The 55,845-nt window shown below is 41.5% G+C and carries 46 protein-coding genes, 1 pseudogene, 1 CRISPR repeat array and 2 riboswitches; of the genes and pseudogenes, 23 read left to right on the top strand and 24 right to left on the bottom strand.

Annotated features, from left to right (window positions below; translation table 11 throughout):
- Window positions 1-7: 7 nt before the first annotated feature.
- Window positions 8-910, bottom strand: coding sequence for a hypothetical protein (locus V7K67_RS26665; RefSeq protein WP_335169103.1), 903 nt, complete (start codon window positions 908-910; stop codon window positions 8-10).
- 57 nt (window positions 911-967) lie between these two features.
- On the opposite strand from V7K67_RS26665, the gene V7K67_RS26670 reads away from it, so the two are divergent.
- The 3 genes from V7K67_RS26670 to V7K67_RS26680 all read left to right on the top strand — a co-directional run bounded on the left by V7K67_RS26670 (window position 968) and on the right by V7K67_RS26680 (window position 4,423).
- Window positions 968-1,090 carry a hypothetical protein gene (locus V7K67_RS26670; RefSeq protein ID WP_334733437.1) on the top strand — a complete coding sequence of 41 codons (123 nt, stop codon included), beginning with the start codon at window positions 968-970 and terminating at the stop codon, window positions 1,088-1,090.
- Window positions 1,091-1,559: 469 nt separating this feature from the next.
- A complete protein-coding gene (locus V7K67_RS26675) occupies window positions 1,560-2,786 on the top strand; it encodes a pentapeptide repeat-containing protein (protein ID WP_334733436.1) in 1,227 nt (408 codons plus the stop codon).
- Between the two features lie 107 nt (window positions 2,787-2,893).
- The gene (locus V7K67_RS26680; protein ID WP_335169105.1) at window positions 2,894-4,423 is read left to right on the top strand and encodes a YifB family Mg chelatase-like AAA ATPase; all 1,530 of its coding nucleotides are present in this window, start codon (window positions 2,894-2,896) and stop codon (window positions 4,421-4,423) included.
- A 627-nt stretch (window positions 4,424-5,050) separates the two neighbouring features.
- On the opposite strand, the gene V7K67_RS26685 is transcribed toward V7K67_RS26680, so the two are convergent.
- Entirely contained in the window at window positions 5,051-5,701 is a 651-nt protein-coding gene (locus tag V7K67_RS26685) for a type I restriction endonuclease (protein WP_334733434.1), read from the bottom strand.
- A gap of 192 nt (window positions 5,702-5,893) precedes the next feature.
- Here V7K67_RS26685 and V7K67_RS26690 point away from each other — a divergent pair, with 192 nt between their 5' ends.
- The 4 genes from V7K67_RS26690 to V7K67_RS26705 all read left to right on the top strand — a co-directional run bounded on the left by V7K67_RS26690 (window position 5,894) and on the right by V7K67_RS26705 (window position 9,781).
- Window positions 5,894-6,910 (top strand): YihY/virulence factor BrkB family protein, encoded by a 1,017-nt coding sequence (locus V7K67_RS26690; protein ID WP_334733433.1) that lies wholly within the window; start codon window positions 5,894-5,896, stop codon window positions 6,908-6,910.
- 228 nt (window positions 6,911-7,138) lie between these two features.
- Complete coding sequence (locus V7K67_RS26695; RefSeq protein ID WP_334733432.1) at window positions 7,139-7,690, top strand: DUF421 domain-containing protein; 552 nt, start codon at window positions 7,139-7,141, stop codon at window positions 7,688-7,690.
- 40 nt (window positions 7,691-7,730) lie between these two features.
- Complete coding sequence (gene purB, locus V7K67_RS26700; protein ID WP_334733431.1) at window positions 7,731-9,026, top strand: adenylosuccinate lyase; 1,296 nt, start codon at window positions 7,731-7,733, stop codon at window positions 9,024-9,026.
- 215 nt (window positions 9,027-9,241) lie between these two features.
- Window positions 9,242-9,781: a DUF4126 domain-containing protein gene (locus V7K67_RS26705; RefSeq protein ID WP_334733430.1), complete on the top strand. Its 540-nt coding sequence runs from the start codon at window positions 9,242-9,244 to the stop codon at window positions 9,779-9,781.
- Window positions 9,782-9,883: 102 nt separating this feature from the next.
- Here the strand turns inward: V7K67_RS26705 and hemH are convergent, their stop codons facing one another.
- Window positions 9,884-11,050, bottom strand: a complete 1,167-nt coding sequence (gene hemH / locus V7K67_RS26710; RefSeq protein ID WP_334733429.1) for a ferrochelatase — start codon at window positions 11,048-11,050, stop codon at window positions 9,884-9,886.
- 93 nt (window positions 11,051-11,143) lie between these two features.
- On the opposite strand from hemH, the gene V7K67_RS26715 reads away from it, so the two are divergent.
- Entirely contained in the window at window positions 11,144-11,767 is a 624-nt protein-coding gene (locus V7K67_RS26715) for a class I SAM-dependent methyltransferase (protein ID WP_335169108.1), read from the top strand.
- 390 nt (window positions 11,768-12,157) lie between these two features.
- Window positions 12,158-12,841: a CRISPR direct-repeat array (repeat unit 37 nt; unit sequence GTTTCAATCCCTAATAGGGATTTGGATGAATTGCAAT).
- Window positions 12,842-13,308: 467 nt separating this feature from the next.
- Window positions 13,309-14,139: a dienelactone hydrolase family protein gene (locus V7K67_RS26720; RefSeq protein WP_334706439.1), complete on the top strand. Its 831-nt coding sequence runs from the start codon at window positions 13,309-13,311 to the stop codon at window positions 14,137-14,139.
- 11 nt (window positions 14,140-14,150) lie between these two features.
- Here V7K67_RS26720 and V7K67_RS26725 read toward each other — a convergent pair whose 3' ends face one another.
- From V7K67_RS26725 to ntrB, 8 genes are all read right to left on the bottom strand, one after another.
- Entirely contained in the window at window positions 14,151-15,092 is a 942-nt protein-coding gene (locus V7K67_RS26725) for an extracellular catalytic domain type 1 short-chain-length polyhydroxyalkanoate depolymerase (protein ID WP_335169110.1), read from the bottom strand.
- 93 nt (window positions 15,093-15,185) lie between these two features.
- Window positions 15,186-15,428, bottom strand: a complete 243-nt coding sequence (locus tag V7K67_RS26730) for a hypothetical protein (RefSeq protein ID WP_334733426.1) — start codon at window positions 15,426-15,428, stop codon at window positions 15,186-15,188.
- A 256-nt stretch (window positions 15,429-15,684) separates the two neighbouring features.
- Window positions 15,685-15,957, bottom strand: coding sequence for a hypothetical protein (locus V7K67_RS26735; protein WP_334733425.1), 273 nt, complete (start codon window positions 15,955-15,957; stop codon window positions 15,685-15,687).
- Window positions 15,958-16,257: 300 nt separating this feature from the next.
- Window positions 16,258-19,377 carry an MFS transporter gene (locus V7K67_RS26740; protein ID WP_334733424.1) on the bottom strand — a complete coding sequence of 1,040 codons (3,120 nt, stop codon included), beginning with the start codon at window positions 19,375-19,377 and terminating at the stop codon, window positions 16,258-16,260.
- A 1,349-nt stretch (window positions 19,378-20,726) separates the two neighbouring features.
- Window positions 20,727-21,347 carry a universal stress protein gene (locus tag V7K67_RS26745; RefSeq protein ID WP_334733459.1) on the bottom strand — a complete coding sequence of 207 codons (621 nt, stop codon included), beginning with the start codon at window positions 21,345-21,347 and terminating at the stop codon, window positions 20,727-20,729.
- A 175-nt stretch (window positions 21,348-21,522) separates the two neighbouring features.
- A riboswitch (cyclic di-AMP (ydaO/yuaA leader) is annotated at window positions 21,523-21,735 on the bottom strand.
- A gap of 17 nt (window positions 21,736-21,752) precedes the next feature.
- Window positions 21,753-22,589 carry an ABC transporter ATP-binding protein gene (locus V7K67_RS26750; protein ID WP_335169129.1) on the bottom strand — a complete coding sequence of 279 codons (837 nt, stop codon included), beginning with the start codon at window positions 22,587-22,589 and terminating at the stop codon, window positions 21,753-21,755.
- Between the two features lie 55 nt (window positions 22,590-22,644).
- A complete protein-coding gene (locus V7K67_RS26755; RefSeq protein ID WP_335169112.1) occupies window positions 22,645-24,087 on the bottom strand; it encodes an ABC transporter substrate-binding protein in 1,443 nt (480 codons plus the stop codon).
- Between the two features lie 138 nt (window positions 24,088-24,225).
- Window positions 24,226-25,077, bottom strand: a complete 852-nt coding sequence (gene ntrB, locus V7K67_RS26760) for a nitrate ABC transporter permease (RefSeq protein WP_335169114.1) — start codon at window positions 25,075-25,077, stop codon at window positions 24,226-24,228.
- Window positions 25,078-25,174: 97 nt separating this feature from the next.
- A riboswitch (cyclic di-AMP (ydaO/yuaA leader) is annotated at window positions 25,175-25,480 on the bottom strand.
- A 290-nt stretch (window positions 25,481-25,770) separates the two neighbouring features.
- Between ntrB and V7K67_RS26765 the strand changes: the two genes are divergently transcribed.
- A complete protein-coding gene (locus V7K67_RS26765; RefSeq protein ID WP_335169116.1) occupies window positions 25,771-27,006 on the top strand; it encodes a sensor histidine kinase in 1,236 nt (411 codons plus the stop codon).
- A 164-nt stretch (window positions 27,007-27,170) separates the two neighbouring features.
- Here the strand turns inward: V7K67_RS26765 and V7K67_RS26770 are convergent, their stop codons facing one another.
- On the bottom strand, window positions 27,171-28,481 hold the full coding sequence (locus V7K67_RS26770; protein WP_335169118.1) for an aminopeptidase P N-terminal domain-containing protein: 1,311 nt from the start codon (window positions 28,479-28,481) through the stop codon (window positions 27,171-27,173).
- Window positions 28,482-29,130: 649 nt separating this feature from the next.
- Here V7K67_RS26770 and V7K67_RS26775 point away from each other — a divergent pair.
- Entirely contained in the window at window positions 29,131-30,372 is a 1,242-nt protein-coding gene (locus tag V7K67_RS26775) for an FG-GAP repeat domain-containing protein (RefSeq protein WP_334733419.1), read from the top strand.
- Between the two features lie 120 nt (window positions 30,373-30,492).
- Here the strand turns inward: V7K67_RS26775 and V7K67_RS26780 are convergent, their stop codons facing one another.
- From V7K67_RS26780 to V7K67_RS26815, 9 genes are all read right to left on the bottom strand, one after another.
- Window positions 30,493-31,260 carry an MBL fold metallo-hydrolase gene (locus V7K67_RS26780; protein ID WP_334733418.1) on the bottom strand — a complete coding sequence of 256 codons (768 nt, stop codon included), beginning with the start codon at window positions 31,258-31,260 and terminating at the stop codon, window positions 30,493-30,495.
- Window positions 31,261-31,275: 15 nt separating this feature from the next.
- Window positions 31,276-31,863 (bottom strand): anthranilate synthase component II, encoded by a 588-nt coding sequence (locus tag V7K67_RS26785; RefSeq protein WP_334733417.1) that lies wholly within the window; start codon window positions 31,861-31,863, stop codon window positions 31,276-31,278.
- A 282-nt stretch (window positions 31,864-32,145) separates the two neighbouring features.
- Entirely contained in the window at window positions 32,146-32,601 is a 456-nt protein-coding gene (locus tag V7K67_RS26790) for a diacylglycerol kinase family protein (protein ID WP_334706415.1), read from the bottom strand.
- Window positions 32,602-32,753: 152 nt separating this feature from the next.
- The gene (gene ybeY, locus V7K67_RS26795; protein ID WP_179068961.1) at window positions 32,754-33,281 is read right to left on the bottom strand and encodes an rRNA maturation RNase YbeY; all 528 of its coding nucleotides are present in this window, start codon (window positions 33,279-33,281) and stop codon (window positions 32,754-32,756) included.
- 39 nt (window positions 33,282-33,320) lie between these two features.
- Window positions 33,321-33,476 (bottom strand): DUF3285 domain-containing protein, encoded by a 156-nt coding sequence (locus V7K67_RS26800; protein ID WP_104904774.1) that lies wholly within the window; start codon window positions 33,474-33,476, stop codon window positions 33,321-33,323.
- A 237-nt stretch (window positions 33,477-33,713) separates the two neighbouring features.
- Window positions 33,714-34,836 (bottom strand): peptide chain release factor 2 gene (gene prfB, locus V7K67_RS26805; protein WP_334733416.1). Its coding sequence is split into 2 segments (ribosomal slippage): window positions 33,714-34,763 and window positions 34,765-34,836, totalling 1,122 coding nucleotides; the frame shifts between segments, so codons are not numbered across the junction.
- Window positions 34,837-35,014: 178 nt separating this feature from the next.
- Window positions 35,015-35,551 (bottom strand): peptide chain release factor-like protein, encoded by a 537-nt coding sequence (locus tag V7K67_RS34590; protein WP_442943936.1) that lies wholly within the window; start codon window positions 35,549-35,551, stop codon window positions 35,015-35,017.
- Complete coding sequence (locus V7K67_RS34595) at window positions 35,544-36,002, bottom strand: PCRF domain-containing protein (RefSeq protein ID WP_442943937.1); 459 nt, start codon at window positions 36,000-36,002, stop codon at window positions 35,544-35,546. Before V7K67_RS34595 ends, V7K67_RS34590 begins: the two co-directional genes overlap by 8 nt.
- A 192-nt stretch (window positions 36,003-36,194) precedes the next feature.
- Window positions 36,195-36,923, bottom strand: coding sequence for a Bax inhibitor-1/YccA family protein (locus tag V7K67_RS26815; RefSeq protein WP_334706413.1), 729 nt, complete (start codon window positions 36,921-36,923; stop codon window positions 36,195-36,197).
- Between the two features lie 628 nt (window positions 36,924-37,551).
- On the opposite strand from V7K67_RS26815, the gene V7K67_RS26820 reads away from it, so the two are divergent.
- Window positions 37,552-38,337 (top strand): RNA polymerase sigma factor SigF, encoded by a 786-nt coding sequence (locus tag V7K67_RS26820; protein WP_229498888.1) that lies wholly within the window; start codon window positions 37,552-37,554, stop codon window positions 38,335-38,337.
- Between the two features lie 48 nt (window positions 38,338-38,385).
- Window positions 38,386-38,784 (top strand): annotated as a pseudogene (locus V7K67_RS26825) (four helix bundle protein).
- A 48-nt stretch (window positions 38,785-38,832) separates the two neighbouring features.
- On the opposite strand, the gene bchD reads toward V7K67_RS26825, so the two are convergent.
- On the bottom strand, window positions 38,833-40,860 hold the full coding sequence (gene bchD, locus V7K67_RS26830) for a magnesium chelatase ATPase subunit D (protein WP_335169121.1): 2,028 nt from the start codon (window positions 40,858-40,860) through the stop codon (window positions 38,833-38,835).
- Between the two features lie 114 nt (window positions 40,861-40,974).
- Between bchD and V7K67_RS26835 the strand changes: the two genes are divergently transcribed.
- The 6 genes from V7K67_RS26835 (at window position 40,975) to V7K67_RS26860 (ending at window position 45,402) form a co-directional block, all read left to right on the top strand.
- Window positions 40,975-41,556: a Uma2 family endonuclease gene (locus V7K67_RS26835; protein ID WP_334733414.1), complete on the top strand. Its 582-nt coding sequence runs from the start codon at window positions 40,975-40,977 to the stop codon at window positions 41,554-41,556.
- A gap of 298 nt (window positions 41,557-41,854) precedes the next feature.
- Complete coding sequence (locus V7K67_RS26840; RefSeq protein ID WP_334733413.1) at window positions 41,855-42,058, top strand: hypothetical protein; 204 nt, start codon at window positions 41,855-41,857, stop codon at window positions 42,056-42,058.
- Window positions 42,052-42,462, top strand: a complete 411-nt coding sequence (locus V7K67_RS26845; protein ID WP_334733412.1) for a hypothetical protein — start codon at window positions 42,052-42,054, stop codon at window positions 42,460-42,462. Before V7K67_RS26840 ends, V7K67_RS26845 begins: the two co-directional genes overlap by 7 nt.
- Before the next feature lie 879 nt (window positions 42,463-43,341).
- Window positions 43,342-44,028 carry a ribonuclease III gene (rnc, locus tag V7K67_RS26850; RefSeq protein ID WP_334733458.1) on the top strand — a complete coding sequence of 229 codons (687 nt, stop codon included), beginning with the start codon at window positions 43,342-43,344 and terminating at the stop codon, window positions 44,026-44,028.
- Between the two features lie 552 nt (window positions 44,029-44,580).
- Window positions 44,581-44,733 carry a hypothetical protein gene (locus V7K67_RS26855; RefSeq protein WP_334711513.1) on the top strand — a complete coding sequence of 51 codons (153 nt, stop codon included), beginning with the start codon at window positions 44,581-44,583 and terminating at the stop codon, window positions 44,731-44,733.
- A gap of 345 nt (window positions 44,734-45,078) precedes the next feature.
- The gene (locus V7K67_RS26860) at window positions 45,079-45,402 is read left to right on the top strand and encodes a hypothetical protein (protein WP_179067797.1); all 324 of its coding nucleotides are present in this window, start codon (window positions 45,079-45,081) and stop codon (window positions 45,400-45,402) included.
- 541 nt (window positions 45,403-45,943) lie between these two features.
- Here the strand turns inward: V7K67_RS26860 and V7K67_RS26865 are convergent.
- Window positions 45,944-46,660, bottom strand: coding sequence for a biliverdin-producing heme oxygenase (locus tag V7K67_RS26865; protein ID WP_334733411.1), 717 nt, complete (start codon window positions 46,658-46,660; stop codon window positions 45,944-45,946).
- A gap of 590 nt (window positions 46,661-47,250) precedes the next feature.
- On the opposite strand from V7K67_RS26865, the gene V7K67_RS26870 reads away from it, so the two are divergent.
- The 3 genes from V7K67_RS26870 (at window position 47,251) to glmM (ending at window position 51,075) form a co-directional block, all read left to right on the top strand.
- Entirely contained in the window at window positions 47,251-48,075 is an 825-nt protein-coding gene (locus V7K67_RS26870) for a PIG-L deacetylase family protein (protein WP_335169124.1), read from the top strand.
- 280 nt (window positions 48,076-48,355) lie between these two features.
- Window positions 48,356-49,225, top strand: coding sequence for a hypothetical protein (locus V7K67_RS26875; RefSeq protein WP_334711510.1), 870 nt, complete (start codon window positions 48,356-48,358; stop codon window positions 49,223-49,225).
- 377 nt (window positions 49,226-49,602) lie between these two features.
- Window positions 49,603-51,075, top strand: coding sequence for a phosphoglucosamine mutase (gene glmM / locus V7K67_RS26880; RefSeq protein ID WP_334711509.1), 1,473 nt, complete (start codon window positions 49,603-49,605; stop codon window positions 51,073-51,075).
- A 195-nt stretch (window positions 51,076-51,270) separates the two neighbouring features.
- Here glmM and V7K67_RS26885 read toward each other — a convergent pair whose 3' ends face one another.
- The gene (locus V7K67_RS26885; RefSeq protein ID WP_334733410.1) at window positions 51,271-51,666 is read right to left on the bottom strand and encodes a hypothetical protein; all 396 of its coding nucleotides are present in this window, start codon (window positions 51,664-51,666) and stop codon (window positions 51,271-51,273) included.
- Window positions 51,667-52,799: 1,133 nt separating this feature from the next.
- Between V7K67_RS26885 and V7K67_RS26890 the strand changes: the two genes are divergently transcribed.
- Window positions 52,800-55,550 carry a zinc-dependent metalloprotease gene (locus V7K67_RS26890; RefSeq protein ID WP_335169127.1) on the top strand — a complete coding sequence of 917 codons (2,751 nt, stop codon included), beginning with the start codon at window positions 52,800-52,802 and terminating at the stop codon, window positions 55,548-55,550.
- Window positions 55,551-55,845 lie beyond the last annotated feature (295 nt).

Here is a 55,845-nt window from a genome sequence, read left to right on the forward strand (position 1 = left end):
CGGCTGGCTAACTGGATAACCCAAATCGCCGCCCTTCTATATAAACAATGCGGCTTTCAGATCCAGGACAACAAATTTTAGTCACTGGGGATTCAAACCAGCCAATACTCCAGTCGCGACCATTACCTAAACTTTGCATAATGATACCTGTATAGCGATCGCTTCCCCCATCATCTTGATATACTCCCACGCCAAAATGTGGCGAACTTCCCAGGCTGTACCAGTCGGCATCGTGGTAGTCATCACCAGCCTTATCTACCAAAAAGCCCAAGCTATACCAGTAAGCTGTACCTTGACCGTAAACCTCACATTCGTAGCGGTCATTTCCTGCGCCATCGACTAGCATCCCTACACCCCCAGCCCAACTGTGACCTTCTGTATAGTCTGCACGTCTTCCCAAACCTGCACCTTGGATAAAATGGACGTGCCTTTTGGCTCCAAATGGGCCGCCGTTTGGATACTTGTCTTCTAGTCCAATGTATTTATCGTCACCTACACTATCTAATAGCAGCCCCACTCCTTTAGTAAAGCCATAGCCTTGCCCGTACCTGTAGAGAGAATAGCGATCGCTACCTTCATTATCGATCAGCAGTCCTGAACCAAAAGCACCACTGCCTTGGAGATTGCTAATGCCTTGATAAGTGTCTTGACCTTGGGCGTCGTAGAGTATGCCAGTACCAAAAATACCTATGCCTTGACTGGCGTATTCTGCCTCATAACTGTCATTACCTTGTAAATCTAACAGCAATCCATAGCCGAAGATACCAGCCCCAAAGCTGGGAATTTTCCCCGGTGGGCTAGAGTAGCGGTCTTTGCCAGCTAAATCTAAGGTGACGCTGACACCATGAGCAATATTTTTAGTAGCAGCACCGCCAGAGTAAGTATCATTACCGTCAACATCTACGATCAATAGGTAATCTTAAAAGGGAACAGGGAACAGGGAACGGGCAACAGGGAAATCCCCATAATGAAAATTAGGGGATTTGTACAAGGACGTATTTTTTCTTGCGCTACGCGTCTCGAAAAAGTAGCGATCGCCCAAATTGTCGCACAATTTTTGGTATCACGAAAATTGCCCTATATTGCGTAAATACCAAATTTTAAACGCAGAGGGACGCAAAGGAAAGCGCAGAGGGACGCAGAGGTTTGCCAAATTTATTCGCTACGAATTAATTAAATGGTGTACTTAGTCCAATCTACTTAGGGTTTGTTATCAATCTGAGTAATCAGATAGACCTGGTTAATGTTACAGATTTTAAACTATTTCTCACAAGTAATATCGTGTTTTTAATTGTCTGGAATACTCCAGTTTATGGAGAAAAATGTTGTGTCCCAACTGCGAATCATTCGTGAATAATGCGATCCCTAACTTCTCTAGAAAGTCGAGGATCTTGTCGATCGCGAATGATTCAGGATGACTATATATAGATAATTTTTATGTCGTAGATTTAGTAGCTGATCAATTTTATCCGTGTTTTTACTCTATCATAACTTTATAGATACTCTTAGAATCAACCTAAATTTATTTCCGTAAGGAGTCGGATATGAAGACTTATGACATGTCTTTCATAAAGACCAATGGACACACGACTTTGTTGGTATTCATCTCAGTTATATTTATTTTATCATTCACTCTAATTTTCTCATTTTTTGAAAATATTCAAGAATTGTCAACTCAAGAAAAAATCGAATACATTACTCAAGCATTAACAACTATTGCCATCATTATTGGGGGATTGGCATTAATTATTAATGCTTACTATACCTCCAGACTCTCTCTGGATGAGAATCACAGTCTGTTAACCCAACTTCTAGCTGGAACACTAGCTTGGGATAAAAATATTGGAAATGGTATCAATCATACTCAAATAAATCCACAAGAAATTGTTCCCGAACGCTTTTCTAAAGCAATTGAACAACTGGGAAATGAAAAGATTGAAACGCGATTTGCGGCAATTTATGCTTTAGAACGAATTGCCAAAGATTCTCCAAAAGACCATTGGACAATCATGGAAATTCTCGCTGCTTTTATCCGCGAGAATGCCTCGGCGAATCAGGAATATGAGGACGAGTCAAGGCAATCATCCAAACTTCCTACAGATATTCAAACAGCCTTAACTGTCATTGGACGACGCGATTCATACAAAGATCCAATCAATCAGAAACTCGATTTACGCAATACAGACTTGAGTAATGCAGACTTAACGGAAGCTAACCTCTCAAGAGCGATGCTTGTCGGAGCTAACTTGCAATGGGTCAATTTTACACGAGTCAACCTCTCGGAAGCAGACTTATCAGTAACTTATCTTTGTGGTTCAGTCCTCTATGAAGCCAACCTGCAAAAAGCCATCCTCCCAGAAGCCAATCTCCAAGGCGTAGTCCTCAGAAAAGCGAACCTTTCTCAAGCAATCCTTTATGATGCCAATTTGGAAGGTGCAGTTCTTTGTGATGCCAATTTGGCAGGTGCAGTTCTTTGTGACGCTAACTTGGAAGGAGCAATTCTTTGTGATGCTAACTTGGAAGAAGTCAACTTCGAGGGTAGCAATCTCCAGGATGCAAACTTGATTGGCAGTAACTTGCAAAGGGCAAAACTGGCTGGAGCTAATTTAGACAGTGCATTACTGAGTACAGCTAACCTCCAAGAAGCTAATTTCCAAGAAGCTAACCTCTGTGGAGCAAATTTGAGCGGTTCGGAAAATGTAGAATCACAGCAGATTGAAGAAGCAATTGGCGATCGCACAACCATCCTACCGGAAAATCTGAAAATACCCCAGCACTGGCGATAATGCGATGGGCAATTGATGAATTGCCCAAAATCATCTATGTGCTTTCACTAATGCCAACCAACTAACTCATTTGCTAGAGATGTCATTGGTTTACTCTTATATAAGAAATGCTTGCTAGAGTCTGGAGTGCATCAATTGTGGGCATCGATGCCGTCAAAGTAGGCGTAGAAGTCGATGTGTCAGGGGGATTACCGGGAATTGTTGTCTTGGGACTACCAGATTCAGCAATTCAAGAATCGAGAGAAAGAGTCAAAGCAACTTTGAAAAATACTGGCTTTGCCTTTCCGATGCGAAAAATAGTCATTAATTTAACTCCGGCAGATTTACGCAAAGAAGGGCCCTGTTTCGACTTACCCATTAGTGTAGGAATTTTAGCGGCTTCTGAGCAAGTTAGCGCTGATTTGTTGGGGGATTATCTATTTTTGGGCGAAGTCTCTCTAGATGGCAGTTTGCGCCCGGTGGCTGGTGTCTTACCCATTGCAGCAGCAGCCCAAAAGATGGGAATTGTAGGTTTAGTTCTCCCTGCTGATAATGCCCAAGAAGCAGTAGTGGTTGAAGGCTTGGCTGTTTATGGTTACAAACATCTATCTGAGGTGGTGGATTTTTTAAATAATCCGGGGCGTTATAAACCTGTGCAGCTTGATAGGACAGTAGACATAGCAAAAGCATCATACCCTGGCGCAGATTTGCATGATGTAAAAGGACAGGCTCATGGGCGTCGTGCCTTAGAAATTGCTGCGGCTGGTGGGCATAATCTAATTTTTGTCGGGCCGCCTGGTAGTGGTAAAACTATGCTAGCAAGACGCTTACCAGGAATTTTACCGCCCTTAACCTTTGCTGAATCTTTAGAAGTGACTCGCATTCATTCGGTAGCTGGTTTATTGAAAAATCGTGGTTCATTAGTACGCGATCGCCCTTTTCGCAGTCCTCATCACTCGGCATCCGGCCCTTCTCTGGTGGGTGGTGGTAGCTTCCCACGTCCTGGAGAAATTTCACTGTCTCACAGAGGTGTACTTTTTCTGGACGAGTTGACAGAATTTAAACGAGATGTGTTGGAATTTCGGCGTCAACCTCTAGAAGATGGCTACGTCACAATTTCCCGCACCAAATTATCGGTAATGTTTCCCGCGCAGTTTACTTTGGTGGCAAGTACTAATCCCTGTCCTTGCGGTTACTATGGCGATACCATCCAACAATGTACTTGTTCTCCCCGCCAACGCGAGCAATATTGGGCAAAACTTTCTGGGCCATTGATGGATCGAATTGATTTACAAGTTGCAGTGAATCGCTTGAAACCAGAAGAAATTACCCAACAACCGACGGGAGAAACATCAATATCAGTACGCGAACGGGTGCAACAAGCAAGCGATCGCGCAATTACCCGTTTTCAAGGAGAAGCAAATCTGCGTTGCAATGCCCATCTACAAAGTCGTCATCTCCAGAAATGGTGCAAGTTAGATGATGCTAGTCGTAATTTATTAGAAGTAGCAATTAGAAAATTAGGTTTATCAGCCAGAGCAAGCGATCGCATTCTCAAAGTAGCACGAACTATTGCAGATTTAGCAGGAGAAGATGAGCTAAAAACTAATCATATAGCAGAAGCCATCCAGTATCGCACAATCGATAGAATGCAGTAGTTTTCTTATCTGATAGCTTAAATCTGTTAAAGGTTAACGCAGATAATTCGTGCTACCAGCAGCTAGAACAGCAAAGCTAAAGCTATGATTCTAATAAATAGACATCTGGTGAAAATGAATGTAGAGACGTAGCAGTGCTACGTCTCTACAAGGATTCTGGATAACGCATATTTAATTTCTGGAGATGTCTTACTGAGAATGTAGTATAGGATTACTATTTGATTTTTGAACAAAATTAGGTACTGTAGTGGCGTGTCAAGGCTAAAATGTTGTAAAAAAATTGTCGGTTGGGGAGCCACTGCGTTGCGCGGGTTAAGAGCGTTGTAGCAAGTGGCGTTGGAGGCTTTGCCAAAGCCAACAGATGTCAGGATGTTGGGTTGCGCTCCGCTCCACCCAACCTACGTCTCATGCACAATTTTTTTGCTTGCCACGCCACTACATATACTTAGATTTTTTCAGGAATCAAATCGGATTCCTATAGATTCTAGTACGCAGAGGGAAGCAAGTTGAGTCTTTGGATTCTCGATACTGATAGCGTTAATCGCTCTTTCTGTCAATGGAATTCTGGTAACACGGAACAATCAGGACTTTTGTCAAGTACCCAATTTAGTTTTGGACAATTGGACTTTATAAAGCTGTAGACGCAGAAGAGATTAACTGACCAATACGCTTAAGAATTTGCAAAACCGCGTACAGTTCTCTCGCGGATGCAAATGGGGCAAAAACTCTTGACAAATCGTACTGTGGTGTATTTGTTTGCGTCACTTTCACAAATAAAATATCGTCTCCATTCGTCACCATCCCAAATACAGTTTTACTGGGGTTAGGGTTAGCCATCATATAAGCTAGGGCTTGCGGTAAAGCTGACCAAACTGAGAGTGTAGTTTTTTTTGACTCCAACACCATCACCCACAACTGATCTTGTAACACTAAAACATCAATCCTTCCGCGCAATATCTCCTCACCATCATCCAACATTAGTTCCACGGATGATTCAGCCTTAATTCTGAAAGGAGGATCGTAAAATCCAGAGAGTGCAAGTATTGGTGACACTAACAACAATATAACTGTCCCTTCTAGTAAATCACCTCCGGCACGGTGATAAAGATACCTACGGCGCACGACATCTACAGAGGCTTTTTCCGCTTCTGTAATTTCAGACAATCCCTCATACCACTCTGGGAAAAATTGCTCGTTTTCAACACGGACAAAACCAAATCGATTTTCTGCATCCTCAAGAGTGGTAATCGCTTCTGTAATTGCTGCGGTCTGTGTCATTGCTTCTAGATAAAAATTGCTTGGCTATAGGATCAACATCAGCGCATTTTTATTATCGCCAATTGGCGATAAAATTCTAAATTCCTCCCCAAGGACGCTGCAAAAACACCCTTGGGAGGATGTCACAACTCAGTAAATCAGTATCCAATATATCAGGGACTAAGCAACATCCTCTAGAAGGAGACTGATTGGATGAATTTGCGAGCAATTTGGAAGTTATTACAAGAGACATTCAAAGAATGGAGTGAGGATAAAGCCTCAAGGTTAGCGGCGGCGTTAGCTTATTACACGATTTTTTCCATTGCACCGTTGCTAATTATTGTAATTGCGATCGCAGGTGCAGTGTATGGAGAGGACGCGGCAAGGGGTCAAATCGTCGGACAAATTCAAGGTTTAGTCGGCCCAGATGGCGCAAAGTTTCTCGAAACAGCGATTCAGAATGCTAACAAACCACAAACAGGAGCGATCGCATCCATTATTAGTGTTGTAGTTTTGCTCTTAGGTGCTACTGGTTTATTTACTGAATTGCAAGATGCCATGAACACGATTTGGGAAGTGAAACCAAAACCTGGACGCGGCGTAACTAACATGATTCGCCTACGTTTTTTGTCCTTTGCAATGGTGATTGGGATTGGCTTTTTACTTTTAGTTTCTCTGGTAATTAGTACGGCGTTAGCAGCATTAGTAACATACTTTAGCAACTTGTTACCAGGTGTTGATTTTGTTTGGCAGATTCTCAATTTCATCCTCTCTTTTGCCATCACTACGTTCCTATTTGGACTAATTTTTAAAGTTCTCCCAGATGTCAAAATTGCTTGGAGTGACGTTTTAGTTGGAGCTACTCTCACCTCATTTTTGTTTTCTATCGGGAGATTTTTATTAGGACAATATTTAGGTAATGGTAGTTTTGGTTCAGCTTATGGTGCTGCTGGTTCACTGGTCGTTATTTTAGCTTGGGTTAACTATGCCGCACAGATTCTTTTCTTTGGTGCAGAGTTTACCCAAGTTTATGCCAGAAGATACGGCAGCGGCATAACCCCAACTAAACATGCCATCCCTCTGTCTGATAACAGGGAATATGATGACACGACTCCAACTAGGCAAGTATCCACTAAGACAAAGACATCTTCCAGTTTTATTAATCCCTTATTTCAGAATTTTAAAAAGCCCAAGCGCTTAAAACAGAGAAGAAGAAATCAGCGATTTTAATCCATGATTGCAGGAAAGTTATATTTGTAAATCTGATAGATATTGAAGTATCTAATATCAAGTCTGGTTAATTATTGATGATTCCCATATTTGAATCTCTTCTCCATCAGTTGGGTGGAGTTATTCGAGTTTAATTAAGTCATCAACCAGAGATAATATAACTTCTAATAAAAGTCAGCTTTATAAAAAAACACAAATAAATTTATACTGGATTTTTTCCAGAATTATATGGAAAAATGGTTTTTCATCAATTGGCACGCAATTTTTGTTCCTAGCATCAGCGTCTTTGAGTTGATTATCCGTGGGTCACTAGTTTACTTGGCGCTGTTCTCAGTGCTACGCCTGCTTCCTAGCCGACAATTAGGAACGCTAGGAATTACTGATTTACTCGTAGTTGTGCTATTTGCGGAAGCTGCTCAAAATGCGATGGCAAGTAATTACACATCGATTACTGAAGGTGCGATTCTGGTCGGAACAGTGATTTTTTGGAGTTACTTACTGAACTGGTTAGGCTACAAACTTCCCCAGTTCCAACGTTTCCTGAATCCGCCACCGCTGCTACTGGTAAAAAATGGTCGGATGATTGAACGCCATCTGCAACGGGAGTTAATTACAGATGATGAGTTGATGAGCAAGTTACGTCAGCAAGGTGTAGAATTTTTAGCTGATGTGAAATTGGCGTATATAGAGGCTGATGGCAGGATTAGTATCATCATGTCGAATTCAAAAACTAGTTCTGTCCCTGAGCAAAAAGTAGCGTTAAAAAGCGATCTACATTAATTAAACTGTAAAATATGACGGTTGTATTCTGTGCCGAACTGTGATTGAGCGTTATACTTTACCCGAAATGGCTAATCTGTGGAGTGAAGCCTATAAACTAAAAACTTGGCTGCAAGTCGAAATTGCTGTTTGCGAGGCTCAAGCTGAACTTGGTTACATTCCATCTGAAGCTGTTGAGGAAATTAAAGCCAAAGCAGATTTTGACCCGAAGCGGGTGCTAGAAATTGAGGCTGTAGTCCGCCATGATGTCATTGCTTTCTTGACAAATGTCAATGAATATGTTGGTGATGCCGGACGCTATATTCACCTGGGTTTAACTAGTTCGGATGTTTTGGATACGGCTTTAGCACTGCAATTAGTTGCCAGCCTAGATATATTGTTGCAACGTCTAGAAGATTTGATTCAGATAATTCGCCAAAAAGCACGGGAACATCGTCATACAGTGATGGCTGGCCGATCGCATGGTATTCACGCTGAACCAATTACTTTTGGTTTTAAGCTAGCTGGTTGGTTAGCAGAGGTGTTGCGACATCAAGAACGCTTAATAATACTCCGGCAAACGATCGCTGTGGGTAAGATTTCTGGTGCGGTGGGAACTTATGCCAATATTGAACCCCGTGTAGAAGCGATCGCTTGCCAAAAACTCGGACTCAAACCCGATACGGCCTCAACACAAGTTATTTCCCGCGATCGCCACGCCGACTACGTGCAACAATTAGCCTTGGTAGCAGCCACCATTGAACGCTTTGCTGTAGAAATTCGTAATCTCCAAAAAACAGACGTTTTAGAAGTTGAAGAATTTTTCGCCAAAGGTCAAAAAGGCTCTTCAGCAATGCCACACAAGCGCAACCCTATCCGTTCGGAACGATTAACGGGAATGGCACGACTCGTCAGAAGTCATGCAGGTGCAGCTTTAGAAAACGTTGCCCTCTGGCATGAGCGAGACATTTCCCACAGTTCTGTAGAACGGGTAATTTTGCCAGATGCTTGCACTTTGACCCACTTTATGTTGTCAGAAATAACCGACTTGGTGAAAAACCTGTTGGTCTATCCTGAGAACATGAAACGGAATCTCAACTGTTACGGCGGCGTTGTGTTCAGCCAAAAAGTACTATTGGCTTTGATAGACAAGGGAAGCAACCGAGAAGATGCTTATGCGATCGTCCAAGAAAGCGCTCACGCCGCTTGGAACAAACCCGCAGGCAACTTCCAGGACTTAATTAGCAAAGACCCGCGTGTTATCCAAAAGCTGTCTCCAGAAGAACTAGAGGTGTGTTTCGACCCCCAGCAACATCTGCAGCATTTAGAAGAAGTTTACCAACGATTAGGAATTTAGGATTAATTTACCTGTAGTGAGCGCTTAAGCGCTTACTACTAATCTTTTACCCAAAAAATACGCAGATATTATCAAACAAGATATATAAAGATACCAACAAAATTTAGTATTGCATTGCTGAAGAGTATCTCTCTGATGCTGGAATTATTGTTTACACTGGGTAGTATATACAACAAATACTTACTTACTTATTTATTAGTATTAAGAGTGCTTTGATGATTGAAATCCTAGCCACACTTTCTGCCTCTGCGGCAGCGGGAATGAGAATAGGCATACCTTTGCTGATTATTGGACTATTGCAAGGTAGTGACTTGTGGTCACAAGTTCCAATTTTATCTCACATTTCTCCACCAATATTATTAGGTTGCCTCACCACTTGGTCATTAATTGAATTATTAGCCTCAAAAAAACTATGGGGGCAAAGATTTTTACAACTGGTTCAGTTATTCATGTCTCCCATCGTCGGTGCAATTATGGGGTTAGCAGTAGCTACCGCAACAGCAACGCCAAACTGGTTGATTGCCATCATTGGAGGTTTATTAGCTTTGGTACTCCAGCTAGTCCAAGTTGGTTGGTTCTATCGGTTACGTGGCTTACCATTGTGGGCAGTCTTTCTTCAAGATACATTGTGCATTGCCCTAGTACTATTTGCCTTTAATGCTCCCTGGCAAGGAGGATTAATTGCTTTAATACTGCTTTGGTTTGCAGTTCGTAGTGCGAAGCAGTGGTATGACTGGTATCGACAGAAAAGTTAGGAGTTAAAAGTGAGAAGTTAGGAATGAAGATAGAAGTTAAGAGTGAAAAGTTAGCGAGAAAAAATTTAAAACTCCTAACTCCTAACTCCTAACTCTTTTCATTTACTGCAAAATCCCAATCATGTGCAAGAAGCCGTGACCGGTAATTAGCTCGATGATTAAGGCAATAAAACCCAGCATCGCAATCCGACCATTCCATACTTCAGCACTAGTCGTCAGTCCCCACTCCCAACGCTCTTGAGGGTACATCTTTACCATTTTTTTCATTTGGGCAGCTTGCGAAAGCTTGAAACTGGGGTTTCTTAGCGCATCAATCACTAATTGGGCTAGTGCATTAATAAATACTGGATGGGTATTGGGAGCCGGTACGCGGCGGAAGTTGTGAATTCCTGCTTCTTCGGCTACTTCTCGATACTCAATATCAATTTCTTGTAGTGTCTCGATATGCTCTGAGACAAAACTGATTGGCACTACAACCAAATCTTTTACGCCTTGTGCGCCCAGTTCTTTGAGGGCATCTTCAGTATAGGGTTGGAGCCATTCTACTGGGCCGACACGACTTTGGTAAGCTAAGGTGTGAGCATTGGGTCGATTGAGGGTCTGTATAATCAAGGCACTACATTCCTCAATTTCCTGCTGGTAAGGGTCGCCTGCTTCTTCAACGTAGCTTTTCGGAACGCCATGAGCGCTGAAGAATATATGAACCTCATCCGGGTCAGGAAACTGCTCAAGTTCTTGGGCTATGAGTTGCGCCATTGATTGTAGGTAGCCTGGTTGTTTGTACCAAGAAGGAATGACGGTGTAATCAATGGGTTGAAGTTTTGGATCTTCTTGCCAAATCTTTTCTAAAAGCCGGAAGCTGGAACCACTGGTACTAATGGAAAACTGGGGATATAGTGGTAATATTACTAGGTGTTCTACATTATCTTGGGCAATCTGTGCGATCGCTTCTTCTGTATAGGGATGCCAATAACGCATTCCTACGTAAATATTGGCTTCTTGTCCCAAATAACCCAACTGTTCTTTTAAAGCTTCCCCTTGCGCTTCTGTAATCCGCCGCAGTGGAGAACCACCACCGATTTGCTTATAATTTGCTTGAGATGTTCTGGTTCGCCGTGTGGCAATAAACCAGGCTAGGGGCTTTTGCAACCAGCGAAATGGTAGGCGAATAATTTCCGGATCGGAAAATAGGTTGTACAAAAACGGCCCGACATCCTCTAGCTTGTCGGGGCCACCGAGATTGAGTAATAAGACGCCTACACGACCCATAGCAGTTACTTTCCCCCAATCTTTTCAGGTTTTTTACTAATGTTAACAATATATCTTTATTAAATATAAAGCTTAATAGCAAGGAAATATGCAATGGCAACAATTTTAAGAGATTGGAGTTACCGTTATCAGTGGTTGTATGATGGTATTTCGCGTTTAGCAGCCTTAAGTGTAGGTGGTGAAGCCCGTTTTCGGCAACTTGCTTTGCAAGGCTTAACAATTCACTCAGATACTCAGATTTTAGATTTGTGTTGTGGCAGGGGTCAAACGACGCAATTTTTGGCAAAAACTTCACAAAACGTAATAGGATTAGACGCTTCACCTAAGTCTTTGCAACGGGCGCGGCAAAATGTACCTGAAGCTTCTTATGTAGAAGCTTTTGCCCAGGAGATGCCATTTGCAGATAATCTATTTGATTTGGTGCATATCAGCGTTGCATTACATGAGATGCAGCCTCAGCAATTACAAAAAATTATTAATGAGGTTTATCGAGTACTGAAGCCTGGAGGGGTATTTACGCTGGTGGATTTTCACGCTCCGACAAATCCGATATTTTGGCCTGGGGTATCGATATTTTTGTTGTTGTTTGAGACGGAAACAGCTTGGGAATTGCTGAAAACTGATTTAGCTGAGTTGTTAACTAAGACTGGCTTTGAAGTGGGTAAGCGAACATTATATGCCGGTGGCAGTTTGCAAGTTATACAGGCGAAGAAGTGAAGAATATTGCTTTATTAATGGCAGGTAAGATCCGCTGCTATTAATAAAGTGTATATGGGACTCCTATTTAATATAAATAAGGAAACGAACCGCAAAGGATGCAAAGGGAAGAAAGAAGAAAGAGGTATTCTATAATTTTCACGAATGATTTAGGACTGCTATATAGCAATAATATCTCTGTTTCAGTATTAGACGTAGGTTGGGTTACGCAAAGCCTCCACCCAACCTACAATTTTTTTGCAACATTTTAGCCTAGAGAGTCCACTACAAGACTACCGAGATTTTTTCAGAAATCAAATATGATTCCTATATATAGCAATAATATCTCTGTTTCAATTTCTAACGCTTTTCTATGTATCTCATGAGATAAAAATCAGAAAGCTTTGTAAAGTTTCAATCCCTAATAGGGATTTGGATGAATTGCAATATTTGTATCTTGTACAAAATCTGGCTGGCATACCCGTTTCAATCCCTAATAGGGATTTGGATGAATTGCAATTTGGATGACATGGAGAGGTAAAGAAATGCGTCAAGTTTCAATCCCTAATAGGGATTTGGATGAATTGCAATGGAGAGAGATCGCGTAATGCGGGCTGACAACGATAGCGTTTCAATCCCTAATAGGGATTTGGATGAATTGCAATTTGAGATTGCTGAAGTCTTTGCGAATTTCTAGGTGTTTCAATCCCTAATAGGGATTTGGATGAATTGCAATTCAATGAGTGGGGCATTCAATGCTGGAGAATGCCCGGTTTCAATCCCTAATAGGGATTTGGATGAATTGCAATACCACTGGGAGCGTCCCCGCCGATTAAGTAAAAGGTTTCAATCCCTAATAGGGATTTGGATGAATTGCAATATGAAAAACAATGCCAAGCGCTTCATTGGGTAGAGATGTTTCAATCCCTAATAGGGATTTGGATGAATTGCAATTGTCAAATTCGTATCATAGTCCGATTTGGCTGCTGTTTCAATCCCTAATAGGGATTTGGATGAATTGCAATTCTCTTCTTTCAGCATCTTGTTGCTCCTGCTAAGTTTCAATCCCTAATAGGGATTTGGATGAATTGCAATAATGGCGGGAGCCTGAAAGCCAAGCTATATTTAGTTTTCAAGGTGCGGTTGCGCGAATATAGAACAATCATAGCATTAGAGAATTTTTTTGGGAAGAGTGCCGGGAAAGTTTGAAGGGTGAAACCTGTTTACTGTAAGCATTTCAGAGATTGCGCGGATGTAAATTGGGTATTGATGAGGTGAAATGCTTGCTGGGGTTGAGATAGAAGCACTTTTTTCAAGCTTTGAAATTTTTACACCTACCCTTCCGCGCATATAAGAGCAATCAGCACAGTAAATTGTTTAGTGCTATGGCTTTTATTTGCCAATACATCCGACTTTTCCCTAACATACAGCTACAGCAAGGAAGGCTTAGACAGTAAGGGAAGCTAGTATTACGGTAAGCTGATTGATAACTTGTAGTATTCATTTTATAGTACTGTACGTATAACAAACAATAAACTTTTCGCTAATTAAAGGTAGAGATGATGCAAGAAGTAACTCGCCGCCAATTCATTGCAACAGCCACCCTAGCAACAGGTTTTGCCCTCGCAGTACAACCCATTTCTTCTCAAGCCATCACCACTGATGCCAAGGGGTTGGTCGCTGGTGCGGTGAAAATTCCTGTCAAAGATGGCGAAATACCTGCCTATAGAGCAGCACCGGCTACTGGTGAAAATTTCCCAATTGTTCTGGTAATCCAAGAAATCTTTGGCGTACACGAGCATATTCAGGATATCACTCGTCGCTTTGCTCGGTTGGGGTATTTAGCGATCGCACCGGAATTATTCATCCGTCAAGGCGATGTCTCCAAGTTAAGCAGCATAGACGAAATTCGCCCAATTGTCGCTAAAGTACCAGATGCCCAGGTGTTATCCGATCTCGATGCCACAGTAAAGTGGGCAAAAAAGTCAGCTAAGGGTAATGGCGAAAAGTTGGGAATTACAGGCTTTTGTTGGGGTGGTCGTATTACTTGGTTATATGCAGCACACAATCCCCATGTGAAGGCAGGTGTGGCATGGTACGGGCGACTCGTAGGTGATGCGACTGAACTTCAGCCCAAGTACCCCATCGATATTGTATCGACGCTGAAAGTCCCCATTCTTGGACTTTATGGTGGGAAGGATACGGGTATTCCTCTAGATACAGTAGAACAGGTGCGCGATCGCTTAAAGTCCAGCAATAGCAAATCTGAAATTATCGTCTATCCCGATGCACCCCACGCATTTTTTGCTGATTATCGCCCCTCCTATCGTGAGAAGGAAGCTAAAGATGGTTGGAAACGCCTCTTGGCATGGTTTAAACAAAATGGTGTTTAAAAAACTTTGGTCTATGAACTATGACGTTGAAAAAAGTTCCAAATTGTTTCACTGGCGTTTAACCCCAGCTTGGCATTGAATTTGTTTAGGTTCTCGTCGGTTGAGGAACCACCAGGCCAAAAATGTCCACCGTTTACTACCGCTAGCTGCCAGACTTCTGAGTTACCATTACAACCTGTGTAGAGAGCGGTTTTAACTTTATCTTCAGAAAAATTTGGAGATGTCTTTGATGAGGTACATTGATCGTGCGATCGCCAAAAATCTACCATATCTGAGATAGAAACCAGCGCTCCTCGTTGAGTGTGGTCGTCACCTTCATAAAGTACATCGTGATCGTTTGTACCGTTAATCATTAACATCGATATGGAAGTTTGAGGCTGGCAATTAGGTTTGAGTCTAACTGGGAGCGAACCCGCTACTGATGCAAAACCAGCAATTTTATCAGGTAATTTACAAGCCAGTGCTTGGGTAAGTATGCCACCTCTAGAAAAACCAGTGGCATAAACTTTATGACTATCAATATTGATTTCCTGCTGAAGGCGATCGATCAAAGCACTGACAAACAAAACATCATCCACCTTTCCTTGAGCGTTACCTCTAAGGCTCCATTTTTGGTCAATTCCATCTGGATAAACAACAATAAATCCTTTTTGCTCTGCTAATTCATTGAAGTGAGTCACATTACTAATAGACCGACCACTACCATCATCTCCATGAAAAACTAAAACTAACGGCATCGGGCGGTCTGGATTATAAGATTTTGGAGTGTAAAAATAGTAAGTACGTAACTTTCCTTGGTCATTTAATTCTCCATAATGATCGCCACTCAAGATTTTTTCTTTACCTATACTTCTTTCTTCAGCTTGAATGGAATCGCCGACTGTCAAGAAAGTAATTCCTAATAGAAGTATCAGAAGTTTTTTAAAAAGTCCAGAAGTGTGATACATGTTCATATTAATAGATACTTTGTAAGTCTTATTGAACAACAAGTTTTTACCTAAAAGAGGCTAACAACTCAAGTAGGGTTGTTAGCCTCTATTCAGATATTAAACTCTTGTATTTACATATCGAGCAGGAACTCGAACCTTAACCCATCTGTTACCGCGTCGTACTGTCTCCCAATGTGCAGGAATTAGCTTTCGTTGAAATCGAGCAACAACAGGTTTATGTACAATAGCAGCTCTATTAACATTGGGTCTGACAAGATTTTCTGCTGCCGATGCTTGTGAGGGCAAGGAGGAAATTGCAAATGGTAGAGCAAGTAATGTACCTAATAAAATACGTTTCACGTTCAAATCTCCATCAATTAATTAACTTGAGTTTTCTACAGCACTTATCAATAATTTATGAACAGATGGTTTGTTTGCTACACAGCCTCATTGATTTGCTGTATTGCTCTCAGTTTAAAATACTGAATCAGAAGATACAGTGGAATAAAGTCACAATTTCAGTATGACTTTATTCACATTTTTGACTTTGGATAAAAATAGGAGTTCAGGAATGCTTTCTGCTATTAGTATCATTTACTACTTAAACTTGTCGTGGCTACTGAATTTTTGAGACGATAATGCCAATCAATACGGCAAGACCTAGCGCTCTGCGAAAATAATTAACGCCTTGAAATAGTTCCAGCCACGCCCAAGTAAACAAGGAGCCATTTGCCAGAACGTCTAACACTGTATTGATTTTACCAGTTGTAAAAATTAGAGTTAGTAAACTAGCTACGATCCAAAGGATAAGTGGTGGGTTCGGGATTTCAGCCACAACAATTTTGCCATTGCTGTCACGGAAGATTTTATCAACTAATGTATTTTGCATTACTTGAAATTGCTACTTAGGTAAAAATACTTAACTTGCAAAAAAAAATACGGGGCGTTCTATTGAGAATAGGCTGAGGTTTTATTGCAAATTACCTAATAATATTAAAACATTCAGACAAATATCTTTTCAATTATCTAATGGCTGAGATTAGAGCAGTAAAGAATATTCATATATGATTATATTGAAAGGCATACTCAGATGAAATTTGCCAATATATTTCAGGACAAATGACATCCCAAACATAGAAAAGCCTCCCACAGTAGGAGGCTTAAAAATTAGCGGAGACAACTTGTTTAACTACAGCCTAACTACAGCGATCGCTCCTCCTAATGCAGAGAAAAAGGCGGAAACGGATGCTGTGGCAAACAACCACCAAGCGGCTGTAGCTGCGGCTTTGCGGGTTTCTTCTGCTTGCCGCTGTGCTTGATGCTTCACCTGTTCTAGGCGGCGTTGGGCTTCATGCTGTATGCGTTCTGCACGTTGCAGTACTGTGTTGCGGGCCCGTTCAATTTGGTCGATGATCCGGTTGGCGTCTTCTTCGGAGATGTCCTCACGAGAACTCATAATTGCCACTAGGGTATCACGGTCAAAAGAGGAGAGGCGATCGCGCAGAGCATCAAATCCCGCCTGAGGATCGTCAAAAAATGTCCGAACATCGCGCTTAATACTATCATAGTTAAGTTCTGGGCGATCCAGGGAGTTGAGATAGTTACGAATGCGGGCAAAAACCCCATCAATTGCATCTTGAATGCCTCGTTGGATGTTCCGCACTTGTTCGACAAATTGATCCTTTACAGACACCATATTATCGGCAATCCGCGCTGCTTCTTCATCAGAAATATCTTCCCGAATTTTCAGCAGGGCGATGATTGTAGAACGGTCAAAATGGGAAAGGCGATCGCTAAAACTTTCTACCCCAACTCGCGGATCGTGCAACAATAATTGCAAGTCGCGTTTGATACCTTCTGGATTGAGTTCTTCTTTGCCAGTTTGACGCAGATACTCTTCTAGATAACCTTTGAATGTTTCCACTCTTTGTTGTGTACGGCTAGCTAGGCGACGAGGCGCACGTACAAAGTTACGAATCGAAGTTTGGGTGGAATCAATAATTTCATTGACTTGTTCTTCACTCAAGTCTTGACGCTGACTGAGTAATTTCACCAGTGTATCCCGGTCTACCTGCGACAACCGACGGCGCAGTGCGATGGCTCCCTCTTTGGGATTTTCAAACAATTTGGTCAAATCTCGCCCAATTCCTTCTGGGTTCAGTTCTTGTTTACCAGTATTCCGTAAGTAATCTGCGATCGTTGTCGTCACAGAGTCGTATTGCTCTTTCGCTTTATCAACTACAGCTTGGGGTGTGTGGCGAATATTATGCCATGACTCCTCAGTAGCATTGATGATTTGATTAACTTGATCTTCACTCAAATCTTCCCGCTGACTCAACAATTGCACTAAGGTATCGCGGTCAAAGCGAGATAAGCGCGCCCGAATTGAGGTAATCCCAGCTTGAGGATCTTCCAGTAGCTTTTTGAAGTCGGCACGGATGGCATCAGGATTCAGTTCTGATTTTCCGGTGTTACGCAGATATGATTCTACATTTAACCACAGGGTTTCTGCTTGATATTGTGCCTGTTCAGCCAGTCCTTTGGATTCTACCAAGACGCGATCGCGCTGTTTTTCCAACTCATCCAGAATGCTGTCTACTTCATATAGCTGGATATCATTACGTTGCAGCAATATCTCCCGAATTTCCTGCCGTTCAATGTGCGCCAGTCGCAATGTCAGGGTTTCATAATCTGCCTCTGAGTCTTGCAACAGTGGTTTAAAATTCTGCTCAATGCCTTCGGGTGTCAAATCTGCTTTCGGAGTAACAAGCAAATAACTTTCTACTGCACGTTGCAAGTCTTGGACTATCTCTCTTTCTTCAATAGCTCTGACTGTTATTAGCACTTCTTGGCGGACAGTTTCTAGCTGATTTGCAATGCGCTGAATTTGACCTTGGGTAAGTAATCCCCGTTGTTGCAGAATTTTGGCGAAATCATTGCGGGATAGTCGTTCTAGTTCCCTGCGGACGATTCCAGGGTCGGCTGCTGGGTCGTAGATGACATCATGAAATTCCTGGGCAATTCTTTCTGGACTCAGTTGCCAAGCATAAGTATTGTACAGGTAGTTTTCCACATCAGCCCGAATTGGGCTATAGGGTTGTGATGGTGTTGGCAACCCTAGCTTATCTGCTTGTTCGGTGACTTTATCTTTGGCGCTGGTGAGACTACCCAAGATTTTTTCCACATCCAAATCAGACAAATCTGTGCGTCCTAACACAATGCCGGTTAAGGCAGATAATCCTTGCTGGAGTGTACTTTGAATTGGCCCGGTAGCTGCCTTTTGACCAGATTCTTTGGAACCACGGTTTTCTGCTAATAACCGTTCCAGCTTGGCGTTGAGTTCATCTGTTTTGCTTTGTCCTGGTGGGAGTGATTTCAGATAATCGATTAACTCACCCAAACGGTCTTGGGTGGCTGGTTGCTGACTTACCACTTGCTGCCAAACTTTAAATAAAGTATCAGCAATGCGACTAACATCTTTTTTGGAAAGATCAGTGCGGCTGCTGACTAACTCAATAAACTTCTGGCGATCGATGTTGCGGATATCTGGAGTCCCGGCGATCGCTTTTAATTGCGGATCGTTGAGTAAATTTTCAAAATCGCTCCGAATCTTCGACACATCGAGTTCCGGAGGACGGATCTTTTCTAAGTAATCTTCAATGTTTTCTCGGATACTTGCGGGGTCGATGGCGCTTCCGAGTTCTCGACTGATAGCGGCGGCGGCGGCTTCTGCTGTGGCTACTACTTGGTTATTTACAGCTTTAGCACCCAAGGCGGCGGTAGCAGTCCCCATAATCGCCTGAAACCCAGATGTTGCCGTATTGACAACTGAGCCGATTAAAGAGCCTACGGTGGTGGAACTGACCCAAACGAGGATCAGAAAGTAAGCACCCCAAATCACCAAACCGAGAATCGCTCCCAAGGTTGGATCTAAGATTACCAGGCTCAATTTTACCGCGAGGAAAGAAGCAATTAATAAGGCGATCGTCACAGTGACTAATGTCCAAATCCCTACTGCTGTGCCGATTTTGCGAATACTGCTGCCCAAACTTCCCACTTCCCCATTATCTGAATCCGAGTCAGATGAGTGCCCCAGGTAGGAAATACCGGCTGCAAGGGAGAGATTAGTTAGAACTAATTGGAAAGCAAAGGCTAGAATCACGCCGGAGATTAAAGCCACAAAAAAGCGCGGCCCGGAAGTGAGAACCGATGCCTGTGCTGGCGTGATATTTGAGGCATCTACTTGAGTCTGTGCCACCCACAATAGGGGTTTGTAGAGTCCCACCATGATTTCCGTACTTTGGAGCATTGGATTTCCTTCTTCTAAGTTTAAAATTGGGGAATTAAGATTTTCTTGAGAAGCAACTCTTAGTATTTATTGTTTTTACCTATGGCATTACCTAACTCTTTAGATCAGAATCGTAGAATTTAGCTGTTTAAAGCATCTCTCTAAGGGTTGAAACCCTCATCCAGCGGAAGATATAACTTTTTACCATCTCTTGGTAAAAATATTAATAAAATTAGCACGGAAACATTAATTATATGCTGTTGATTTCTAATTTTTAATTGCCTGTCTATAGCGATTTTTTTTGATTAAATTGATGATATTTGCTATCCTTTATCACCCTCTATCTGACTTTTCAAGTCATGTGGAAAAGCTAAGGATTGACTTAACCCCCTAGCCCCCTTCCCGAAACGGGAAGGGGGAAAATTCAAAGTCTCTGACGCCACGTGCTTCAAGTCGGCATAGCCGCCCAACGCAGTGGCTCCTCCTTGTAGGAGAGAGAAATAGAAGTGAGGTTTTCCAGATACCGTGAAAAGTCAGACCCTCTATAGGTTAATACACTTGGGTTAGTAACGTAGATTAAATAAAATGCAAAACTTCATCCTGTCTCACGATCCCTCTCCAATATATCGGAGAGGGATTGAGGGTGAGGTAAACCAGGGATATAAATTGTATATTATTTAATCTTATTCCTTAGTGTCAAAAACCTTAAGTTGTGTAGTTTGGGTTGAGGAACGTAGACCCAAAACTTCCAGGGATTTGTTGGGTTGCGCTTTGCTTCACCCAACCTACAATTTTTATTAACCCAAGCGTATTGCTCTATAGGTGGATTTTTGTTGATTATCGTCTACAATATAAAAGCTCGGCTTTCAAGATAGTCGCTATAAATCGATGCGATTCCACTCCGTAAAAGCTTCTATAAAATACTTACAAAGAACAGCGATCGCATTTCCTCGTAAAATATTGGGTTTTGTTCCCTAACCCAATCCAATACTGTTCGCTTAAGTCAAGAGACGCGATGAATCGCCGTCTCTACAATAGACATCTGGTGAAAATGAATGTAGAGACGTAGCAGTGCTACGTCTCTACAATGATTCTGGATAACGCATATTTAATTTCTGGAGATGTCTAATAATTAATCTTTCGTCTTTGCTATGATTTATCGCATCTTTAGTGATCTAAAATTTTCATCAAAAAACCTTAACCGAACCGTATTGTAACCCAATCTACACATTTTTATTTTTTAGTCTTAGCAGTATTGCATTGGTTTCTACCCAAAGTTTATTTACTGAGTAGCTAAAAAAGCCACCTAGTTTTAGGTGACTTTTCTCTGATCAAAATTTGACAAAAATTACTGGAATTTTAAAGAGCGATTATTCATCAATACTACTGGGAATACCCAAAACGGCACAGGGAAAATTAGAACCTAGAGCCTCAATCATCGGATGATTGACAGAATTGCAACCTAGAAACAGAATATCAGCCGCTTCTGATTCAACAACTTTGCTAAGTTCTGTAGAAATGCAGCCAAACCGCAAATGAGATTTGAAGGAACCCTGCCATTCTTCAGCTAAACTTCGCGCTTGCCAGAGAATTATATCTGCTTGTTGCAGAGGAGTTACCACAGTCTGCAATTTGGGTTGAGTTAATACCTGTGTGACAGATTTTGATACTTCACTAACTTGACATTCCAACGGAAACGGTTGTGTTGGAAAACTCAAGATATTTGAATACTGACTGCTTTGATTATCTTCTACCACATAAACAGCTTGAACTGTGACTTCTGCATTAGTGGCTAAACGGGTTTGATGGGCAATCCAAAAGGCAATATCTAATGCCGTATGACTGTTGGGAGATGCGTCATAAGCAACAATTAAGTTAACTGCTTTTGAACTTTGAGGTTTTTCAGAAAAAGGTTTTTTTGGTTCTGGCACGAGTACCATTTGTTCAATTAAGTCATCTCGACCTGTGGCACTTTGCAGACGTGCTAACATTGGTTTGATTTGCACAGCTTTACTTCTCCTAATGAAATGAATTAGCAATGAGAAGCAGGGGGACAAATTTTAGATTTGAGATTTTGGATTTTAGATTGAGTGACGATAGCCAAAATCTCAAATCTGAAATCAGTCAAGGAAACCCCAATAATAACTGTATTACAGCCAAAATCTTGGGGGTTCCTTCCATTGCCTACGGAGTTAGCTGACGGGCTAAGACTGGAAGGTGTCTCTCTCTTAGGAGTGCTGAGTGGTGAGTGCTGAGTTAATATTAATAATTCCTAACTCCCGATTCTTAACTCCTCACTTTCTATGAGATACGCCCCACAATATGGTTCCTCCGCTCCAAATCCAGCTTTCATGAATTTGAATTAGGCTACCCACTAAAAAAAATGATAATCTAATTTACTCGTCTTGGGCAAAATATCGATCCAGGAAATTTAGGGCGTGGTTGCTGAGTTCAAAATACTCTTTTGAATTTCGCATGGTGGCGCGATCGCGCGGACGCTCAAAAGGAACTTCTAAAACCTCCCCGATACTAGCAGCCGGGCCATTGGTCATCAAGACGATGCGATCAGACATATAAATTGCTTCGTCTACATCGTGGGTAATCATCATCACTGCTTGACGATTATTTTCCCAAATATCCAATACCTGCTGCTCTAACTTGCCACGAGTTAGTGCATCTAATGCCCCAAAAGGTTCATCCATCAGCAACATTTTGGGACGAATTGCTAAGGCTCTGGCAATACCTACTCGTTGTTTCATACCTCCAGAAATTTCATCGGGATATTTGTCAGCCGCCGCCGTCAAGTTTACCATTGCCAAGTGTTGATTTACAATGCTAATTTTTTCAGATCGATTAGCATTTTTTAACACTTCATCTACGGCTAAACGGATATTTTCTCTCACTGTTAACCAAGGTAACAGCGAATAGTTCTGAAATACCATCATCCTTTCGGCTCCCGGCTGACGAATTTCTTTCCCATCTAGCCTGACTGAGCCGGAAGTGGCTTTTTCTAAACCAGCTACTATCTTTAATAGAGTTGATTTCCCACAACCTGAATGACCAATTACAGAAATATATTCATCTTCACCAATCGTCAGATTAACTCCATCTAAGACGACAAAGTTATCTTGATCAGGTGTCGGATAAGACTTGACTAAATTTTCAATTTCTAAAAATCCAGGGCGGGGCAGAACTTGGTTCTGAGTATTAATAGGTAATGAGGTATATTCCATCATCCAATGCTCCGCAAATAATTTACTCAATCAATCAAAATTTAAACTTGGTATTTTAAGACATGAAAAAGCGAGAGGGAGCGTTAGCCCTGATGGCAAAACTATTCAGATAGCCTACCGGATCGCTAGGATCGAAGCCTTTCTGATCTATAAATACTTCTGGTGGTTCAACCTTGTAATCATCCTTGGGACATTTGATGCCCATTTCCGATGCTATCTCCCGATATAAATCTGTTCTCCAACCTTGTTCTGCTATTTTCTCGGCATTTTTGGGGAATTTATGAATTTGTCCCCACCGCGCTGCTTGTGTCATCAACCAAAGACTTCTGGATCTCCATAAAAATGTTGAGTGTTCTCCTGGCTGTTGGGGAATGTTGTCAGGAATATCGAAGAAAATCGTGGTGTCAGCGGCTTGGATGGTGCGGTCTTTGCCATCAAAGCCGCCATAGTTATAGTTACCAAGAATTCCCGGACTTGTAAATTTGGCGATTGGGGCATCTTTCTTTTTTGGTCTAGCACCTGTAAATGATCGTTCTGTAAGTAGTTCGGCTACTTCTTGGCGGTTTTCTACTTTACTGCAATATTGACAAGCTTCAATCATCGCCTTGACGAGGGAACGATAGGTTTTGGGATATTTGTCAATGAAAGATTCCATCACCCCTAACAAACGATCTGGGTGTCCTAACCAGACTTCTTTACCTTGGGCGAAGGTAAAGCCAATGTTTTCATTACCTGTAATTGCTCTTGTATTCCAGGGTTCTGCAACCATGTAAGCTTGCATGGCACCAATCCGCACGTTTGTTACCATTTGGGGGGGCGGAACGATGATAATCCGAAACTCTTTGAGTGGATCAACACCTGCGGCGGCGGATACGTAGCGGACAAAGTATTCGTAAATGGCGGAACTTAGCACTACCGCCCAAACTTTGCCTTCTGGCGGCTGCTTGTCAAAATAGCCTCGGAAATCGCGCCCAAAGGCTTCTAGCGCGCCATCGCCATATTTTTCTTGATACTCGTACCACGGACGCAGCCCAAAATCCCACATAGCTTTGTTCATCGTCATGGCGTTACCGTGGCGATGGATGGTCATGGCTGCACATAAGGGGGCGTGACGCGCACCTTCGGCACCAATTCTGGCGTTGGTGACTGCACCAGATACGACAGGTGAAGCATCCAGGCGACCAAATATTAAACCGTCGCGGGAAGTAGCCCAACTGGCCTCGCGGTTGAGTGTGACGTTCAAACCATATTTGCGGAAGAAACCTTTTTTCCAGGCGATCGCAAATGGCGCACAATCATTAACGGGAACGTAACCAACGGTAATATCAGCTTTTTCTAAGTCTTGGGATCTAACTACTGGTTGTACAGCTAAGGCTTCTTCAGTTAGTCCTTTTGCGGATCTATCTCCTGAAATCGCACAGGAAGATAACGCTATTCCGGTTGTGGTTGCTCCGATTCCTTTAATAAAGTCTCGTCGAGTCCAGTTATTATCACCCATTCTTGTCGCTCCATTGGTGGATCAATTTTGGATTTTAGATTTTGGATTTGTTTGATTAGACGCTGTGCGAACAGATATTATTAAATTTTGGATTTTCAATTCTTCGATCCAAAATCTAAAATCTAAGATTCCGTTTAGTTAGTTGAAAGTTTTAGGGCGATGGGTGACTAATTCTTGAATTTTCCCCACGGCGTAATCTAGAATTAACCCAGTTAAGCCAATTATAAACACAGCTAAAAACACTGAACTTAGGTTTAAACGACTCCATTCATCCCAGACGAAAAAGCCGATACCAATACCACCTGTCAGCATTTCCACAGCAACGATTACTAGCCAAGCTATACCTAAACTAATTCGCAAGCCTGTAAAAATATACGGCAAACTTGCAGGCCAAATGATTTTTGTAATCCGTCGCCAGCGTGGCATTTCTAACACTTGCGCCACATCTAAATAATCTTGGGGAACGCTAGAAACTCCTAAGGCGGTATTAATAATTGTCGGCCATAAGGAGGTAATAAAGATGACAAAAATGGCGGAAGGTTCTGCTAAATTGAAAATTGCTAAGGCAATGGGTAGCCAAGCTAGAGGTGATACGGGTTTAAAAATTTGAATGATCGGATTAAGCGCTAGCATTGCCGGTCTGGACATGCCAATTAAAAACCCCAGAGGAATCGCTACTACCGCACCTAACAAAAAGCCTAGTAATACCCGACGCAGACTTGCGATCAACAACCAACCAATTCCTAAGTTGCCTGGGCCTCTCTGGTAGAAGGGATTTAAGATGTAGTCTAGATTCGCGATTAGCGCTTCTGGTGGAGTGGGCATTAATTCATGGTTGGCAAGTGCAATAATCCACCACAACACAATTATTCCCAAGAAGCCCAACACAGGTAGAATGAAGACATCTCTAAGGATGACAGGTTTTGTCTTTTTCCAAGTCGCTTGTGCAGCGATCGCTGCGATCGCTGCTAGATTTAGTTGAAATATCATTTACGACCTCAACAGATTTAAGTGCAGGTACAAAAAATTTGAGCAGTACCAGCCTTGGACACCGATGAGATCGGAACATTATAAAAATGCCGTCTCTTCAGTCTCCTCTCAATGCCTACGAAGTTAGCTGACGGGCTAGGGCTGAGAGATGCCCTTCTGAAGAAAGTTATGAGTCATGAGTTATGAGTTATAAGTTATGAGTTATAAGTTATGAGTTATGAGTTATGAGTTATGAGTTATGAGTTAATTATTTAGTAAAATAACTTCTAACTCCTCACTCCTCACTTTCAACTCCTCACTTCTAACTCTCAACTCCTCACTTTCTTTGAGATACGCCCCACAATTTGGTTCCTCCGCTCCAACGTCACGCACTGTGATCCGCTGGATTAGGCTGACTTACTCTAAATTAAATACAAACTTATGTACAGTATAACATTGATATACATAATATAACATCAATGCTTCCGTAAAAGTATCTGTCTTATGCTCAATCTTGTTTATTTTGTTACATAAATCAAGCGCATACCCTGACTTTTCGGTAATCAAGCATAATCTAACCAACGAAAGAATGTGTAAAATCTATTTCTTTTGGTAGGTGAGACATATCACTATTTTTGTTAAAACACCACTCTAGTCGCTAAACTATTTGGATATGGAACTTCACTCATCTATCTCCTAGCTGAATTTAACATAATGGATTTTAGTCAATTACTGGCTGAAAAAACCGACATCATCCTTGATAAATGGATTTTAGCTGTTCGCAAGGATAGACGGATTGAAAGTGCTGATGACTTATCTTATACAGCGGTAAAGGATCACATTCCTGATGTTTTGAAAGCGATGGTGACAGTGCTTTCAAAATCTCAGGATAATGATATTCAGTCAATGGTTAATGCCAGTTTTCAGCATGGAGCTATTCGAGCCGAACAAGGCTTTGATCCAGCAGAAATTGCCAGAGAATATCATCTGCTGCGGACAGTAATATTTGATGCTCTACAAGCAGATTTATTAGAGGGAACACCTGTAGAGATAATTCGTTCCATGCGTTTGATTGATGCGATTGTAGATGAAGCGATCGCTCGGTGTTTCAAGAGTTATGTTGAGGAACGCTTACGAGAATTAAAGCAGTTGCAGTTATCACTAACGCTTCATAATGAGGAACTGACGCGGTTAATTAGTGCCAATCAAGAGTATCTCTCCCAACTCGCCCATGAATTGAAACACCCTTTAACTTCCATTATTGGTTATTCTGATCTGTTTTTACGCCAACAACGACGAAAGACTGAGATAAAAGACAACTATACCAATTTAGAACATATTGAGCGGGTACTACGCAATGGTAGACAGTTACTCCACTTGATCAATGATGTACTAGAACTTTCACGCTATGAAGCAGGGCAGATAAAAATCCAATTAGCGCCTACCGATGTGTGTGAATTAATCGATAATGTGTGTGAAATGTTGGAACCTTTAGCTGCGGGGAAAAATTTACAAATCGTAGTAGATTGCGATGGCTTGTCTGCGACACGCTACGCCAACGCCAACGCCAAAGGCGAACGCACTCCCGAAAAACCATTAACAGATTCTTTTCAGTTGCAACAAATTGTCACAAATCTTATTAGTAATGCGATTCGTTATACCGAGTCGGGGACTATTATTATTATGTGTCAGGTGTTAGAGAATCAGAGATGGGCGATCGCTGTTTCTGACACTGGAGTTGGCATTGCCCCCGAAGACCAAGCCCAAATATTTGAACCCTATTTTCGCGTGAGTTCTAGCGATCGTCCCTATCTTCCTGATAGTACAGGATTGGGATTAGCGATCGTCTCGCGGTTGGTGAAATTATTGCGGGGTGAAATTAACCTAGTGGCACAGATAGGCGTTGGTTCTACTTTCACCGCGATTTTTCCCCTAGAAGTAGAATTTTAAAAGCGATTGGAAATCGCGGCTACACAAGCAAAGTCCACCTTCGTGGACTAAGAATAAGAGAAAATCAAGGGTTTGCTAACCTGCGGAGGCAGGTTTTGTCTGTGTAGCCGCGATTTCTAATCGCCGGGGTTTTTCTTAGGGATGGTGTATAGCATCCCTATGTTTTATCTTTCTATTTCATCTACTGCTTTAGGAACCCCCGCAGTTAACACCTCATATCCATCAGATGTAACTAACACATCATCCTCAATCCGAATGCCAATGCCAACCCATCGAAGATCGGTCTCTGGTTGGTCTTCTGCTAGCTTGGTATCTGGCACAATATAAATTCCCGGTTCTACCGTCAAAATTTGACCTGGTTGCAAAATCTGCGGTTTGTCTTCACCATGTTGGTAAACTCCCACATCATGGACATCCAAACCTAACCAATGACTGGTACGGTGCATATAATATGGCTTATATTTCTCTTCTTCAATTAACTTATCAATTTCACCTTTGAGAATTCCAAGTTCAACTAAACCTTCCGTGAGGACGCGAACTGCTGTATCGTGAACTAATTTGAAGGGATTACCTGGTTTAATTTGAGCGATCGCTTGTTTTTGTGCCTCCAAAACAATCTCATACAGCGTCTTTTGTTCTGGCGTAAATTTACCACCCACAGGAAATGTTCGGGTAATATCTGAGTTGTAATAACCGTAAGCACAACCAGCATCAATTAGCAATAATTCTCCATCATGCATTTGACGATTATTCTCAATATAGTGCAGTACGCAAGCATTCACACCAGAAGCCACAATGGAAGGATAAGCCGGCCCTAAGCCACCCCGTACTCGAAAGATGCGTTCCATCTCCGCTTGGATTTCGTACTCATAACGTCCAGGTGCGGCGATTTCTTGGGCGTAATTGTGTGCCTCTGTAGCGATCGCTGCTGCTTGACGCATCAATTCCACCTCAGTTTCGCTTTTGATCAATCTCATACTGTTGAGGACAGGGCCAGTATCTTCAATAGCGATTGGTCCAGTACCGCGCTTAGGATAAGTCCGCAGTAAACTTTGGTAATGTCTGATGATTTGATCATTAAAATTGCGATCGCGTCCTAAGTGATAATAAATCCGGCTAGCTTTTTCTAAATACTGCGGCAACTTTTCATCTAACTCGCTAATGGGATACGCTTCATCAGCATCATAAATTTCCTTGGCTGCATCTACCCCACAAAGATAACCAGTCCATACTTCCTTTTCGCGATCCTTCGGTTGGACAAACAGCACAAACCGATGTTCTGTATGATGCGGCGCTAACACTGCTACTGCTTGTGGTTCATTAAAACCAGTCAAGTAGAAAAAATCACTGTCTTGGCGATAAACATACTCGACATCGTTGTGCATCACTGCCATTGGCGCACTGCGAAAAATGGCTGTACCATCACCAATTTTTGCCATTAACTGCTCGCGACGCCGCCGATATTCTGCTTGCATAGCTGATGTTTTTAGGAAAATATTGTATTATTTTACACTTTTAACAACTGATAGATGCACAGTTCAGCCTCTTAATAGTTGCTAATCTAAGTTATTCTAACCAATATTTGTTTCCACTCAAGCCAACCCCTTCTCTTCTCCTGTCGGAGACGCTAACGCGAACGAGACGCTATGCGAACGGGGAATTAATGCAGATTCCGTCAATACTTGAGAAATTGTCAAGAAAATAAAGGCAATGTTATACAAATTAATTAGGATTAATGTAGCGATCGTTTCTTAGCACATTTTTAATTTTGTAAAAAATACAGCTAGCCTGCTTTTTTTTAGATAACTGATTATCTTTTAAAAGATACAAGTATAATCTTACCCAACATTCAAATGTCAAAACAGATAGATAAAATAAGCAACTTTTATCTATAAATAATCATATACATAACGGACAAAATATATTTTGCAATTGCTTGTATAGATCTTGAAAAGCTTATCGTAATCGTTTAAAACAAATAAATATTTATCTTCAAATAATGACATTCATAAAGAAAAAATAGTTATAAAGAAATATTGAAACCCTGGTAAATGTTATTTCGTTACAGAAAGAGATGATTACAAAAAGTTAAAAGAATATAACAACCAATCATAAAAATACACCATGTCTGTAACTACAAATTCCTCACCCTTATCTTTGAATACACCTCAATGGGCATCAGATTCTTTTAGCAAATCACTAATATTGACAAATTCTCTTAGTAGTTTAGATACTAATTTGGGGCTTGGGAGTAGTAGTTCCTCACTATCACTACAAAGTGAACCGATGACTGCGCCTGTTAAAACGTCACCAAATCCCAATCCTAATCCTTATATAACTAGTGCGGCGATTACTCCTGACTTTAACGGTGATGGTAAAACAGACAAAGTTTGGGTCGATTCTACAACTGGTGAGATTATCATTCGGTTAATGGATGGATCAAAAGTTTTGGAACAGGGTTCTCTAGGTAAATTCGACCTAACTGCCTATACTTATAAAATTGGTGACTTCAATGGTGATGGCAAAACCGACTTCTTATTACGCAATAAGACAACCGGTGCCAATAGCATCGTACTAATGGATGGCACAAAAGTTGCTAGTATGGCATCTTTAACCAGCGTTGACCCAGCTTGGACTCCTCAGATTGGGGATTTCAATGGCGATGGCAAGACCGATATCTTCTGGCATAATGCTACAACTGGTGAGAACGCTATTTGGGAGATGAATGGCACCACAGTTCTGAGTGCAACTGTTTTAGATAAAACAGACCCAGCGCTAACTCCTAGCATTGTTGATTTCGACGGCAATGGTAAGAGCGACATTTTCTGGCGCAATCCGACAACCGGTGCTGACACCGCTTGGTTTATGGATGGCACACAAAAGACTGAATTGGCGCTCCAATCACAGGATGCTGCCTGGACTCCTACCTTTGGTGATTTCAATGGCGACTATAAGACTGACATTCTGTGGAGAAACGCTCAAACAGGTCAGAACCAGATTTGGTTGATGAATGGTATCTTAGTCACGCAGGGTACTTTGGATACAGTTGACTCATCTTGGACTTCTCAAATTGGCGATTTCAACGGCGATGGCAAGACCGACATCTTCTGGCACAATAGCAAAACCGGCGAGAACACCGCTTGGTTGATGGATGGCACAACAGTTGCTACTCAAGCTTTCCTACCGACCACAAACACAGCTTTGACACCATCCCTTGGCGATTATAATGGCGATGGTAAGACCGACATCTACTGGCGCGATCAGACAGGAGGTGCAGACACCATTTGGACTATAGATGGGACAACAGCGACTCCAAATCCGATTAGCGATGCTGATAAACTTACCCCAGAATGGTACACGTTCTAAATTTAGGGGCATTGGGCATTGGGAAAGAGGAGGCAGGAGGCAGGAGGCAGGAGGCAGAAATAAATTCTTGAATTTTGAATTTTGAATTGATTTCTCCCTCATCCACTCATCCCGTACTTCTCAAAACTTGTAACTCAAAACCTGAATCACGGTACTTTCCGGCAAATCTTTAGGGCTAATGGAAATACTATCTCCATTGCTACGCCGCACTGTCGTACCTTTCATCAAGGTAAGAAAATCGTCGAGTGGCGAAATATCGCACTTAGCAGCATCAGCAGCTTGTGTCCGGTAATGGGTCGGAATCACCAATTTGGGATTTAACACTTCAACAGCCTGCTTTGCTTCCTCAGCATTGTAGGCTTTTGCGCTGCCTCCCACTGGAATAAATGCTACGTCAGGACGACCCATGAGTATTTTTTGCTCAATGGAAATGGGTGCAGCGGCTCCGCCTAAGTGTAGGATATTAACTCCACCTTGCTTCCAACTCCAAGCGGTATTTGAGCCAAACTGCCTACCACCTTTGCGATCGTGGTCTATAGCAATTCCTTGAAACTTAATACCTTTGAACTCGTAAACTCCTGGTTCGTAGATGAGTTTTGCATTTCCCGGTAGTATGTCCACAGCACCTTCATCTAGCAGTTGACTGCTAATCAGTACCAAATCTGCTGCAACTTTTGGTGGACGATACCCAGCAGTACAGCCGATTGTCCGAAATGGATTGACGAGAATTTTCGCACCACCACCAGTAAAAAGAAAGCAAGTATGACCCAACCACTGAACTGATAAACCGCTAGATTGTGCATCAGCTTGAGATTCAGAACCCAAGGTAGTAAGCAAAGCTGTTACCAACCCCGCCCCAGCATAGCCCATCAACTGTCGTCGTTTCATTAATTATGCTCTTGACTATAACTGTTCCAGAAAATTTCGCAATAACTGTTTTCCTGAAGATGTCAGGACACTCTCTGGGTGAAACTGGACGCCTTGAATATGAGGATAGTTCCGGTGTCGCACTCCCATAATGGTGTTATCTTCAACCCAAGCGGTGATTTCTAACACATCTGGGCAAGTCTCACGTTCTATCACCAAACTATGATATCTGGTGGCAGTTAGAGGATTTTCTAATCCCCGGAAAACCCCCACTCCAGTGTGAGACACCTGAGAGGTTTTGCCATGCATCAACTCTGGAGCCGGAATTATTTTACCACCGAACACTTGACCAATACTTTGATGTCCCAAACAGACACCCAAAATAGGTAACTCTTGTCCTAGCTGTTCAATCAATTCTAAAGAAATGCCAGCATCTTCCGGGCGACCAGGCCCAGGAGAAATAACTACGGCTTGCGGTTTTAATGCCCGAATTTCATCTATGGATATCTTATCGTTACGAAAAACTTTAATATCATCTGCCACTGGGAATTCTGCTGCCAATTCTCCCAAGTACTGTACTAAGTTATATGTAAAACTGTCGTAATTGTCGATAACTATAATCAAAGCTCATCACTCCTGGTTTTTACCACTTATCAGTTGCAAAAAGCATAGATAAGTATCTCATACTATTTGTTGGCTAGGTGTAAAAATAACGCTGACGTGGACGCGTAGGCATTAAGCGGCTACTTTATAAAGATTACCAAGTAAATCTTTAGTCAGGATGCTGGGCACGATCACAACATTTAAATTTTCAATATGTTCTCCAAAGAAGAGTAGACAGAGTGCGATCCTCTGACTGAGTAATTTGGCGATGCCTGGTTTGGGCTACACCTACGCAAATCAAGTCTACAAAGCCGATATAATTAACTTTACGAGAGGAGGGAGTAATAGGATGCTAGCTACTAGCATCGCTACCAAAGCAGAAACAAGCACTGCACCAGCTGCACAATCTTTAGCAATTTTTGCCAAATCATGGTATGTCTGCTTAACGGTTAAGTCCACAACGGACTCGATCGCTGTATTTAGTAACTCTAATGCCAAAACTAAACCACTCGTTATCCCAATTACCGCTATTTCTACCGCTTGCAGATGCAAAAATACGCTTAATGCGATCGCCATTGCACAAACACTGACGTGGATACGAAAATTACGTTGAGTCTGAAAACTATAGCTGATTCCAGCCCAGGCATATTTAAAACTAACAAATAAATTAGAAGCTACTTTCCAGGAGAATTCCCGTTCGTTAGACACCAGTGTTTGTAACGAGGTGGGCGTTGGTGATGAAGAAATTTTTTGGGACATAGACTTAAAAACACAAGAACAGAGTTGCTACAGTGGGAATATTCGCCGATCTTAATGGCGAAATTAACTTTGAGGCAATCTTTAAGCAATTTTGCACAAAAGTATTATAAAAGTATTACCCCAAATAAACATCAAGGGATACATAATTACTGCTATTCTATGTCAATAGCAATACCTATCCCCTTCAGCAATTTTACTTGCTGTTCTAACATTCGCTCCAAACTTTCTTCATCAGGATGATCCCAGCCTAATAAGTGCAATAAACCGTGAGCAGCTAACCAGGCTAGCTCGGTTGGTAAGCTATGTTCTTGTTGTTGAGCTTGCCGTTGTGCTGTATCTACAGATACGATAATATCACCTAAATATAATGGTACAGAGGCAAGCATTTCTTTGCTTTGAGGAAAATCCACCTCCAAAGCAGCAAATGCTAAAACATCTGTCGGTTTATTTTGCTGACGATACTGGGCATTCAGTTCTTGAATTTGCGAGTCATCTGTCAAACGCAGCCCGATTTCATAACTTGGTGCTGGCGGAATTTGAGGGTGAAGTATTTCTAACCAGTGATTAAACCAGTTTTCCCAAGTTTCAGGAGTAATTCGGGCATGAGTGTCCTCAATCTTTACAGATGTTGTCGGGGACAACTCATAAAAATACTCTTCTACATATAATTCAACTCTCAGGGGCATATAGCCTCCTTGTCTGAGGTTTACGGTTTGTTGTTAGTGAGTAAGATAAGCAAGACCAACAAGGAGAGCTAAAAGCCCTACGGCAGTCAACGCAAAATGCTTTAGGGAAGTTCCACCCTTCCGCACCATGTTTCGCATGGCGAGTTTTACGTAGCTAGGTTGAGGTTCTGTTGAAGGTGAGTTGCTCATAGTTATTTGTCTACAGACTCTTTTATAACTGTAACAGTTGGTCTGGACATAGAATTGCGATCGCCCATATATTGCTGCAATACGCTTGGGTTAAGAAATTTATCCGTTGAGGCAGGCAGGGGATGCAGGGGATGCAGGGGGGGAGAAAAAAGCTTATCTGAACCGTATTGCCATATGTTGCTAAGGCGTTTCTCAGTGAAACGCCTTAGTAATCGGGGTGTTATGCAATGAGCAATTCTATGCCTGAGTATTTTCTACGAGTTTATTTTCTTGGCGTAGATAAGCTTGGATGAATGTATCAAGTTCGCCATTCATCACATCACCAATCGCTGTTGTCTCCGTGCTTGTACGTAAATCTTTCACCATTTGGTAAGGATGAAACACATAGTTACGGATTTGGTTTCCCCAGGAGGCTTCTACCATATCGCCGCGAATTTCGGCAATTTCTTGGGCACGTTGCTCTTTAGCTATGACCAACAGCTTTGCTTTGAGACGATTTAGGGCTTTTTCTTTATTTTGCAGCTGCGATCGCTCTTCTGTACAGCGCACGGCAAGACCTGTGGGAAGGTGAACAATCCGCACCGCAGTTTCTACTTTGTTGACATTCTGTCCACCTTTACCGCCAGAGCGAGTTGTGGTGATATCCAAATCCTTATCTGGAATATCCAATTGCACAGAGTTATCAATCTGCGGCATTACTTCCACCCCTGCAAAACTGGTTTGTCGTTTACCATTAGCATTAAAAGGTGAAATCCGCACTAAGCGATGTGTACCCATTTCCGATCGCAAGTACCCATAAGCATAGCGACCAGTAATTTCTAGGGTTGCCGATTTAATTCCGGCTTCATCACCTTTCGACTCTTCAGCTAAAGTTACCTTATAGCCGTGAGCTTCGCCCCAACGGGTGTACATCCGCATTAGCATAAATGCCCAGTCTTGGGAGTCTGTGCCACCAGCACCAGCACTAATGGTCAGTACAGCACCTTCCGCATCATAGGGGCCAGAAAGTAACTGTTGTAACTCCCACTGATCCAGGTCACGATTCAGTTTAGTGATAGTAGATTCCGCTTCTTGGAGTAGTGCCTCATCGGTTTCTAACTCCAACAACTCAACAACTGCCCTAGTATCTTCCAGATTGGCGTGCCAGTGATCGTATTGCTGGAGGTGGGCTTTCAGGTCGTTAAGTTCTTGTAGCGTTTGTTGGGCCTGGGTTTGGTCATCCCAAAATTCTGGCTGTGCTGATGTTTTTTCGAGGTCTTGAATTTTGGCTGTCAGTGCAGGTACGTCAAAGATAGTCCTGGGTTTTACCCAGGCGGCTAGACAACGTTTCGATTTCGCGTTTGAGTTCTAGGACATCCATAAAATGCTTGCTGAATGATAGATAGAGCGCTTTGGATTGGAAAATTGCTCTTTATTCTACTAATGTTTCTTGATTTTAGCTGTAGTTGGGCAAATTCTTTCTGCACTAGTTACAAAAGTTACTTGAAATTATCAACCGCTTCTTTACTCACTAGACATCTCCAGAAATTAAATATGCGTTATCCAAAACCCTTGTAGAGACGTAGCAGTGCTACGTCTCTACATTCATTTTCGGAGATGTCTACTGAAGTAGTGTGATTTAGCTGTTGCAGACAGGCTTTGATAAACAAATCAATTTCACCGTCTAATACCTCTGTCGCAGCAGGTGTTTCTACTTCTACATTGGTACGTAAATCTTTCACCTTGATGTAAGGATGCAGGATATATTCACGGATGAGCTTGTTGGATAGAGATTTTATCAGCCGGGGTTGAATTTCGCCAACTTGCTGGACATTTTGGGCTAGTGCGTAGGCGTAGCCAGCCGTAGGCATCGCAAACAGTTTACTCTTGAGAATAGCTAAGGCTTTCTCTTTGTTTTGCATCTGGCTACGCTCTTGATTACAAAATACACTAATCCCAGTCGGAATGTGAAACAACCGCACCCATGTTTCTGCGCGGTTGACATTCCCCCGATGCCGGGGCAAAGTAATTTCCAAATCCTTCTCTGGAATCTCAAAATCAATAGACTCATCTAAAATCGGGCTGACTTCAATCACCTTCTGACTCTTGCACTAAATATACTTTATGGTTATGATTTACTGCCCAACGATGGTATAACCGCAATAGCATACCTCCCCAGTCTTGGGAATCTATACCTCCAACCTCAGCCGTAATTGCCAAGAATGCCCCCTTTTGGTCGCATGGGCTGGACAGTAATTGTTGTATTTCTACTATTTCGAGTTCTTGCTGGAGTTGGGTAAGGTTGGTTTGTGCCTCTTGCAGCAATTCCTCATCAGCAGATAATTCTAGTAGTTCTAGTGCAGCCTTGATATCTTCTAGAATGAAGTGCGATCGCTGATATTGTTTCTTTTTCGCGTTGAGGAATTCAATTTCTTGAAGTGTCTGATAGTAAATGACAGAATTCTGCCAGAAAGTAGGTTGAGAAATTGATTGATTCAAGTCTTCAATTTTTGCACTCAGTTCTGCTAGGTCAAAGACAGCCTTCAGCCTTGGTCAAGATATTAGACAACCTTTCTACTTCGCCTTTGATGTTTAAGAGTTTCAGCATGGTTTTACTCACTTGAGGCTGAACTTATCTACATATTCTACTATTAAAACGATGAAAAAACCGTGGTCGCTAAAAATTTAACCACGGTTTTTACTTTATAAAAGTTTACTTTTGTTAGCGCCTACAGACAATTAATCACGGCCATTAATGGCAATTAGCAACCGCAAGATAAAGACAAACAAGTTGATGTAAGTGAGGTACATCGACAAAGCAGCGGGCAGATATTGATCGTCGCTGTAAGTGCGGGGCAAGATGTAGAAATCAACTACAGAAACTCCAACAAACAAGAATACTCCTAAACCGGAGATGGCAATTTCTAACCAATTTGGCGTATAAACACCAAACATAGCAAAGCCGAATTGGGCAACGCACACAACTACCAAGGCAATGACACCAAGATTAATGGTTTTCGTCAAAGCCATGCCGTCTTGTTCAGAAAGATTTGAACCAATTTGACGGGCAGCTATAAAGGTGACACCACAACCAAGGGCAGCCAAACCAATGCCTTGAATGCCAACACCTTGGGATCTCAAAGCGACAAATATCAAGCCACTGAGAGTATATCCAGACAAGAGGCTGTAGGTTGCCAACAGGGGTAGTGCAAGCCCCTTATTACCTTTTTGGGCAACATTTTGGGCAACAAAGAACAAAATTAACTCCAAAATCACCGCACCAATGAAGGTGGGAAAGAATATTTCGGGGTTAGTACGGATAATTCCCAAACCACCGTAGGTTCCTAATGCCGTTAGCACCAATCCACCACCGACGTAGGGGAGGGCGTTGGCAATCACGTTTGGGCCAACAAGGGCGTGAGATTTAGCCTCACGGATAGCTTCACGAAAATTACTGGTATTGCTCATATTGAAAAACTGTTTTTTAGGAAAACGTTCTGCCTATTCTTATTCTTACCAATCTTTACGGTTAACGGCCAAGGATTTAATCGGGTTGCAAAATTTCCACATCAATATCGTCCATAGCTTGCAACCATCTCTGAACTGTTGCTTTCTCAGGGGTTGTATTCAGAGTTATTCACATTGAGTTTTGTTCCTCAATCCAACTGCCAATTTGGATTTTTGACCTTTCTTAATGACGGCGTGTACTAAGAGATAAAATTGCCCAGTCTCTTTTGCAATTAATTCAGTACCGAGCCACGTTGCTCTCAGTATGACAGATGGCTATTACAGCAGTTTTCAGGTAAATAGCTGTAAGTCAGTAAGACATTGTTCAGCAAGCCCTAGCTAGTTTTTGTTGCAAAAGCTAAAGATTATGTGCCCTTCAAGAGTTATGTAAAAAACAAAAATAACCTGTAACAGTGACAGCAACAAAATCATGCGTACAAATACTGAATTGTGGAGTTCGACCCCTCACAAGTTCAGTGGAACGACGATGGCTTATTCTGGCTTGACTAAGGAAAATAATGACAGCTTAGAAGAAAATATACGCAGCTCCATTTTCTCAGGAATAGGAGTTACAACAAAGGTAATGTATATGGCAACAAGTGAGTCCTCTTTACGAACTGATGGTATAGAATTATTACACTTGTACCACCAGAATCCTTCTATTAAACTTCGTAATAAACTTGTACAGTTACACACTGGCTTAGTGCGAAAGATGGCTCATAAATTCAGCCATCAATGTAATGAACCTTATGAAGATTTAGAACAAATTGGTTATTTTGGTTTAATTAGGGCAATTGAGCGCTTCGACCCTAGCCAAGGATATGCTTTTAGTTCCTTTGCAGTGCCATATATTCGCGGTGAAATGCTGCACTTTTTGCGCGATCGCAGTACTCTATTAAAAATTCCTCGTCGTTGGCAAGAATTGTACAATGAAGGACAAAAGATTCGCAAGGACTTGTCAATCTCTTTAGGTCGCCCGCCCAAGGATGCTGAAATTGCCAGTCAACTCCGGGTATCGGTACAAGAATGGCAAGAAACCAAGTTAGCGGCTCAAAACCGGATGCCTTTGAGTTTAGATGCAACCGCAGTTAACTATGTTGATTGTCAAATAACCTTGGGTGAGGCACTTCCTTGTCCTCGTTCTCATGTGCTTCTGCAACAAGAAGAAGAACGCCAACAACTCCAAGGCGCAATCAATATGTTGGAAGAAAAACCCCGTATGGCAGTTGAAATGGTATTCTTGAAGGAACTTTCTCGCAAGGATGCAGCTAAAAACATTGGTACTAGCCCAATGACAGTAACGCGCTATCTCCAAAAGGGAATTCAAGATTTGATTTGCTATTTGCAACCACAGGTAATGCCCACTGGCTCGTAGTCATTTGAGGGGGATGAGGGAGATGAGGGGGATGAGGAAGTAGGGGGGATGGGGGAGAACAGTACAAGAGTTATTAAAGATCACAAAGATTTAGAAGTTTATAAAATGGCTTTTGATTCAGCCATGATAATTTTTGAACTATCAAAAAAGTTTCCAGTAGAGGAACGTTATTCATTAACCGACCAGATTCGTCGTTCATCACGTTCAGTTTGTGCTAATTTTGCTGAGGGATAGCTCGGTAAAAGAAGATATCAAGCTGCTTTTGTGGCTAAGTTGAATGACTGTGAAGCAGAATCAGCGGAAACTCAAACCTGGATTGAGTTTGCTGTTAAGTGCAACTACATGAATATTGAAATAGGTCGGGAACTATATGGTACATACAACCAAGTTCTGAGTAGTCTAGTACATATAATTAACAAACCATCACCTTGGCTAATTAAGCATTAAACCCCCTCATCTCCCTCATCTCCCTCATCTCCCTCATCCCCACTCTACTCAACGAGATTTTAGATCAGCGATCGCACCTTTGGTCATAGCAGCAATAGCTTGGTCTGTCGCTTTCGGCAAATGATAATATTTACCGCCTGCTGTTTGCGATAATTCCTTAGCAAAACCCGTGGACACAAATTTACTTTCCGTATCAATTACTAATAATTGCATTCCCAAAGAACGGATTCTCGCAGCAATTTCTAATAATTCTCCTTTGATATCTGGCTTTTCTCCTGGTTCTAGCTGTTCACCCAAAGAACGCGCTAAGGGAATATTACCCCGTCCATCGGTGATTGCGACAAGGACAACTTGTCCAATATCTCCACTCATCTGAGCATTTAAGCCGACGCGCACAGCTTGAGTTAAACCATGTGCTAAGGGCGAACCCCCACCACAGGGCAACCTTTCCAAACGGTTACGCGCTAAGGCAATAGAACGTGTTGGAGGCAATAATACCTCTGCCTGTTCTCCCCGGAAGGGAATTAATGCTATTTGGTCACGGTTTTGATAAGCTTCTGTCAACAGTTGCATCACCGCACCTTTAGCCGATTGCATTCGATTCAGGGCCATTGAGCCAGAAGCATCTACCACAAATACTACCAACGCCCCGGCTTTGCGTACTAGGCGTTTCGAGCGAATATCAGGCTGTTCGACAATAACTTTTCTATCTGGGTGTCTTTCTCTTCGTGCTTTTTGATAAGGAGCCGCTGCTCTGAGGGTGGCATCTACTGCAATGCGCCGCGCTTTCCCCTTGGGCAACATTGGCTTAATGTAGCGTCCCCTGTCATCAGAAAAGATGACACTGCGACTACCAGATTTACCCTGCCGCTTCGCCATTTGAGTAAAGTAAAGCACGTTGTCATCAAGAATTACCCCTTCTGGATCAAAGATAAATTCTTCTGGGATGCTAGGGGGTTCTTGCTCTTGATTTTCTTCCTGTTCTTCTTGTTCTTCCTCTTCGGATTCGTCCTGGGGTTCTTCTTGATTCTGTTGTGGCGGTGGTGGGGGTGGTGGTGGTGCTTGTTCAGGTGGCGGTGTCTGCACAACTGTGGCACGTGGTACTATTACCAATTCCACCGCACGGCGCAAATCTTCGGCATTGACAGTTGTCCGTCCTTCTAAAGCCGCCGCCGCTTTGGCAACCCGTGTGGCAAATAACTCGGCGCGATGTCCCTGAACTCCGCCGCGAATAGCCTCATCCACTAAGTAAGCAATTTGTTCATGGGTGATGATGACTTCTTTCAACCATTCCCGCGCCAAAATGATTTGGGTTTTGAGGGAGTCTAAATCTTCGTTGTACTGCTTGAGGAAGTCTTGGGGAGATTTAGAATAGGCGATCGCAACTTCAACTGCTGCTACTCTTTGATCTAAGCCGAGTACACCGTCAGCAGAAAGTGCGATCGCAATTCTATCTAGCAAATGCTCCCGTAATCCGCCTTCTTCTGGATTGTAGGTGGCAATAAACAGGGATTTGCACGGATGCTGAAAACTAATCCCTTCCCGTTCGATCTGGTTGCGTCCGTCAGATAATACTGTTAAAAGCTGATTTGATATTTGGTCATCTAATAAATTTATTTCATCTACGTACAGTACACCCCGGTTTGCTGTAGCGAGTAAACCGGGCTGAAAAATAGTATCACCTTGTTTTACCGACTTTTCAACATCTACTGAACCTAATAGTCGGTCTTCTGTAATACCTAGAGGGATTTGCAAAAAAGGCGCAGGGATAATTTCGACGGGAACATCTTGAATGTCTTTGTCTGCGTACTCCGCCAAAAGTTGATCGTCCCATTCTTCTGGGTGGTTGGGGTCACAATTACTGATTGAGCCTTTGACAACTTCAATGGGCGGTAGTAGAGCGTGAATAGCACGAGCCATTACAGATTTTGCCGTACCGCGACGACCTGCGATCGCCACTCCTCCCAAACCAGGATCAACTGCGGCTAACAGTAAGGCTAATTTAATTGCTTCTTGACCGACTACGGCTGTCAAGGGAAAAGCAGTGATCGTGGGATTGATAGTAGGCGCAGGCATTGTTTGCTTTCATAGCGAGTCTCGGCCTTTAGCATACCAATTTCTGACACATTTAGAATATAAGTGCGATATCTAACGACAAGCCGCTACGCATTTCCCTTGGGAGGAGGATTTATGAGTATTGCCCAGGCTAAACGCTTCACACTAGCTGAATACCACAGGCTTATTGAATTGGGCTTTTTCCATGAAGATGACCATATTGAATTAATCAACGGGGAAATTATTGAAATGGCATCCAAAGGTACAGCCCATGAAACTTGTTTGCGAAACTTGTTGCGGGAGCTTCCAAAAATTGTAGGTGATCGGGCAACTTTGCAATCTCAAGCTCCGATTGCTTTGCCACCTAACAGCGAACCTGAACCAGATTTTGCTATTCTTCAAAACCGAGATGATAATTATCTGTCTGGTCATCCTCAACCTGCTGATGTGTTATTGGTAATGGAGGTTTCAGATTCTTCTTTGGCTTATGACCAAGTTGTGAAAATACCTCTTTATGCCAAAGCAGGTATTGCTGATTATTGGATATTCAATTTATTCGATAATTATTTGGAAGCTTACAGTGAAGTATATCAGAATAATCAAGGTAAACATGGTTATTTGAATAAACGAATTATTCTATCAAATCAAGTAATAAAATTTCCTTGCTTCCCTGATTTATCTCTTAATTTAGTGAGGGTATTTCCGTCAAAGTCATAAGAAGACGTTTGTAAAGTAAAGTATTGGGCGAATGGAATTCGCTACTACACAAACTCTCGTCCGCCTGCGCGGACTAACCAAAAACTAGGTCTTTCAAACCCACGTCCGTGGGTTTCGTCTGTATAGCCAAGTAAAGTATTGGGCGAATGGAATTCACTACTACACAAACGAAGTCCACCTCCGTGGACTAATACGAAATCAAGGTTTTTAACCCACGGAGGTGGGTTTTGTCTGTGTAGCCGCGACTTCTAGTCGCCGGGGCTTTTCAAACATATTCTAAGACCAAGGAGTAAGTTTTATGGCTTATAGTGATTTCAAACTTATTGAAGTTATTGATTCTTTTGGGTTAGCTATTCACGAATCATCTGGATTATTTGTGACTGTGAAGGAGCAAGAATGTAGTGATTTATTATCTACTATTCTTAGGGAAAATGTTGATTTAGCAGTAGCGATAAGTTCTGAGAAAGCTCGAAGAGAAATGATAATCAGTCCAACTTGTTAGAAATTAGACGCAAATTTAATTATGAAATAAGTTTGTTTTCTGGAGTTGATTTTACTGTTGATAGTCAGCGAGGATTAAACGGATTTTGTGATTTAATTTTGAGTCTTTCTTCGGAACAGTTGCTTGTACGTAGTTCGGTAGTTGTTTTAGTAGAAAGTAAAAATGAGAATTTGATATCTGGTTTAGCGCAATGTATTGCTGAAATGGTAGCTACTCAGTTATTTAACGAGAGGAGTGGAAATCAAATCAAAGCTATATATGGTGCTATTACTATCGGTACAATCTGGCAATTTATTAAGCTTGAAGGGAATATAGTTTCGATTGATTTGAGCGAATATTATATTCAGGATATTAAGAAAATTTTAGGTATTTTGTATGGTGCGATCGCGCAAAACAAGCCGTAAATTATTTATTAACTAAAATATTCTTAAAATATTTATTATTTTACAGTTAACCATATTAGGATATTGAAAGTAAATATGGTTATTTAAATAAGCGTATTGTGTTACCTAATCAAGTGATATTCTTGCCTTGTTTACTTAATTTATCTCTCAAATTAGGTAGAGATTTCCGCGAAAGTTGTGTCCCTAAAGCTGACAGGTATCCAGTCGTTAGGTTTACAGTTCTTTACAAAGGAGATGCTTGACACCCAGATTAAGCTCATGTTACATATATGACAACCGCAGCAAAATAACTGCACTCTAAAGCAAAACTTAACAAGTGCAAATATTGATTGTGGTCTAAGAACGTAAAATCCCTAGCTTACCGCTAAGTATCGCGTTATTCCTTCGGCTGAACATTCAGCCTGATTTTAGGTTAATTCATTGATTAGACTATCAGCGGGAAAACTAGATATTTGGGTGAATGTTCGGCGGAATGAATAACCCGATACTTAGCAGTAAGCCAGGGATTTTACCTTCTTAGACTAGAAATCAATTAAATTTGTAAATAGAGAGCCTAACTAGGGAGAAGGAAATACTTTTTTAGTGTAAATCTCTTTCAGAAAGCTAGGTTGCTATTAACAGATAATGACAAGAAATTTAAGAGTTTTAGCCAGTTTATTGATGTTGCTGTAAAGGATGGTAAAGTCCGAAAGCAAAATCAGGAGTTATTTTTAACTGAATTAGATATACTGGCTGCCTAAAATAGTTTTAAAAAACCCAGTTTTTTATTCAACTGGGTTTTCCCAAGACACCGCAATTTGCGGTTTTTTCATGTCTGAACAAAACAACACTTGTAAACTTTCCCAACAGTTAATTTCTGCAAAAAAACACAATATAAAAATGCACAAACTTCTAATATTCCATAATGAAAGACTTCTACGCCGTGCGCTTACCCACCGTTCTTACGTCCATGAAAACCCCGGAGAAGGGGAACATAATGAACGCCTAGAGTTTCTCGGTGATGCTTTGCTAAATTTCTTAAGCGGCGAATATCTCTATGGTCGTCACGCAGAAATGGGAGAAGATGAATTAACCCGGCGGCGTTCGGCCCTGGTAGATGAGAAGCAATTGGCAAAGTTCGCCCAGGAGGTAGGTTTAGACTTTAGGATGCGGTTAGGCAAAGGCGCAATTCGAGACGGAGGCTACCAAAATCCTAACTTGCTCAGTAGCACCTTTGAAGCAATTCTTGGTGCTTACTATTTGGATAATGATTCCAATATTGAAACAGTTCGTGCAATTATAGAACCGCTATTTGATTCTGTAGATCCTAAGAATATAGTTGTGTCTCGTTCTAATGTAGACTCAAAAAACCGCTTTCAAGAATGGGTGCAACGCAATGTTACTCCAAATCCCCCCAAATATTTCACAGACCAAATAGGAGGCCCTTCTCATGCGCCGGAATTCATAGCCAAAGTATTGGTAGATGAAAAAATTTACGGAGAAGGTAAGGGACGCAATAAAAAAGATGCAGAAAAAGCTGCTGCTGAAGATGCGCTAGCTAAGTTGAAAAAACAAGGTTTGTTGTAGAGATTCAAGTTCTTAGTTGTTTTTTCCTTAACAATACATTAGATTTTTTTGATTCCTTGTGTCAAGCCTGATTGAGATGCCAGGGCGGCCGCATCATGTCAATAAGTAAAGTATATTCTCAACAGAGTTAAAATTAATGTCATTAAGTCTTGCTTATTGCGAAAATTTTAGGCGATCGCTTTGGGGCTTAAAAAATAATCAAACGCGAAATCCTGATTTTTTCGTTGGTTTTTAACCTTCGTTGTCATCAAGAGTAATTTAGATGCGTTTGCCCTGATTGAGATGCCCTTATCCTGATGGACAAAGCCGTTAAGCAATAACTACTACTGCACACAAGTTAGCTGGGAGCATCCACTTTTGGAAGAAACACCGGGCGATTGGAAATCGCGGCTACACAAACTTTCGTCCGCCTGCGCGGACTCTCTGAAACCCGCGTAGGCGGGTTTTGTTTGTATAGCCCCAGACTTCTAGTCTGTTCGCGTAGCGTGCGCCTTAGCGCAGGGCGATCCGCCAAAACAGGATGCTCCCAGTTAGCTCGTTTTATTCTACCAAATGTGGACAGATGCTGGAGAATATTCTGATTCTGGTATGGACTACTATGAGCAAAAATACCAGGAACTGATTCTCAAAAACCTCCGGCAAAAAGCTCAGGCTCTTGGTTTGGAACTTATTCCTATTTCTTGCTCCACCGAATGTGTTTCTTGAAAAGTTTGTTTATTTGTTCACAATTCTTCATTTTTAGATTTCAATTTCAGGATATAAAGAGTTTTATTGAGCAGTAATACTCACTGACTTATTTACAATTCTTGACTTTCCATTTTTAAAGTAAAGTTTATTGTCTTTTAAATTCAACAGCCCCGATCAACTGTTAGTCTTTTAATTAATGAAAGCAAGGTTTGAGCGTAATTACATGTGTCTCAATTTGCTTAACAAAGCTTAAAAGTTCAATAATTAGCGTTGATTTTATAGCGATTAGTTAGTTCTTCAGGAATCTCTAAGAGTTTACATTCACCAAGTACACAACTTCCACAAACTGAACTCCCAAACCCGATGATGAATCATTACTCACTTCAATGGATTGAGGCATGGTGCCAAGAGAATGGCTGGACAGATTTGTTTGTCGAGCGACGTAATAACTTCTGGGCTTTCCCTCCGGGTGGGGTAATGCCGGAACCGATTCCAGTTCATGCTCTCAGATTGATTAAAGCCGAAAATGGACTGACTTTTGAAGAACGATTGTGGTCAATGTCCGCAGTAATCGGCACAATCTTAGCTGTTCTTTTCACCTTTTGGTTTCAGTCGCCGATGCCATTAGTTTTAGCTTTCGCTTTGAACGCCGTTACGGTGGCTCAATTTGAACTTGAAGATGCCTAAATTTTTATTTTGGGCTTTGCTATTAAAAACTGCTCTTGTCTACTTTCAGCAAGAGCAGTTTTTAATTTAATGATTTGAATAGCAAACGTCTAGAGCGCCGATCAAGTACAAGTAGTTGACGTAAAGCGCAGGATATGGGTGTTATGTTAATCGAACGTTTATCCCGCATTTCTCACTCTTCAGTAGGGGCGGGTTAACAGATATAATCCATCATTCATGAATGTCTCGCTTAACCCGCCCCTAAGACCTCTGCACTTCGGTTTGATAAATCTGGTGAGAAATCCTTATGCACTCAGTTTTAATGCGATCGCTAAAAACTAGACCTCAAAATTTAGCCATCAATAGGCGTTTTGACCATACACACGTAATGACGTTTTTGTCAACATATATTAGTTGACCGGCGCTCTAGTAGTCAGCCAACATAGCCACGATCGCTAACAAACAGCAGTAGGGGCAACATCTCCGCGATCGCCTGATTTTATTCAGGTGAACCCAAGGAGGTTGCCCCTAGATTTGAAAAATTTTACTTAATTAATAAAATTTACTCAGCAGTGACGAGTTCAGTACTACCGCGTGTACGACGCCGTGTGAGGCTGTTGAATAGCATTACACCGATCGCCTTAATTAAATTACCTTCCAACTCCTGGAACATCTTCATGTTCGTGCCAAAAGCGGCATTAGCTTCATCAACGATGCGATCGGTTGTAGCATCATCAAGGGGTAATTCATCCAAAATTTGCCGATATTTGGCTTTGAATGCCTTCTCGTCAGGAATCTCTGGAAACTCATAAAAAGCTGTTCCTTGCCCATCCGACAAATTCATCGCTGTTACAGCAATATTTTTGAGAATTTGTCCCCCGGATAAGTCACCCAAGTAACGAGTATATGAATGGGCGATTAATAGTTCTGGTTCGGTTTGAGATATTTCTCGGATGCGCTTTACATAAGCTTCACCTGCGGGAGATAGCTTGATTTGCTCTCTCCAGTTTGCACCAAAGTAATAATTCAGGTCTTGCTCTAGGGTATGCTTGCGGTTTAGCTGAGGAAAGTTAATTTTAGAAATTATTGGGTGCTGGTGGTGCTTTTCCATTTCCTCTTCCATCGCTGAGTAGACGAAGTAGAAGTTAGCAACTAGTTTCCGGTAAGAGTTTTTTTCCACTACTCCTTTTAAAAAGCACTTGACAAAACCTACATTCTCTGCCATCGTGTGGGCTTTCTTGGTGCCTACACGTAATTTGGTTGCTAAATTGCTGCTCATGCTAAATTTCTCAACTTTAAAAAGTTAACTGCCGGAGTTCCGATTTACTAACGGCTAAAAAAGCCATTAAAAAGTTACCTTAAAACTATTTGATGAGAATTTATATTAAAAATTTTTAAGCTAAGATGATTTTGTAGTTTTTTACACACTAACCAGCTAGGGAAAATGATTTTCGCTCGCTTTTTACATTTCCCCTCTTCCCCTTCTTCATAAAATATCTCTTAATTCTCGTATTAATTCTATCCAGATGAATGCTTAGAGAATAAATTAGCAAGTTTTTATACTTCAGTAGTTATCTCCAAGAAATCCACAAATCAATACCAAGTTAAGTATAGGCACTGAGGAATATACAATATGCAAGTGATATATTACAAATACATTAACTGAGGAAAAAACACATATTTTCATTGTTAATAATATATTTTACAGCAGTCTATAACGTCAGTAATGTATAAAACTTAAATTTCAACACCAGATATGTAAACTGATTTAATGGTGACAAATAGTACAGAGGCTATGCTGTTAGTACCCAATAAACTAAATTTCAATCTTTGAGATAGTTAATTCCAAGAAATTATTACATTAACAATATGGGAAATATTTTAAATCGTTTAAAGATTAGTCTGCACAACAAGCTATGGCTGTTTAACTACCGATTGCGAGAACTTCAGATCCGGCTACAGTTCTACTGGCTTTTGTATCAAGGTAGTCAACCGTTAGATATTAGCAACAAATCGCTGATTGTGTTTGCTCCTCACCAAGATGATGAAGCACTTGGCTGTGGTGGAATTATTGCACTGAAGCGAGAACAAGGTGTACCTATTAAGGTTGTTTTTGTCACGGATGGAGGGGGTTCCCATCAAGGTAATCCCAGAATTACCCGCTCCGAAATTATTCAAATTCGTAAACAAGAAGCACTGACAGCTTTGAATATTCTGGGTGTTGATTCCAAAGATATTCACTTTCTGAATAGATCTGATGGTTTACTACACAAGATGACAGAAGCCGAGCAGCAGCAAACTATTGAGGATATTGTGCAATTGTTGCATACATTTCAGCCCCAAGAAGTTTACGTAACTCACAAAAAAGATCGGAGTCAAGACCATGAGATTACTTATCAACTCGTTAAGACTGCGATTGTTAAAGCTGGGGTGAAAGTTGATTTATGGGAGTATGCCATCTGGTTGCTTTGGAAATCTTTACTATTTCAGGATCTCAAGTTTGACGAATTGGCAGGTGCTCATCGATTGGCTATTCATACAGTGCAATCCAAAAAGAATGAGGCAATCAAAACCTATCGTTCTCAATATTTACCTCTAGATGCCGAATCTAGTGCGGTACTACCTCCTGGTTTTCTCTGGCGGTTTTTCTTACCTCATGAGGTTTTTTTCAAATCAGAATTGCCAAAGCTATAGCTTTCTCCTTTGGAATTGGAAAAAACGAAATTGTGTTTAACTTTTTTGAATATTGAATAAGGTAGAAGAGACAATTACTTGAAGATTTTGAACAACTACTGGCTTGTTGATCAATAGATATTAGATTTAATTGGGTTTTTCGCCATTTATTCATTGACCAATTAAATTCAAAATCAATTGACGAATTCATGGCTTTCTCAATATAAATCAATAGCTTTTGCCAACAAAATATCTACTTTTACAGCCTCAATCTCTTTATTGTAAATTAACAGGAAAATAAATGATTCAATCAGAAAAAAACTTTTGCTTTTGTACTTTAGCATTAGGCAAAAAATATATAGCTCTTGCTTGCTTATTAGCAAAGGACATAGAAATACATTCTCCTAACACTTATTTGATTGTCTTAACTGATGATCCTGAAGAATTTAGCAGATATTCTCAAGTGTTAGCCTTTAAGCATCAACAGCAGGGTGTTAAGTGTTACCATGATAAAAGATTTGCAATTGCCAAATCTCTCTCACTCTTTAATTCATGTATATTCATCGACTCAGATATGCGAATCTTGGCATCAGTACCAGAAGATATGCAATGGCTGCTAACACCAGGAATTAGCGCCAGAGCTTGTATGGATATGCCCAAAAAATTTGCTAAAGTTCTTGCAGGAACTGCTAATAGTAAATTGGTGAGAGAATTTGCAGTTGTTCAAGATGCAACAAAAATGCTTAATTTGGAAGCAAGTTGGAAGGATATTAATTTCGTTCACGAGTACTTATTCTCAGTTACTAAAGATTCAGGCAAAGAAATTGAATTTTTGAATCAATGGGAGGTGCTTGCCAATTACTTTGAGCTAAACGGAATTTATGAAGGTGAAGGGAATGCAATAGGTTTAGCTGCTTATAAAGCTGGGCTGACAGTTAGATGGAGTGAGATGGAGGGCATTTCATTTTTCAATAATAAAATTGAGATAGTAAAAATTAACAAGGGTCAATCAAATAGGGATGAAATTTCTAAGTATTTTGAAGAACATGACAAGATTTTATACCCTAAGCGTTCTTTCCTGGGCAAAGCTATAGATAAACTTGGAAAAGCAATTACACATTTTTACAGAAAAATACGGTTCAAAATTGTTCGATCTTCTTTGTTAAACTAATATCTAAACACCGTTATTAAACTTGATTTTTCAAGTTTTTAAACAAAAAATCTAGTTTCTTGGCTTCACAATTGCAAGAAACTCATTTTTTTAACATCCTTTGATAGCATCCTAATGAACGCGATCGCTATCATATCGCCTAGCGTAAGATAGATAAATACGTAGACATTTAAATGCTAAATGACAGTTTCTCATAGATTAGATCAGAACTTCAAAGGGGACTTACCCTACGGGATGCTACGCGAAGATTTGTTTTAGCTAGAATCCCAGTCTTTCGGTTTTGTGGTGCAAGATTTGAGAAAAGATTTTCTGTCAGAATTGTTGAATCAAGTATTAAATGCTATTTTCTAGTGTGATTGTGTGGAGTATTGAAACAGATGGTTTCATCTATAACTCGGACACCGGGCATTCCTGGGGATTCTGCTTCTGAAACTGAGGGATTGGGCAAAGGGATTGAGAGCAGTTTTGGGCTGAATTTAATCCCACTACCAGCAAATCCCTTATTTGGCACAGACGGGATTCGCGGACGAGTGGGAGAATTACTGAGTGCGCCCCTAGCGTTGCAAGTTGGTTTTTGGACGGGGATTGTTTTACGTCACCATGCTACTCAGGTAGGGCCAGTCATTCTCGGACAGGACTCTAGAAACTCCAGCGATATGCTGGCAATGGCTTTGAGTGCAGGGTTAACAGCAGCAGGGCTAGAGGTTTGGTATTTGGGGTTATGTCCCACTCCTTGCATTGCCTATCTCACCAGCATCACTGATGCCATCGGCGGAGTGATGATTTCTGCCAGCCACAATCCCCCAGAAGATAATGGGATTAAGATTTTTGGCGCTGATGGTGGGAAGTTACCGCAAATATTGCAGGCAGAAATAGAAGCGGGACTACGTGGCAAAATATCACCGATTACTAAAATTAGTAATTGCGGACGGCATTACTCACGTTTAGAGTTAGTGGGACATTATGGCGAGGCGTTGAAAAAACCCTTAAACAGTGCCCTAAATCTTCAGGGAATGAAGATTGTTTTAGATTTGGCATGGGGAGCAGCAGTCGGGTTAGCACCATCAGTATTTATAGAAATGGGGGCAGAGGTAATCTGCTTGCATAACGAAGCAGATGGCGATCGCATTAATGTTAACTGCGGTTCCACACACCTAGATATCCTGGCAGCAACAGTACAAGAACACAACGCCGACATCGGCTTTGCCTTCGATGGCGACGCCGATCGCGTCTTAGCAGTAGATAATACAGGCAGGCAAGTTAACGGCGATTACATTCTCTACCTGTGGGGACGCCACTTGCAACAAAACCAACAATTGCCAGACAACCTGATTGTATCTACAGTCATGGCCAACTTAGGCTTTGAGAAAGCTTGGCAGCAAATTGGTGGTAACTTAATTCGTACCGCAGTCGGCGACCAATACGTGCAAGCCGAAATGCAGCGGACTGGAGGAATGCTAGGCGGTGAACAATCAGGTCATATTCTTTGCCGTCATTATGCTGTAACTGGGGATGGCTTGTTAACAGCATTACACACAGCATCTTTGGTGAGAGAGGCGGGTGTTTCCTTGAGCGAATTAGTAGATCAAAGCTTCCAGACCTATCCGCAATTGTTGCGGAACGTGCGAGTTGTCGATCGCGATCGCCGCTTAGGATGGCAAGATTGCCAACCTGTGCAACAAGCGATCGCTCTTGCTGAAGCTGCAATGGGTGATTCCGGCAGAATTTTGGTTCGCGCCTCTGGCACAGAACCAGTAATCAGAGTAATGGTGGAAGCAGCTAATGCCGAACTCGCCAACCACTGGACAAATGAATTAGTTTCACAAGTCCAGCAGCATCTCATGGACTAAATTCTACCGTTAACCTAAGCATGGGAATTGAAGAATGGGGACGGCGAACAAATTCGCCGTCCCCATTCCTCCATACTTGAAACCAGTTTTGACCAGTTGCGTCCTTTGCGGGTTAAGGAAAATAAGTATCGCTGAAACGTCTACAGGATAAGAGTTCAAGTCAAAAACACCACTGGTATAGATTGCGTTTCCGGTTTAGCGTCGAACTTGGTTAGAGATATCTTTGCCTGTCTGCGCTGCACTTTCCCCTACATCATTAGCCGTTTTTTGAGCACCTTCTACATACCCAGATCCAAATTGTTTAAAGGCTTCTGCTGACTCTTCACCAATCTTTTGAAGTCGTTTTCCAGGAGAACCTTCCGTTTCACGAGCTTCTTTATTCCACTCACCGATTGTTTTTGGTCTTTGAGAATCATCTTGTTGTATCTGTTCGCGAACTCTTTCACCTAAGGCTTTGTCGTTGTGCCCATAACCAACATTCGTTGTCAGTATTAGAAAACCAGCTAGGACAACAGCCAATAAACTTTTTATCTGAAGTCCTTTAAGCAGGGAACTGATGTGACTAATCGTCCGAGAAATCAAATTTGTCATGCCAATTAGCTTTTTTTTTGAAGTACAAATAAACATTAACTATAAAAAACTGATTATCCTTCTAACAAAAGGAATATCTCAGTTATGAAAAGTATTAGATGAGACTATGCCAATCAACTGAGAACAAATTGACTAAATTAAACCATAGGATTTCTGTATGGTAACTGTTTTCATATATTGCTTGATTTTGACATCACCTAAGCGAGAGAAATTGGTATACAAAACTACAGCCAATCACTCAAACTCGGTTTGTGGTTGACCGAAAATGAAAAGGATACAGAGCAACTAAATTTATTTATGGGGATCAATAATGCAAGAATTTTGAATTTTGTTAGCGCAGCGTAAAGCCTTCTCTTTCAGAGACGCTAACGCGAACGGCATGGCTTATCTGCGACACGCTGCGCGAACGTAGAGAGCGTCATTTTTAATTCGGAGCGTACCCCTTTGGGGATCTTGCTTCTCGTAGAGAAGCGACGTGACTAGATTGCTCTATCCCATCCTGGCTAACAAATCAAAGCGATTTTCATCAACCTGGTGAAAGGGCGATAACTAGGCAAAAATGCTGATTTTCTGTTGGAATAACGCTTTAAAGATCATTGAGAATAATTGAGGATGCAAGAAAACGGTTGAGATTAGCATAAATTTCCAAAATTCATCTGAAAAAAGCATTTATCTGCTTAATAATAGCTTTCTCAGAAGTCTTACTCTTGGTTTATAAATCAGGCTTGAGATTGTTCAACTGCCAAATGTAGCACCAAATACATTTTTAATGCTACATTTGGTTTTTAATACAGGTAGAAGTAAAAAAAACATATATCTTTAGTTGTAAAAATTGTCTATCTTAAGACATAGATGCTTAATGGATAATTTCTAAAGAGTTACTAATAACAATCAATAGTCACATGACTTTTAGCTAGTACACTGTGACGGAATTTTGCCTATCTTTAACAAGTTGCTCGATCAACTTGTCTGTTAATTGAGATGGTAGCTGTATTTCTGCTGTACTAGAGGCATTGTTTATCTGACTGAGTGGATTTATATCGTAATCCCTAGATATTGGAAGGGCTTACAGACGAAAAACTACTCGACATTTTTCCTTAACACGAGAACTGCTTCAGGTGGAAAGCCAAAGGATGAAATACTGGATAACGAAATTAGCAATCTGTATAGTGTTACTGTATAGCTTGTTGCTATCAACTGATTACGCAGAAGCAAACGAACTTCCAAATATTTCTCATCTTGATGTACAGCAATTAAATGCACGCCCAGAAGTTGAAAACTTAGCGAGTCCTGACAATAATCTTACTGAGATTAAAAAGGAAGATTTTTGCCGATTTAATGGCATTGTGAATAGGATTGATAAACTAGAGGGACTCTTCACACTTTATTGCAGTGAGGATTCAGGCAAAATCTACTTAGAACTTAAACCAGAGCAGCTAAATCAAAACTACCTAGCGATTGTGACATTGGAATCAGGCGTTGGGGAAAGTGGGATTTATAGTGGATTACCTCTTTCCGATTTTATCTTCTACTTCCAACGAGTAAACAATAGATTGCATTTTGTTGTGCGAAATGTTAAATTCCGTACAGAAAGTAGAGCAGAACAGCGATCGCTTGCTCGTTCATTTAGCGATTCCGTTCTTTATTCACTCCAAATAGCTACTATTGATCCAAAGAATCAAAATATTCTGATCGAACTGAATGAACTGCTAATGCAGGATTTTCCGGGATTAACTCCCCTATTGAAATATTCTTTGCTGGCTGATTATCGCTTAGATGCACGCAAGTCATATTTTGGTGATGTTAACAGCTTCCCGGAAAACATAGAGATTGATTCTATTTATGGTTTTTCATCACTAGAAGGATCGAATTTAGTTACCGTACCCGATAGCAGGGCGCTGACTCTGAAGGTACACTACAGTTTTTCTCAACTGAGAGAAAACAATGGTTATATTCCCAGACTTGCCGATGACAGAGTGGGATATTTTATTACTGCTTTCCAAGATTTCTCTAATAATAATCCTCACGAATCATTTGTACGTTACATCAATCGCTGGTATCTAGAACCATCCGATCCAAATGCCCCCTTGTCTCCACCCAAAAAGCCAATTGTATATTGGATTGAAAATGCTGTACCCCTAGAGTACCGCGATGCGATTCGTGAAGGCGTTTTGATGTGGAATAAAGCATTTGAAAAAGCCGGATTTCAAAATGCCATTGAAGTGCAGCAAATGCCAGATGATGCTGATTGGAAACCAGCCGATGTACATTACAACACTATTCGCTGGTTCAATTCTTTAGATGCAGGTTTTGCCAGAGGGCCGATGCGCGTCAACCCATTCACTGGGGAAATATTGGATGCAGATATCATCGTGGATGCCAATATGGTGCGTTTAGTTCAGCAAGAATATCACGCACTGATGGAAGTTAATTCATCACTAGGAACAAACCCATGTCAAGAAAAGGCAGGAGAACATGAGAATGTGAGGAAATTTGTGGATAGATTATCCGCGTCATCTCCCACTGCTCTTTTTTCCTCTGAGTTCTGCTATGGTGTGGAGTCTTCAAATCAAGCAGCTATAGGGGCGCTGGCGTTGTCAGTTTTGCCAAATGCTACACCCAGTAGTGAAACAATGAAAGAGTATGTGCATCAATATTTGCGTTCGATCATTGCTCACGAAGTCGGGCATACTCTGGGTTTGCGCCACAACTTTCATGGCAGCACCATGTTAGCGCCTGAAGAATTAAATAATACTGAAATCACTCACACCAAAGGTTTAGTGGGTTCGGTGATGGACTATCTACCTGTGAATATAGCACCGCAGGGAGTACAGCAAGGTGACTATTTCCCCAGAGTTGTTGGCCCTTATGACGAATGGGCTATTGAGTATGGTTATAAAAGAAACCCATCAGCAGCGCTTGAGGCGATTATTCCAGAATCAGAAAAAAGTTTTTTAGATCAAATTGCACTAGCGTCACCTCAACCAGAATTATCTTACGCAACTGATGAGGATATCTGGGACATCAATCCTTTGGCAAATGTCTGGGATATGAGTAGTGATGTGCTGGTTTATTCACAGTGGCAAATGGATAATGCTCGTTTTATGTGGCAGCACCTTGACAAGGGTTATCTATCGAAAGGAGAAAGCTATAGTAATCTACGTCTGAAATTCAATCGAGTACTTAAATATTATTTTCGGAACGCTACCTTACTTTCTAAATACATTGGTGGACAATCGTTTCAGCGTCTCCATACTAATGATGATGCTGCTTGGACATTTGTACCAGTTTCACTTTTAAAACAACGTCAGGCGTTGACAAAGTTACAAGAGTATGTATTTGCTGAGAACGCTTTCAGCTTTTCACCCCAATTGCTGAATCAACTGGCACCGTCGCGCTGGGAACATTGGGGTAGTCCTGCACCTAACAACCGCCTTGATTATCCAATTCACGATCGCATTCTGAGTTTTCAAAGTTCGATATTGCGATCGCTATTAGACAGCGATCGCCTAAATCGGTTACAAGATATAGAATTAAAAACTCTACCTGGGCAAGCACTTTCCATTCCAGAACTGTTAGACACCCTGCAAACAGGCATCTGGACAGAAGTTTTTGCCCCCGGAGAATCAAAGCCAATTTCTAGCATCCGCCGTTCATTGCAACGAGAATATCTGAATATTTTGCTCCAGATGATGTTGGGTATTACCAATACACCTGAAGATGGGCGGACATTGGCTTGGCATGAATTGCGCCAACTGCAAAAAGCCATTGATGTCAGACTCAAACAAATTGGTGAAAGTCTTGATATTTACACCTTAGCCCACTTAGAAGCTTCTGGTGATCGCATCACTAAAGCATTAAACGCGCAGTTACTCTCTAGATAGCAATGATACTCCTAAGGGACTGACAAATAAAAAAATACTCAACTACTTCTTGTGGGGTGGGTATCTCGCCATACATGTCAACTTAACCTAAAAGTCATGTCCCGCAAGGAACTGAAGTTCCTTGCTAATAGCAAAAGTCATCTGAAGATGACTAAAATATACCCAAAAATCCTTAGTCTACTTCAGTAGACTTTAGCTATTAACCCAAGTTGCGTGTTAGGCGACTCTGGGTGCGAAGCACCCGGAGAGTCATGCGATCGCACAAAAACTCTTCGGTTACGTCAGATCATAACCG

It is taken from the genome of Nostoc sp., from assembly GCF_036917155.1.
Lineage (GTDB): Bacteria > Cyanobacteriota > Cyanobacteriia > Cyanobacteriales > Nostocaceae > Nostoc.

Excerpts from the sequence above, each read along its gene's own strand:
- V7K67_RS26725 (WP_335169110.1), bottom strand. The coding sequence starts at position 15,092 with ATGAACATGTATCACACTTCTGGACTTTTTAAAAAACTTCTGATACTT.
- ntrB (WP_335169114.1), bottom strand. The coding sequence starts at position 25,077 with ATGATATTTCAACTAAATCTAGCAGCGATCGCAGCGATCGCTGCACAA.
- V7K67_RS26690 (WP_334733433.1), top strand. The coding sequence starts at position 5,894 with ATGAATTTGCGAGCAATTTGGAAGTTATTACAAGAGACATTCAAAGAA.
- V7K67_RS26820 (WP_229498888.1), top strand. The coding sequence starts at position 37,552 with ATGGCAACAAGTGAGTCCTCTTTACGAACTGATGGTATAGAATTATTA.
- rnc (WP_334733458.1), top strand. The coding sequence starts at position 43,342 with ATGCACAAACTTCTAATATTCCATAATGAAAGACTTCTACGCCGTGCG.
- bchD (WP_335169121.1), bottom strand. The coding sequence starts at position 40,860 with ATGCCTGCGCCTACTATCAATCCCACGATCACTGCTTTTCCCTTGACA.
- V7K67_RS26865 (WP_334733411.1), bottom strand. The coding sequence starts at position 46,660 with ATGAGCAGCAATTTAGCAACCAAATTACGTGTAGGCACCAAGAAAGCC.
- V7K67_RS26715 (WP_335169108.1), top strand. The coding sequence starts at position 11,144 with ATGGCAACAATTTTAAGAGATTGGAGTTACCGTTATCAGTGGTTGTAT.
- V7K67_RS26835 (WP_334733414.1), top strand. The coding sequence starts at position 40,975 with ATGAGTATTGCCCAGGCTAAACGCTTCACACTAGCTGAATACCACAGG.
- V7K67_RS26680 (WP_335169105.1), top strand. The coding sequence starts at position 2,894 with ATGCTTGCTAGAGTCTGGAGTGCATCAATTGTGGGCATCGATGCCGTC.
- V7K67_RS26875 (WP_334711510.1), top strand. The coding sequence starts at position 48,356 with ATGATTCAATCAGAAAAAAACTTTTGCTTTTGTACTTTAGCATTAGGC.
- V7K67_RS26775 (WP_334733419.1), top strand. The coding sequence starts at position 29,131 with ATGTCTGTAACTACAAATTCCTCACCCTTATCTTTGAATACACCTCAA.
- V7K67_RS26685 (WP_334733434.1), bottom strand. The coding sequence starts at position 5,701 with ATGACACAGACCGCAGCAATTACAGAAGCGATTACCACTCTTGAGGAT.
- V7K67_RS26765 (WP_335169116.1), top strand. The coding sequence starts at position 25,771 with ATGGATTTTAGTCAATTACTGGCTGAAAAAACCGACATCATCCTTGAT.
- V7K67_RS26815 (WP_334706413.1), bottom strand. The coding sequence starts at position 36,923 with ATGAGCAATACCAGTAATTTTCGTGAAGCTATCCGTGAGGCTAAATCT.
- V7K67_RS26740 (WP_334733424.1), bottom strand. The coding sequence starts at position 19,377 with ATGCTCCAAAGTACGGAAATCATGGTGGGACTCTACAAACCCCTATTG.
- V7K67_RS26780 (WP_334733418.1), bottom strand. The coding sequence starts at position 31,260 with ATGAAACGACGACAGTTGATGGGCTATGCTGGGGCGGGGTTGGTAACA.
- V7K67_RS26705 (WP_334733430.1), top strand. The coding sequence starts at position 9,242 with ATGATTGAAATCCTAGCCACACTTTCTGCCTCTGCGGCAGCGGGAATG.
- V7K67_RS26885 (WP_334733410.1), bottom strand. The coding sequence starts at position 51,666 with ATGACAAATTTGATTTCTCGGACGATTAGTCACATCAGTTCCCTGCTT.
- V7K67_RS26720 (WP_334706439.1), top strand. The coding sequence starts at position 13,309 with ATGCAAGAAGTAACTCGCCGCCAATTCATTGCAACAGCCACCCTAGCA.
- V7K67_RS26800 (WP_104904774.1), bottom strand. The coding sequence starts at position 33,476 with ATGAGCAACTCACCTTCAACAGAACCTCAACCTAGCTACGTAAAACTC.
- V7K67_RS26745 (WP_334733459.1), bottom strand. The coding sequence starts at position 21,347 with ATGTTAGCACGTCTGCAAAGTGCCACAGGTCGAGATGACTTAATTGAA.
- V7K67_RS26840 (WP_334733413.1), top strand. The coding sequence starts at position 41,855 with ATGGCTTATAGTGATTTCAAACTTATTGAAGTTATTGATTCTTTTGGG.
- V7K67_RS26695 (WP_334733432.1), top strand. The coding sequence starts at position 7,139 with ATGGAAAAATGGTTTTTCATCAATTGGCACGCAATTTTTGTTCCTAGC.
- V7K67_RS26870 (WP_335169124.1), top strand. The coding sequence starts at position 47,251 with ATGGGAAATATTTTAAATCGTTTAAAGATTAGTCTGCACAACAAGCTA.
- glmM (WP_334711509.1), top strand. The coding sequence starts at position 49,603 with ATGGTTTCATCTATAACTCGGACACCGGGCATTCCTGGGGATTCTGCT.
- V7K67_RS26675 (WP_334733436.1), top strand. The coding sequence starts at position 1,560 with ATGTCTTTCATAAAGACCAATGGACACACGACTTTGTTGGTATTCATC.
- V7K67_RS26670 (WP_334733437.1), top strand. The coding sequence starts at position 968 with ATGAAAATTAGGGGATTTGTACAAGGACGTATTTTTTCTTGCGCTACG.
- V7K67_RS26855 (WP_334711513.1), top strand. The coding sequence starts at position 44,581 with ATGTGGACAGATGCTGGAGAATATTCTGATTCTGGTATGGACTACTAT.
- V7K67_RS26890 (WP_335169127.1), top strand. The coding sequence starts at position 52,800 with ATGAAATACTGGATAACGAAATTAGCAATCTGTATAGTGTTACTGTAT.
- V7K67_RS26735 (WP_334733425.1), bottom strand. The coding sequence starts at position 15,957 with ATGCAAAATACATTAGTTGATAAAATCTTCCGTGACAGCAATGGCAAA.
- V7K67_RS26790 (WP_334706415.1), bottom strand. The coding sequence starts at position 32,601 with ATGTCCCAAAAAATTTCTTCATCACCAACGCCCACCTCGTTACAAACA.
- V7K67_RS26755 (WP_335169112.1), bottom strand. The coding sequence starts at position 24,087 with ATGGGTGATAATAACTGGACTCGACGAGACTTTATTAAAGGAATCGGA.
- V7K67_RS26750 (WP_335169129.1), bottom strand. The coding sequence starts at position 22,589 with ATGGAATATACCTCATTACCTATTAATACTCAGAACCAAGTTCTGCCC.
- V7K67_RS26770 (WP_335169118.1), bottom strand. The coding sequence starts at position 28,481 with ATGCAAGCAGAATATCGGCGGCGTCGCGAGCAGTTAATGGCAAAAATT.
- hemH (WP_334733429.1), bottom strand. The coding sequence starts at position 11,050 with ATGGGTCGTGTAGGCGTCTTATTACTCAATCTCGGTGGCCCCGACAAG.
- V7K67_RS26860 (WP_179067797.1), top strand. The coding sequence starts at position 45,079 with ATGATGAATCATTACTCACTTCAATGGATTGAGGCATGGTGCCAAGAG.